Here is a 57,671-nt window from a genome sequence, read left to right as displayed (position 1 = left end):
GGCCATAGGCGCAAGTGCATGTGCACAGCAAAATGCCACTGCGGTTAAGTACGGCAAGTTAATTACTGCCGAGGATGCTAAAAAGCACTTAAGCATTTTAGCGTCGGATGAGTTTGAAGGCCGCGAAACCGGCAAACCGGGTGCCGAAAAAGCCGCCAACTACATAGCCGGTGAGTTTAAAAAATTAGGGCTGCAAGCACCCGTAAATGGCTCGTACTTTTTTGATGTACCGTTGAGTGAGGTTTCGCTAAAGGTTACCGCTTTCAACATCAATGGGCAGGCATTCGCAAATGGCGAAGATTTTTTCCTGAACGGTTTGTTTGTTGACAAGAGGATCGTTTCTCCTGATATTGTTTTTATTGGATACGGCACAGAAGCAGAATTAACCGGAACCGATATTACCGGTAAAGTGGTACTGTGGATAAATGAAGACAAACCGGAAGCGGGAAAAACAGCAAACACCAGCTATAGGATGACAGCCGGCCGCCAGGCCATATTAAAAGCCATACAAGAAAAAAACCCGGCGGCTATTTTTGCAGCCAATGGCGAGCTTGGCCCAATATTGAAACGTTTTGGCAGCAGCATCCGCGGCGGCAGGTTAGCTATTAAAAAAGACGGTGGCGCAAAATTAAATTCAACCGCACCGGTGTTTAACGTTACTACTACCCTGGCAGATGCTGTAGTTAAACCTACCGGCAAAACCTACGCAGACCTGAAAACAACAGCAGCTACAGCATCACAAACGCAAGTAGTTAAATCTATAGCAACTATAACTTATGCTACCGAGCAAAAAGATGTAAAGGCTGTTGATGTATTAGGCTTTATGCCCGGCAGCGACCCGAAACTGAAAGATGAAGTTTTGATCTTCTCCGCCCACTACGACCATATTGGTTTAGTAACCACCCCTGGTGCTAAAGATAAAGTAAACAACGGTGCCGATGATGATGGCAGCGGTACCACCGGTATGCTGGAAATTGCCCAGGCATTTACTAAAGCAAAAAAAGACGGTAAAGGCCCGCGCCGCAGCGTTTTGTTCCTGGGTAATGTTGGCGAAGAAAAAGGTTTATTGGGTTCTGAGTACTATACCGATCATCCGGTTTATCCTTTGGCTAATACCATTGCCGATTTGAACATTGATATGATCGGTCGTGTTGGCGAAGAGTACATCGGCAAGCCCGATTCTGCTAACTATGTTTACTCAATTGGTTCTAACATGTTAAGCTCGGATCTGAACAAAATTGGCGAGGATGCAAACAATACCTACACCAAAATGAAACTGGATTACAAGTATGATGATCCTAACGACCCTAACCGTTTTTACTACCGTAGCGATCATTATAACTTTGCCCGTTACGGCGTGCCAATTATATTTTACTTTAACGGCGTACATGCCGATTATCACCAACCAGGTGACGAAGTAAGTAAAATTAACTTCCCACTGCTGGCAAAACGCGCGCAGCTGGCATTTTACACCGGCTGGGAACTGGCAAACCGCGATGCCCGCCCTGTGGTTAATAAAAAACCAGCAGGCGGCACCCGCTAAGCATTAATTCAAACTTTTATAGGAAAGCGCCTCACAAGGGCGCTTTTTTTGTTTTATCACCATTTAACCCGCTTCGGTGTCCTCACCGAAGCCATCTTTGCACCCGTTGGAAGGCGGTGGTGGGGACACTACACCTGTTCGGAAGATAAATAACCGTCATGCTGAACTTGTTTCAGCACCCCACAGGACAGGTAACCTACACGCTAAGCCGCCTTGCACATAGCTACTTTGCATGTGGCTGCCGAAATAAATTCGGCACCTGGCTGTTTTGAATCTTCTGAACAGCTACGGTGGGGACACCAATACTGGGAGAAAGTGTTAAATTATAAAATAATACTTGCAATAATGTAAAGCATGCTTTACATTTGGTAAATTAAACTTTACAAATCATGAGAACACGCTATTTGTTTCCACACTGGACCCGGTATCTGGGATGGCTGCTGGTATTTGTACATATCCCCATCTTGCTCATCAAAAAGATGCTGGTGGACGAACATTACACACCTGGCGACACCGGTTTTTTTACTTCCGACCATTTGTTTTTTATAGCAACGGCGCTGTTTATGGCCATCGGATTATTCCTCGTTGCCTTCTCTAAAGAGCATATTGAAGATGAGCAGATCTCGCAGCTCCGTCTCGATTCCTTGCAATGGGCCATATATGTTAATTACGGCTTGCTAATTTTAACGTTGATAATTTCTAACGACCGCGTGCACATCCTCTTTTTAAACATGTGGGTTCCGCTTGCGTTTTTTATAGTACGCTTCCGCTGGAAGATATGGCAGCTTAACCGCTTGTTGAAAAAGGAAGAGGTATAGGCGATGAAGAACAATATAAGAGTAGAGCGCGCCATCAAAAATATCACCCAGGCCGAATTGGCCGAACTGATCAGCGTATCGCGGCAAACCATCAACACCATCGAAAGTAACCGCTATGTGCCATCCACCGTGCTGGCCTTAAAAATAGCCAGGGTGTTTGGCAAACCCGTAGAAGAAATATTTACATTAGATGAAGAGGATTAACTAATCTATAAAAAATGAATGTCAAGGTTTTTGATCAGGAATCAGCACCGAAGGCGCCAAAAGGATTCGCTCCGGAACTGTTCATCCCTAACGGGATAACCGATGTAAGTTTTTATGAGCAAGCATTCGGCGCGGTAGAGTTGCGCCGCTTTGGTAACGACGACGGTTCAATCCATGTTTCGGAATTTACAATTGGCAGTGCCATGTTTCATCTGCATGAGCAAACGCGGCACTCGGGGGGCTTAAGCCCGGATACAAAAGGGGGCACAACCGTTCTAATCGGTTTATTTGTAGATGATGTGCATGCGGTAGTAGCAAAAGCGGAAGCAGCCGGCGCAACAATTTCTTCACCGGTACAGGATTATGATTATGGCTACCGGCAGGGCACTGTCATCGATCCGTTTGGCCATCAATGGCAAATACAGCAGGTGATATAAAGGCGGGGAGTTAGAATCAAGAGTAAAGAAGCAAGAGACAAGAAATAAAAGAGAACCCTCTCCTTTGGAGAGCAATAGTCCATCGGAATAAAGTGTTTATTACATTTCTTTACGGGTTTATAATAAAATATTTAGGATCTATGGTGACACTATTATAGATAAAATGTGTTAACCCTGTATTTTTTTAGAACATTGATTATCACCTACTTGAAAAATATTTTTCGAAATTGTGTTAAGTTATGTTAACCCTAATTCCAACGTAAGGATGTGTGATGGTTAGTAAAAGAGGGCAAAATTGAGGCGATTCATAGCAGGGCTTGCAAAATCAAATATGCTGTCTTTTAATGAACTATATACCTTTGGAGGGTGCGGCCTCTGCGGCTTTACTGTTTCCAATAACAACAAACTAATAAACCCATAACCAATGGCAAACCACGAACCCATATTCGGACATGGCAAAATATGCTATGTAGAGATTCCGGCTCTCGATATAGAACAGGCGATAGCCTTTTACCAAAAGGTATTCGGCTGGGAGATCCGTAGCGATAACCAGGGCAACGCCAACTTTGACGATGGCACAGGCAGCGTTAGCGGCATGTGGTTTAAGGTAGACGAACCGGTAAAAACATCGGGCATGCGCGTATCTATCATGGTAGATGATGCGCAAAAAACGCTTAATGATATTGTGGCTGCCGGGGGCACCGTTGTTGAACCTGTTGATAAAGATTCGCCGGTAATCATAGCCCGTTTCGCCGATCCATCCGGCAATGTGTGGACGGTGTACCAGCATGGAGGGTAAGGAAGGGATGCAGGAGCTTAAGATGGAGCAGTCAGAACATTAACAACGCAACTCATTTTTTTGGTGGTGTTTTACTGCATGAGGTACCGGGCATCATTAAAAACACAGAGGTAAACATATCTGCGGCGGCTATTTAAATGGCAGCGCATTCGCACATCTGAAATCCGAGCATCTGCACATCCATAAATCACTATCTTTGTGTTATGCGTTTCGATATCATTTCCGTACTGCCGGGCTTGCTGGAAAGCCCTTTCGCTCACTCTATTTTGCAGCGTGCCCAAAAGAAAGGCGTGGCCGAAATAGTGGTGCATAACCTGCGCGATTATTCTACCGGCAAACAAAAAAGCGTAGACGATTACCCTTACGGTGGTGGCAGCGGTATGGTAATGACGATACCACCCTTCGCGGCATGTATTGAGAAACTAAAGTCTGAACGGGAGTACGATGAAGTGATCTTCATGTCGCCCGATGGCGAAACACTCAACCAGAAAATAGCCAACCAGTTATCTATCAAAGGCAACATCATTATCCTTTGCGGGCACTATAAAGGCATCGACCAACGCATCCGCGATATCTTTGTGACGCGCGAAATTTCTATAGGCGACTATGTGCTCTCCGGCGGAGAACTGCCCGCAGCGGTGCTGGTAGACGCTGTAGTAAGGTTGATACCAGGTGTGTTGTCTGATGAAACCTCCGCCCTTTCAGATTCTTTCCAGAACGACCTGCTGGACGCGCCTGTTTATACCCGCCCAGCCGATTGGAACGGCCACAAGGTGCCGGATATCCTTTTAAGCGGTGATACCCCAAAAGTGGAACAATGGCGCTTTGAACAAGCTATAGAACGCACCAAACAAAGGCGGCCGGATCTGTTAGAATGAGGAATAGCGGCGAGCCCCCTGGAGGTCATTTTTTCGAAACGCCTGGTGGCTCTGCAAATTTCTGTTTAATCGTCAGAGAGTTAGAGGGCTCGACGCCCATATTTTGTGCATAAAACATAAAATGTGGAAATTTTTAAAACATACTTTTTTATTTCAAATAAAATCCCTATTATTGCACTCCGATTTTTACGGGTTAAAAGTCGCTTTAAGAGCTAAAAATCATGGATTTAGTAAAATTTGTAGAAGAGCAATCAGTAGTTAAGAATCAATTTCCCGCTTTTAAAGCCGGTGACACTGTTAGCGTGTATTATAAAATCAGAGAAGGTAACAAAGAACGTATACAACTTTACCAGGGTGTTGTACTACAACGCAATAGCGTTGGCAACAGCGAAACTTTTACCGTGCGTAAAGTTTCTAACGGTATTGGTGTAGAGCGTATATTTCCTTACAACTCTCCAAACATCGATAAAATTGAAGTGAACAGTGTTGGTAAAGTACGCCGCGCCAAATTGTTCTACCTGCGTGCCCTTACCGGTAAAGCAGCCCGTATCAAATCAAAAAGAGTTTAATTTACATTTTTGTATATTAAGGCCTTTCTGCATCTGCAGAGAGGCTTTTTTTGTTTCAACCCGGTTTGCTGATGAGATACTTATTTTTTGTAGCTGCTTTTTTGATAGGGAATACTGCGCTGGGCCAAAACTTAACCGGTAAGTGGCAGGGCGAACTGCCTCAGAACAACCGGGACGTAAAATTTAAGCTGGAGATAGACCTGGTGCAAACCGGCAAAACGCTCAACGGCACCTCCACTTTTACTACAGTAGACAACCACAAGGTTGTTTTCGCCCTGCAGGGAACTATTGACGGCAAAAGTGTAATGCTGGAAGAGTACAAGGGCGTAAGTTGCGATTGCGAAAGCGGCAAATACGAATTTTGCCTAAAAAAAATGAAGGGTACTTTCACGGTAGATTCGCTGAACACACTGTTTGTGATTGACGGCACCTGGGCCAGCGATAAATCTTTCAACGGGAAGGACTACCTCACCAGCGCTTGCGAGCCAGGTCGGTTTACCATTGTAAAGCCTGCTTTTATTCGCCCGTTGGATGGTTATTACCGCAAAACCAATATTTCAAACTCAACAAAACCTACATCCTATGCCAATGCGCGCGAGGCCGACGTGGTGTTTGCAAAACGCGTTTGGCGCGAAATAGACCTGCGCGAAAAGATGAACCAATATCTTGCATCGCCCAAACAGCGATTGATGGATGTATTGCTTACTGCGGTGGAAAAAAGGGACCTGGTAGCCTACGATCCAACCTCTACCAAAGACGACCCCAATGGAGACGCTTTCTCCAAACGCTTAACCGTAGCAGAAGCGCTCCGCAGGCTTGCCGATAGCAGTGTGGTAGATGTGATAGATAAAAAAACTGGAGAGAAATCGGGCTCTAAAATTGTTGCCGGAGAGTTTAACCCCGATGATATTGTAAAGTTTCGCCTGAAGGAAGATTGGCTGTACGATAAACAGCGGGGTATTTTTGAACCGCGCATTATTGGCATTGCGCCGCTTATAAAAATTAAAACGGCGGGAGGTGTGACTAATAACGAATATCAGCCCGCGTTTTGGATCTATTTCCCCGAGGCGCGCAGCATACTTGCCACTAAGGAAGCTGTAAACCGGGGAAGCGATGCCACCGGCTTAAGCTTTGACGATGTGTTTATGAAAAGACTCTTTACCAGTTACATCATCAAGCAATCTAACGACCGGGATGAGCGCATTCGCGATTATACCCAAGGCATTGATATGCTTTACGAGGGCGAACGGCAAAAGCTAAACCTGAAAGGCTGGGAACTTGGGTTATGGCAGTATTGAGGCTGGTGAGGGGTTGATTAAGTGAGTGGTGAATGGTTCTTATTTCAACAAGTAGTATAAAAACAAAAAGGTTCGCAAGCGTAAAGCCGCGAACCTTTTTGTTTTATATCAGGCAAGCAACCACTCTTCACTCACTATTTTTTCGCCTTCGCGAATTTCTCTTTAGGCGCGATTTTAGCCTGCGGTCCTTTCTTTGCTTTTTTGGGTACATCTTCATGTTCAACAATCATGGTAGGTTTGCCATGAGCGTTATGTAGCGGTGCTGACGATGGCTCAGTAAAGTTCGGGATCTCTACTTCATCGGGCACATCGTCAATGTCTACAAATGTGCCTACGGTTGGCAGTTCGGCCAATATGGTGCGGCCACCTTTAACAACCTCGTTAATAGCAACGTTTATTTTAGAGTTGAGCGGTAAAAAGATATCCACCCGCGAGCCAAACTTAATAAAGCCAAACTGGTGCCCTTGTTGTACCTGGTCGCCTTCTTTTACGTACCATACAATGCGGCGGGCCAAAGCACCTGCTATCTGGCGGAACAACACTGCCACGCCTTCACTATTTTCGGTCACCACAGTGGTGCGTTCATTCTCGGTCGACGATTTTGGATGCCAGGCAACCAGGTATTTACCTGGATGGTATTTAAAGTATTTTACAAAGCCGCTGATAGGGTTACGGTTAATGTGCACGTTAATGGGCGACATAAATACCGAGATCTGGAGGCGTTTATCTTTAAAAAATTCGGTTTCTTCGGTTTCTTCAATTACTACAACCTTGCCGTCGGCAGGGCAAAGCACCTGGGTTTCTTCGGCATTAATGGCCAGTATAGGACTGCGGAAGAATTGCAGGATGATAAAAAACAACAGGGCCGACAGAATATAAACCACCCATTTCAGCGTATTGGCATCGGGGAGATAAAACTGGATCAGCGCATTCGCAACAGCGATGAACAAAACGCACAAGGCTATGGAGGTATATCCTTCTTTATGGATAGTCATATGAGCTTATATATTGGTTAAAAACATTCTTACAAAACTAAACATTTACAACAAAGTACAGGTATGTGTACACAATTGGCGCGGCAATTAAAAAACCGTCGAACCTATCCAGCAAACCGCCGTGGCCCGGCAATATGCCACCCGAGTCTTTTATGTTAATACTCCGCTTAAACATAGATTCCACCAAATCGCCCAGGGTGCCAAAACAACCGATAATGATGGCGATGGATACCCATTGGTTCCAGGGCAGATCGGTAAAGTACAGGCTGATGATAAAGCCTACTATAGCGGCTATTAAAACCCCACCGATAAACCCTTCCCAGGTTTTCTTGGGCGAGTGGCGCTCAAACAGTTTGGTACGGCCGAAGGCACGGCCCACTAAATACGCGCCGGTATCATTAGACCAAAGCATCAGCAAAAAAGCTAAAGGAAAATGGAAATTAAAAGCCCCCCTAACATACGCCAGCGCATGAAAAAATGTAAATGGTAAACAAACCAGTACCAGCCCGCCAAGCGTGTAAGCGATATTGGTAAACGGCGCAACCGACAGCTTAAACAGCTCTTGTATAAAAACAGCGCTGATGGATAAGGTTATCAAAAACAACAATTTGTGCAATAATGGGCTATCCTGGTAAGTAATGAACGCGAAAACACCATAAATAAGCACCGCGTTAATAAACCCCGCCGCTCTGTTGGGTTGTATGCCGCTTTTGATATTAAGCCCGTAGAACTCGTGCAGGCAAAGCAAGCTTAGTACAAGGTAAAATATTCCGAAGGGATAATGGCCGAGTAATACCGAGCCTAACATTACAATAATAAAAAAGAAGCCTGTGATGGCGCGTGTCTTCATAAGTTCAATTGGTTCAATATCATTATTTCAACGGCAGTGCTAAAGTTTTCCTGGTGAATGTACACCTCAATGTCGCCAAAATCGTGATGGGATGATGCCTGCCGGTTAAGCAAAACAGCATCAATGTGGTGGCCGGTAAGCATTTGCTTAACAATTTCTGATTGATAAAAATTGGTTGATGTAAAAATTTTAACCCAGTTCTTCTCCATTAATGTTAACAGCCCGCTTTTTGCCCGATGTTATGTTTTTGTAAATTAACAGCAAAATTATAACAATTATCGCGCTAAATATATAGCCGCCGTAAGTAAATGTGTGCGTGTCGTCGGGGTTTATCTTAATTTTTTTCTGCTGATACAAATATGTTACAATTACGGCACTACCGTTATTTATAAAGTGTGCCCACACTGCGGGCCAGATGCTGCCGCTCCATATAGCGAAATACCCCATTAAGGCGCCTAAAAGCACCCTCGGCAAAAAACCAAAAAACTCCAGATGGAAAGCGCTGAAAATGATGGCGGTTACCCAAACAGCTACATGCTGGTTTTTTGTCCACCGGTACATAATAGGCTGCAACACCCCGCGAAACATAAACTCTTCGGCAATGGCGGTTAGCAAACCCACAAGCAGCAGGTTTTTAAACATATCGCCGATGGTGTTCATTTTCAAAATAGCTTCGGTAAGTTTTTGTGCGCGGTCTTCGCTTTCGCGGATCATTTTTTCCAAGCCTTTAAGGGCGGCGGGCAAGTTAAGATGCTGGTTTACGCGGCTCAATAATTCTATCAGCGGCAAGCATAGCATCATAATAAAAAACACAACCACCAGCGTTTGCCATGGAAAAGGCTTTGCCACGCCCATCAGATCCTTAGGTTCTTTCACCACCAACCGCGCGAATATTACCGACGAAATAAAAATGGGGAAAGTCATGGCGATGATCTGCAAAAGGTACAAAGCCTGTCCAACATTCGGGTTGCGGAAGTTTAAGGCACCAATATCTTCTATTAGGCCACGCCCGTAAATCCCGACCGCCAAGAGGCCGCCAATAACATTACAAACGATAAATATCCCGGCAAAAAGAAGGAGGAAATAAAGCAACTGCCTGCCCGGCGATAGCTGATTTACAGGCTGTTTTACCATTTAGCTTAAATTTCGTAAATTTGCACGAATATAATTCATGTCGGTACAAATAGGAAATATTGATTTAGGGGAATTCCCGCTGCTGCTGGCACCGATGGAAGACGTGAGCGATCCGCCTTTCCGTTACGTGTGCAAGCAAAATGGCGCGGATATGATGTACACGGAGTTTATTTCTTCGGAGGGATTGATCCGTGATGCTGCCAAAAGCCGCCAGAAGCTGGATATATTTGAATACGAGCGCCCCATAGGCATCCAGATCTTCGGCAGCGATATCGACCATATGCGCGAAGCTACCGAGATAGCCTCCCTTGCTGGTCCCGACCTGATGGACATCAACTACGGCTGCCCCGTTAAACAGGTTGCGTGCCGCGGCGCAGGCGCAAGCTTGCTACAGGATATTGATAAAATGGTGGCCATGACCAAAGCGGTTGTTGGCGCTACGCATTTGCCCGTGACTGTAAAAACCCGCCTCGGCTGGGACGATAATACCAAAAATGTTTACGAAGTAGCCGAACGCCTGCAGGATGTAGGTATAAAGGCACTGACCATACACGGGCGTACCCGTTCGCAAATGTACAAAGGCGTTGCCGATTGGAGCCTGATACACGATATTAAAAAAAATCCGCGTATTAAGATCCCCATCTTCGGTAACGGAGATATCGATTCGCCGGAGAAAGCAGCCGAATGGCGCATGCAGTTTGAGGTGGATGGAATGATGATCGGCCGCGCGGCCATTGGTTACCCCTGGATCTTCCGCGAGATAAAGCACTACTTTAAAACCGGCGAGCATCTGGATAAGCCAACCATTTCCGAGCGTATAGAGGTTTGCAAAACCCACCTGCAAAAAAGTATGGAATGGAAAGGCCCGCGCACCGGTATTTTTGAGATGCGCCGCCACTATAGCAACTATTTTAAAGGCGTGCCCGATTTTAAAGAGTTTAGGATGAAACTTGTTACTGCAGGCACCGTAGAAGAGATCATGGATATTTTAGCAGCGGTTGACAAAAAATATGCGTTTGAAATGGCGTAATATTTGTTTGGATGCTATATATTTGAATTAAAAGAGATTAACAAGCAATGGCTACTACCATAACTGAAGGTGTTAAGGTTTCAGTTGAAACAATTTACCAGCCCGAATATTCTAACCCGGCTAACGACCACTTTATGTTTGCCTACCGGGTGAACATAGAGAACATGAGCAATTATGCCGTGCGCCTGCTAAGCCGCCATTGGTACATATTCGATTCTAATGGTGCCAAACGCGAAGTAGAGGGCGAAGGTGTGGTAGGCCAGCAACCCATTATTGAACCCGGCACCTCGCACGAATATGTATCAGGCTGCAACCTCAAAACCGATATGGGCAGCATGAAAGGTGAATACCAAATGGAACGCCTTTTAGATAATTCCCTCTTCAACGTACAAATACCGGAGTTTTATTTGGTAGCGCCGTACAGGTATAATTAGGAATCTTTCAGGTGTTTCCTCCGTCCGATTATCAAACTTAATATAATTAAGCACTTACATAATCGAAATAATTCTTTCCCCGAGCTTTAGTTTGAGGATATAAATACTTTATTTTAATAGCATTTAAACTAAAGTATGACTTTATCTCTGATGTAATTCCTAATAATTCCATTTGTAGATATTTCTTTAAAAAACTTATCATGGTTGTAAGAGTCGCCCTGTTTAGATTTTTCGTCTTTGACCACTTCACCAATCAACTTAATGGACTTTTCGATATAAGATGTTAAATTATCGTTCAAGACAGCTATCCTGATAATTTCCTTTTCCTTCGGTCTAGCAAGGGCCTCGTAGTTTGTTTTAAAGTCGCTTTCGTAAATTATTTTTACACCATTTAAAATGTGAAATGTAGCTCTCGAAACAAATGCGTCTTCTTCATTAAACGAAGTATTGCTTCTTTTTTTTGCTTGGATACTTTTTTTCAGGTCTATTAATGGTTTGTAAATTTTCTGTAGCATTAGAAGTTTAGTGGCATTTATTATGTTCTCTTCAAATATTTTGTCGTATAAATCGCTAAAGACTCTCGATTTACTGTTTTTTGCTTCGGATGGCATATCTAAAAAATATGCAATACATAGTTGTCCTAACAATTCATTATTTAAGACAGTTGAATGAGGTTTGTCAAAATGCTGATTTGGTTTTCGTTCATAATGATACCCTAACACTAAAAACTCTTCTTCAAGTTTCTTTTGTATTAAGTCGTTAGAGTGGAGGTCTCTGTTACCAACAGGAATTTGACTATTAGAAGTTTCACTAATTATATCACTAATAGGGTCGTTTTTCCTTGCAATACAAATCCTTATGAGGATTTCAACCATATCCAATTTGTCTTTAGAGGTTTTATAAACTTCAAATAATGAATGTGAGGTTTGACCCCCATTTATGATTTGTAAATTTGTAAGCTCTACCAATGGTGAGGGAGTGTTGGGGCGATAATCAGCTTCTTGACACAATATTGTGATACCATTATTCATATAAAAAAATTGATAATTAGACTCTGATTTTGCCGATTCTATTATCGCCTTGTTTACTCTATGCTTCGGTTTGTATACTCGGACATTTTCATTAAATATATCTTCGTTGATTAAATTATGATTTTCAGGATCTTTAATCAAGTCAATTAAATCATTTGCTGAGACCGCGCCAATAAGCGTTTTAATGTTTCCATTTGATTTTTCGAGATACTGGCGATCTATAAACCTGAGTTTTCCATTGATCAGTTTTACCTTGTTTTCAAGAATTTTAGAAACTAAATCTTCTTGATCATAATAGATAGGTGGTTCAACCGTTTTGAATTTATCAATAGCATTATTAAGTTTTAATTGCGCATGGGGTACGGGCTTTTCTTTATTGGAGGCTATGTGTATTTTGAAATCAATTCTGCCTTTTGAAATCAATTCTTTGATCTCTTCATACTTTTCCCAAACAGCGTCATTTACCGTGCTTTTTAATAAATTACCGGCGATAATGCTTTCAACTGTGAGAACAAACTGATCTATTTCGCTTTCAGGATAATTCTTTTTAGTGAATTCGAAATTGTCCGTGTATTTAAAAGTTAAGATGTGTATCGTCATATCCGCAATATATATCGCATCAATTTCTCCATCCATTGGCCCATCGGTAATTGCTTCTTCTATTTCATCGCCATTTAATTTTAATATTATCTGTAAACATAGTCTGATAAAGGCCATTCCTTTAGGCTCAATTTTTTCATCTTGGACGATCTTATTTACCTTTTCATTTAAGATACTAAAGCTTGCTAAGTTGGTCATGTGAATAGGTTAGTTTGTTCTATGGTAAATATAAAATTTATTTTTTGATACTATTCGGCAGCAGTAACTTATGTTAATGCAACTCTAAAGTATTCCATATTAATTTTACATTTGAATTTGGAACAAAACTTTTCATACTGGGAGCGCACTGAGTTTATCGATAACGCCGATGTGATTATCATCGGTAGCGGCATTGTGGGTTTGAGCGCCGCATTGCATTTAAAAACGTGTGAGCCTAATTTAAAAGTGCTGGTGTTGGAACGAGGCTTCCTGCCCAGCGGCGCAAGCACAAAAAACGCCGGATTTGCCTGTTTCGGCACAGTTTCCGAGCAATTATCATCCCTAAAGCACTCATCCGAAGAAGAAGTTGCCCGGTTAGTAAACTACAAATGGCGGGGCTTGCAGCGCCTGCGGCAAAACCTTGGCGATGAGAATATCGACTACCAGCAGCATGGCGGCTACGAATTGTTTAGGCACGGCGAGCAAGCGCACTCCGACGAATGCATTGAGAAAATTGGCTACCTCAATAATTTACTAAAGAATGCTATTAGCGGGCATGACATTTATTCAGTAGCGAATGAAAAAATTGCAGGTTTTGGCTTTGATAAGGTAAGCCGGATGATCTACAACCCCTTTGAGGGGCAGATCCATACCGGTAAAATGATGCGTACCCTTCTTAATAAATGCTACCAACAGAATGTTGTCGTTTTAAACAATTGCGCAATAACCTCGGTCACACGGGAAGATGGCCATATCCAATTGGATACATCGCAAGGCGTTTTTAAAGCAGCTAAAGCAATATTGGCGACCAACGCTTTTGCCAGCCAGTTATTCCCCGAACTTAAGGTTATCCCCGGCCGCGGGCAGGTATTGGTTACCAAGCCTATCCCCGGTTTAAAGTTGCAGGGCACCTATCATTTTAACGAGGGGTATTATTACTTCCGCAATATTGATGGGCGGGTACTGTTTGGCGGCGGGCGCAATCTCGATTTTGCGGCTGAAGAGACAGGCGAGTTTGGGCATACCGATGCAGTAAAGCAAAGCCTTATTACCTATCTCAACGAGGTTATCCTGCCCGGGCAAAACGCCGAAATTGATTACTGGTGGAGTGGCATAATGGGTTTTGGTGAAGACATCAGCCCTATTGTAAAACAGGTGGAACTAAACATCTACTGCGCTGTACGCTGCAACGGCATGGGGGTGGCTATGGGCAGCCTCGTTGGCGAGGAAGTGGCCGATCTGCTACTGAATAGCTGATCAAAATCCCTTTTTTCGGGTGATGCCCACTTTGCGGGGGCGTGGAGCCGGTTCGGGTACATCATCTTCATCAGCCCCATAGCGGCGGGCCATTTTCGCTATGCGCTCTTCCATGGTTTCGGTGGTTAATTTTTCGCGGCCAAGGCTATCCACCATTATCGGGAAGGCGAATGGAGTAGGGCGCTCAATGGTTTTTAAAACGATGCTTTGGGTTTGGATGCGCTGCAATGCTGCCCGCAGGCGGAACTCTTCCAGTTGGAAAGCCAAAGCCTCGTTATAAGCTTGCCTCACCAACAAATTATCCGGTTCGTACTCGTTAAATACTTCGAACAACAATGAAGTGGATGCCTGCAAATGCTTATTCTTCATGGGCTGCCCCGGATAGCCGGTAAACACCAGCCCGCCAATATGTGCGATATCCCGGAAGCGACGGCGAGCCATTTCGTTGGCATTGAGGCTGTTTTGAATATCTTCTATCAGGTTGTTGATGGAGAAGAAATCGGCATCTTCCAGCGCTTGCTCAATGGGAATATCGTCGTCGGCAAGTAACTCAAAACCATAATCATTCATGGCGATGGAGAAGCTGGCAGGCTTTATTTTGGAGATTCGGAAGGCCAGCAAACTCGCCATCCCCTCGTGGACCAAGCGCCCTTCGAAGGGGTAAAAAAGCAGGTGGTGTCCCTCTCGCGATTTAAAGGACTCTATTAGAAACTCGTGGCTTTGCGGCAGATGCGAGAGCTTACTTTGCAGATCGAACAGGGGTTTTAAAGATTTCACCTCGATATCTTCTTCTATGCCATGCGCCACTTCGTCCAGCTTGTCGCGGAAAACAGCCGAGAGCTGTGAGGAAAGCGGCATCCTTCCGCCCGCCCAGCTTGGGATCAGGCCCTTGGTTTTGGTCGATTTTTTTACGTAGGCGGTCATTTCCTTTACCTTGATAAATTCCAGGCTGCGCCCCGCGAACCAAAACGTATTGCCCGGTTTTAGTTTCGATATAAAGCCCTCTTCCAGCGTACCCAGGCTGCCGCCGCTGAGCCATTTTACCCGGATGCTGAGTTCGCTGGTGATAGTGCCGATGCTAAGCCTGTGCCGCATAGCTACCCGGCGGTTATTCACTTTAAATAAGCCATTCTCTACTTCTACCTTTAAAAACTCATCGTATTGGGCAAGAGTTTTGCCTCCGTTGGTAATAAAATCCAGCAGCTGGTTAAACTCGTCGCGCCTTAAGTCGGCAAAAGCAAAGGTTGATTTTACCTCCCGATACAATTCATCCGCTCTGAAACCTTCCGAAACCGCCAGCGTAACCATGTATTGGATCAGCACATCCATCGTAAGCAGCATCGGGTCGCGGCTTTCGAACACGCCGTTTTTAATAGCTTGCTTTAGCGCGGCTCCTTCCAGCAGCTCCAGCGAGTGCGTAGGCACAAAATAGGCCTTAGAAATAGCGCCGGGGGCATGCCCGCTTCGCCCCGCACGCTGCATAAAACGGGCAACGCCTTTGGGGCTGCCTACCTGTACGACGGTATCTACCGGGCGAAAATCCACCCCAAGGTCCAGACTGGAAGTGCATACCACCACCTTAAGCGCTTCGGCATGGAGGGCCTGTTCCACCCAGTTGCGCAGCTCGTTATCAAGCGAGCCATGATGCATAGCCATGATGCCGGCGTACTCGGGATAATTATCAATAATAGCATGGTACCAGATCTCCGCCTGCGAGCGGGTGTTGGTAAATATCAGCGTGGTTTTGCTTTTGGCTACTATCTTCATCACCTGTGGCAGCAGCTTTACGCCGATGTGCCCCGCCCAGGAGTAATTCTCTATATTCTCGGGTATTACCGATTCTATCACCAGCTTTTTACTGATATTGGCCCGCACCATGCGGATCTGTTCCGGCGGAAAATCGTTCCCAAGCAACACTTCGGCCGCCTGTTCCAGGTTGCCAATGGTTGCGGAGATGCCCCAAACTCTTAATGGTGAATGGTTGTTAGATTGGCCCTCTTCCGCTTTTAGCTTTGCGCTTAAAGCTTTCAGCTTACTCAACCCCAGTTCTACCTGTACCCCGCGTTTGGTGCCAAGGAGTTCATGCCACTCGTCGCAAACCAGGACCTGCAGGCCGGCGAATACTTTGGGGTATTCCTTTTGGGCGAGCATTAGATGCAGGCTCTCGGGCGTGGTAAGCAGCACTTCGGGCAGTTTTCTTTTCAGGGCAGCTTTTTCGGCTGCCGAAGTATCCCCGGTGCGCGTCATGATGCGCCAGGGAAGACCGATCTCGTCGCAGGTTTCCTGCATCGCTTTGCGGATATCGTTGGTGAGCGCCCTCAGGGGTGTTATCCAAAGCATCAGCAGGCCATTATTGCTTTTGGTGGTGTAGGTATCTGAGTGCTTATTAATAAAACCGGCCAGGAAGGGCAGGAACAAGGCGAAGGTTTTACCGCTGCCTGTAGGCGCGTTCAGCAAACCCGAAAAACCCGACAAATAGGCTTCCTCCATTTCTTTTTGAAACGGGAACTGCTTCCATGCCTTTTGCTTGTACCATTGCTGAATTACCTGCTGCCCCTTTGTTGCCATGCCCTTATTATACAACGCAAATTGGAATAAGTTGCGTTGTTATCAAAGTACCGGGGGCTTTTATTTTATACCATTTCCCTTAGCGAGTTTCTATCGAGAGCCTTTTCTCTATCGGGCGTGTTATACAAATGCTCGGGTATTTCGGCAAGGGTAGATGGATGAACCTGTCCGCCCAACCCATAAAACTGCTGAAAGCTCATAATAAGCGGTTTCCATTTGTTGGGGTCCACCCGGTTTGGGTGACCATGCAATAATATCGACTCATCAAGATAAACGCGTTTTATCAGCAGTTCAAAAGTTAGAATCTTCCCACGCATATCAGCATCGTGTTCGGCAAGTCCGTGTACAACTTCTACCACTGCCTCCATTTGCACCGGGCATTCGTTAACTCTTGGTGCCTGCACGGTTTCTGATGCTTGTTTGGTTAACCCGGCAAGCTCAAACTTATCCTGATGATATCGGTAACCCTTCTGCACCTTGCCGGCGGGAACCGGGTTACTGCCCGTGGTTTTGGCCAGCAAATTAACCGCGCCTGCCTGGTGTACCGATGGGAGGTTTAATACGCACTGCCTTGTACGCAATAGGTTTTGTGTTGTTTTGGAGGCCGCCGCCAGGCCGATGATACAACGCCAACCCAACCAGAAAATGGACGACATGGGCGCAAGGTTATCTGTGTAGTTTTCGTTTTTTGTGCTGATAAGCACTACTGGCGTGCCGAAGTACAAAATAGATGGTTGGCTTTTAATATGCATACTTCAATGTTTATAAAGCAAATGTAGCGCTGCTGCCATCAGGAGGGAACCCGATTCTTGCTGAGTATGCCTCTAACAAAAGGCGTGTTTTATAGTTATAAGTAAAGGGTTCAACAAAAAGATTAAAAGGGATGAAGCGCTATACTTATTTGACGATACTTTTTGCAATGCTGTTAGCCGTGGCTTGCAAGCAAAAAAGCAGCGATGCAGCGGGCAACAATGCCCCTGACCTACCAGATACCACTGAGGTAAAAGCCATTCCTGCTGAGCAATTGATCAGCCCGGGTGAAAGCATAGGGCACATTAAATTGGAGGGTAGCGCCGATTCGGTAGTACAGCTACTTGGCCGTCCGGATACGGGTGACGCGGCTATGGGCAGCCAGTTGGCCACCTGGTATGCCGACCATGACTCCACCGGCTACCAAACCAGCATATTCAGTCGCCGGCATATGGGCGGCAAGGACGAGCCGGTTAGCCGCATCAAAAAAATACTGGTGACCTCGCCATGGTTTAAAACGGCTGAGTATATCAGTACAGGCAATAACATGAAAGATATTGGCAAGTATTACACGCTTAAAGAAGGCAATAGCTACAAGGCCAAAGGGCAAACTATTAAAACCTATTCTGATATAGCCAAAGGTATCTCGTTCGAGATTGAGGAAGATGGTAAATGCGTGGGGATATTGGTGCATAAATCCAACTCAGCAGCCGATACTTATTTAAATATGCATTAAGCATTAACCATCATAAAACAAGCAAGGCCCGGTTAATCGCCGGGCCTTGCTTGTTTTATGAATAACAGAGTTTATTTCTTCTCCGGCATTAATATTAGTTTCACCAGGTTGGTGGTGTTTAAATATTTAGCAGCGGTTTGTTTGGTGCTCTCCACAGTGATCTGCTCCAGGCTGCTCACATGCTTTAAAATATCATCAGGGTTTTCGCCGTTTTGAGACGCACCGCCAAGGTAGCCAGCCCAAAACACATTTTCCTTTAACTGAACCTGGGTAGAGCGGGCCTCTTCGGCAACAAATTTTTGTATGTCGGCCGGGGTTGCGCCATTTAATTTCAGTTTGCTTATTTCGTCCATGGTAGCAGCTACCAGTTTATCAACGTTGGCGCTGCCGCAGGTGAAGTAAATGGTTGCCGTGTACCTGCCCGATGGGATCTTGGCATAAGAAATCCTAACACCCGGTGCATAAACACCGCTTTCCTGTTCGCGCAGGCGCTCGGTAAGCTTAATGTTCATCACCTCTTCCAATGCATCCAGCTGAATGTTGTTGGTCTCGTTGTACTCGTAAGCACCGCTAAATACCATTTGTACGGTGGCTTTGTCGTCAAGGCCCTTGTAAACAGTTTTGGTTAACTGCCCCGCAGGCGGGTGGATACCCAGGTCCTTATATTTTTCTTTTTTGTTTGTTGATGGAAGCGAACCAAGGTACGATTCGATGTATGGTTTTAAAACATCTATATCAAAGTTACCCACAAAGGTGAAGGTAAAGCCACTTGCATCGGAAAACCTGTCTTTGTAAAAATTATAGGCCTTATCTAAGTTGGCCGAGTTTAAATTGGCCAGCGTGGTAACCATCGACCGCATATTATAGTTGCTTAGCACGGCAGAAATGGTATCCTGGTAAACGCTTCCCGGATCGAGCCCGCGGTTAGTGAGGATAGACCGTGTTTGGCTGATATTGCCTTTCCAGATATCCTCATCCTTACGCGGCTGGGTAAAGTAAAGGTGGATCAGCTGCATGGCCGTTTCAAAATCTTTTGGTGTGGTGTTTGCGCTGATGCCTTGGGTAATATCACTTATGTAGGTGTTTACATTTACGTTTTTACCGGCAAGCATTTTATCCAGCTGGCCCTGGTTAAAATCGGCAATGCCGCTACCGCCTATAATTGGGGCAGCCAAGTTAGCCGAAGTGAAATCCTGGTCGCTGGCTAATGAGGTGCCGCCAAAGCTGTAACCATTTATCATGATCTGATCGTTCTTAAACTTCGTTGGTTTTAAGATAGCCTTTAAGCCATTCTCTAAAACCAATGTGGTAGTACCTATAGCCTCGTCTGCTGTTTCGCTTACAATTTTACCGCGCGGAGGCGTTTTTTCCATCAGGGGGCGGCTGGTAACATTATCCACGTAAGCGGTTACGCCGGCACCGGCGGTGCTTATCCAGCCTAATATTGTTTTTTCGTTGGGGAGTTTATCCTTGTCTTTCTCCGGGCCTTCTATAATGATGACACGGTTTTGATCGCTAATGAACTGGCCAGCCAAAACGTTCATATCTGCAGTGCCAATTTTGTTGATGTTGGTTGCAATATAATTGTACTCAAACTCAATCCCGGGGATGGCTTCGCCGGTTAAAAAGTTTTTGCTGTAATCGCGCACAAAATTTGCCGAGTTGGTTTTATCGCGCTCGTTATAGGCGTTTTGCACCTGTACCAAAATAGCTTGTTTACCCCGTTCCAGTTCGGTTAAGGTAAAGCCAAATTTGCGGGCGCGTTCGGTTTCGGCAACCATTGTTTTTACAGCGTTTTCCAGGTCGCCGGGTTTGGCTATCACTACCGAAGAAAAGGCATCCTGCTTGGCAATTAACGACGCATAGCTCGCCCTTGCATACAGGTACGGAGGCTCAGGTTTTTGCAGCAGTTCGTTCAATCGTTCGCTCATCATGTAATTAAACAGGTTGATGCGGAGGCTGCGCATATAAGTTGCTGTGTTGGTAACCGTAGCCTGTGGGTGTTTTACAATAATTTGTGCAAGAGTGTAAGGGAATTCCTTATCCGTAGCAATTTTAACTACTGTGCCCGGTGTTGGCGGCACGGTGAAAACAGCACGCGGTTTTTCACCTGCCGGGTTGGTTAACAGCCCGAATTTATTTTTGATAATCTCTTCAACAGCTTTTACATCAAAATCGCCCACGGCAATAATAGCCTGCAAATCGGGCCGGTACCAATCATGGTAAAAGCTTTTGATGGTTGCCTGGTCAAATGTTTTCAGCACGCTCTCCTGCCCGATTGGCAGACGCGAAGCATATTTAGAGTTATTAAGGATCACGGGCAATGTTTGCAAGCTTAAGCGCTCCTGCGAGTTTTTACCACGCAGGCGGGCCTCTTCTAAAACAACGCCACGCTCTTTATCAATTTCGGAAGCATCAAAGCTTACATAGCCTGCCCAGTTAGCCAAAATATTAAAACCGTTGGTGAATACGGAGGCGCTATCGGTAGGTAAAGGCAGTTGGTAAACGGTTTCATCGAATGAGGTGTACGCGTTAAGATCGGCACCAAACTTTACACCCGATTTTTGCAGGTAGTTAACCAGTTCGTTCTTTGGGTAATCGCGCGTGCCATTGAAGGCCATGTGCTCGGTAAAGTGGGCCAACCCTTGCTGTGCATCAGTTTCTAATATCGAGCCGGTTTTTACCACAAGATAAAGCTCGGCGCGGTTTTTAGGCTGTTCGTTATGGCGTATGTAATAGGTAAGGCCATTTGGCAGTTTACCAATAAGCACGCCTGGGTCTGTCGGTAACAGGGATGGGCGTAGCTGCAAAGCAGCTGCAACAGGTTTTGTTTTTGGTGATGGAGTGGGTTTTCTTTTAACCTGTGCAACGGTACTTGTGGTAGCAATTGCAAGTGCTATTAAGGTTACAGAAAAGTTTCTATTAAAGTTCATAAATCAATTAAGAATGAGAATGCTAAGATGCAAAACGAAAGAGGTAGTTACAAATTGTTTTCGGGCTTAATTACAGTAGGAATGGAAGCAAATACTGTGGTCATCGGAACAGGTTCAAATATTTAAAAACGGGGCAATATTATGCCCTTGCGATAGTTTTAGTAGTGGTTTTGTCACATTGTTTTATTTAGCCGGACTTATAAAAATTGATAATTGAATTAGGCATCAACAGTTTAATAATATAAATTTGCAATCGAATAATTAATATCAACACTATGTCGCATCACGAAGAAGAGAAAAACTTTGATTACCTATTTTACCTGGTTGCATTACTTACCGGTGCTTTTGTGGGCGCAATTGTAAATCGTGGCTTTATATGGATACCTGTAGGCGCTATACTTGGCTTGCTTTCCGCAGGGTTATTTATTAAGGTTTTGGTTAGAGGCCGTGAAGAGGTCTGATAGCAGCCTTCCTTCATTTATACAAAACTGGAACCAGTTTTACGGCATTGTGCTTGTATGGCTGGTTTTTTTGATTTTTATCTTCTGGCTCATTACACGTTCTTTTGAATGAGCTTAACCGACTGGATAGTTCTTGGTTGCACACTGCTTGCCATCGTTGTTTACGGTGTTTTTAAAAGCGGAAGCAATAAGGATATTGGGCAATACCTGGGCAGCCGCTCGTTACCCTGGTACCATGTGGGTTTATCGGTAATGGCCACGCAGGCCAGCGCTATTACCTTCCTTTCGGCCCCCGGGCAAGCTTACAGCGACGGGATGCGCTTTGTGCAATTCTATTTCGGGCTGCCGCTGGCCATGATCGTGCTGTGCATTACCTTCGTCCCCATCTTTCATAAACTTAAAGTTTATACCGCGTACGAGTTTTTAGAAACCAGGTTCGATCTAAAGACCCGCGCGCTTACATCAATGTTGTTTTTGATTCAGCGCGGCTTATCAACCGGTATCACCATTTATGCGCCCTCTATTATTCTATCGGGGATACTTCATATCAACATTACCTACACAACCTTATTTATTGGTGGACTGGTATTGTTTTACACCGTTTATGGCGGAAGCAAGGCGGTATCCTACACCCAGTTACTACAGATGACGATCATTTTCTCGGGGATGTTTTTGGCCGGATTATTTGTAGTGATGCTGATGCCATCTGACGTGGGTTTTATCAAATCAATAAAAATGGCGGGTAACCTGGGCCGGATGAACGTTATCGACTGGAAATTCGACCCGAGTAGCCGCTACAACATTTGGAGCGGCATTATTGGCGGCTTCTTTTTACAACTGGCTTATTTTGGTACCGACCAGAGCCAGGTGGGGCGCTACCTTACCGGTTGCTCGGTAGAGCATAGCCGCCTTGGGCTTATTATGAACGGTATGCTAAAGATCCCGATGCAGTTTTTGATACTGCTGGTTGGCGTGCTGGTGTTTAGCTTTTATCAGTTTAACCGCCCGCCGGTTTTCTTTAACAATTACGAGGTGGAGCAGGTAAAGCAAAGCAGCTACGCCCCGCAGTTTAACCAGTTAGAAGAGCAGTACAACAAAACCTTTGAGCAGCGAAAAGTAAAAGCCGATAACCTGGCCAAAGCATTGGATAGTGATGATGCGGGGCAGATAAACAAAGCAAAAACAGAACTAAGCAGCCTTAATAAGGAGGCCGGGAAGATCCGTACCGATGCCATCGCCGTTATTAAAAAGAACAACGATAAGGCGAATACGGATGATACCAACTACGTGTTCCTCACCTTTGTTACCCACTATTTACCAAAAGGATTAATTGGCTTGCTGATAGCGGTGATATTTTTAGCGTCGATGGGGTCAACCGCAAGCGGGCTCAATTCGCTGGCATCTACCACCGCGGTTGATTTTTATAAGCGCATCATCAACCCCGGCGCATCCGATAAAAGCTATGTAAATGCATTACGCCTGGCCACTATATTTTGGGGCTTGGTGTGTATTGGTATGGCCCTTTACGCCAGCAAAATTGGCAACCTGCTGGAGGCTGTTAATCAGCTTGGCTCCTATATCTATGGAACAATTTTGGGGGTATTTGTGGTAGCGTTTTATTTAAAAAACATAAAGGGCACGCCGGTATTTATAGCCGCCATAATTACCGAGGCCATTATTTGCTATATGGGTTATAAAAACACCGTGGCTTATTTGTGGCTAAACCCAATTGGTTGTTTTATGGTGATATTAATTGCAGCAATTTTAAATATCTTTATCAAGCCCAAACAAGCCGCAATTAGTTAACCAATGCAAGCCCCCGCCGTACAATTCCCCAAAAAACTTTACGGGCTTGATCATTTGCGTGCCTTTGCCATCTGTTACGTTTTAATTTATCATTACCGCCTTTTCGGCCACCCGGATTGGGTGCCTGTAATTGGAGGCTTCGGTTGGACGGGTGTAGACTTATTTTTTGTTCTGAGTGGTTTCCTCATCTCCTCGCACCTGTTTGCCGAGCTATCTAAAACGGGGACTATCTCTTTAAAAACATATTTTATTAAACGGTCGTTCCGCATTTTGCCGGCCTACCTGTTTATTGTGGCGGTTTATTTTTTAGTGCCGGCCTACCATGAACGGGAAGCATTGTCGCCGCTGTGGCGCTTTCTTACGTTCACCAAAAACTTTGGGATGGATACCCGGGTGGAAGGCACATTCTCGCATTCCTGGTCGCTTTGTGTGGAGGAGCAATTTTACCTGGTATTGCCATTGGTGCTGCTGGCGCTGGCTTATTATAAAGCAGGAAAAAAGGGCCTGCTGCTTTTAGCCGCCATATTTTTAGGAGGCTTCGCTATACGGTGGTGTGGCTGGCAAATCATAGCGCCGTACACCAATACCGATGCGTTTAGCGCCTTGTTCCGCACCTATATTTATTACCCTACCTATAACCGGCTCGATCCCTTGCTGGTTGGGATAGCCGTATCGGCCTTTTATCATTACCGCCCGGCTTGGTTCGCCAAAATCGGCAAAGCGGTAAACTGGCTTTTGCCCCTGGGCCTGCTGGTGCTAATTGGCGCATATTATCTGAATAGCAACGAAACCAATATAAAGGCCACGCTATTTGGTTTCCCGGCGGTAGCTGTTGGTTATGGTATAATGGTGATGGCGGCTGTGCACCCGGCAAGTATTTTGTATAAGTACCAGTGGGCGGTAACAGAAAAGATCGCTGCCTTATCTTACAGCCTCTACCTGTCTCATAAGGGGCTGATGCCTTTAACCCAGCGGTTATTGGCCCTATACGGCTTCGACCCTAATAGCAACATCACCATGCTGATCTGTTTTATTGTGGTAATAGCAGCCGCCGTGTTGCTGCATATAGTGGTAGAAAAGCCCTTTTTGAGAATGCGCGACAGGGTGCTGAAGCGGAAAGCGCAATCTACTTCAGACACGCAACAGCTCACCGCTGAGGCTGTCTAAAATCAAAAAAAGGCGCGAATTATCGCGCCTCCTTAGAAGGATCTTTAAAAAATAACTTTTTAGTTTTTTGCCTGCAATATAACCGCTTCGTTTAGCCTAACGTACTCATCGTCGTTTGTTGCTTTTGCAATCTTAACGCCTTCCTGGGCGGTGGCGATAGCTTTTGCCTTGTCGCCCATTTTTAGCTGGATACGGGCCTTCCATAGTTTGTACCATGGGCCGTTTGGCTCCATCTTCTCGGCCTCTAAAGCCCATTGCATGGCTTTGTTCAAATCTTTATCGTTCTCGTAAAAATATTGCATGGCGTTAAAGTAAGGGCGGTTTGCTTTCTCGCCCAGCATCAGTTTTTCTATGTTGGCAGTTATCTGCGCGTCATCATCGGTTTGCATATGGATGGGCACCGCAGTGTGGTCCCAAACAATATAAAAATCGGTAGATTTTGTGGTGGAGTTTGCAAACTGCATGGTGCAGGTTTCTCTTTTCTCATCAACCGAACGTGGTTTTACTTTAACACGCAACAGGTCGTCCTCTTGCTTGTAGCTATAAGCGCCCCATTGTTTCGCTGTTTTATTGAGGATGATGGTCCACTCTGTTTCACCCGGAATGCTGAACAACGCATAAGTGCCGGCCGCAACTTTTACGCCTTCAAAAACTACGCTTTCGCTAAAGGTGATAGTGGTTGCAGCGTTTGCGCCGGTGCGCCAAACTTCGCCGTATGGGTTTATCCCGCCAAATATTTTACGGCCTTTTACATTTGGCCTGGAGTAGGTAACGGTTATTTTGCCCAGGCCAAAGTCCTGTATGATAGTTTGGGTAGAGCTGGCCTCGGGGATGCGGGGTGTTTCTTGCGCGAACAACCTGGCGGAGGTACAACACGCCAGCATGATGGCAAAGAGGTATAAAAACGGTTTCTTCATCAGATCGGTAAAATTTAGCACTAAGGTAATAATTGTTAAATGAATTTTTAATGAAAAGCAAAGCCGGGCAATCACCCGGCTTTGCCCTATCGTTATTTACATGTTTTGTTGCACTCGCCAGATGATTTGCACCCCTTGCCGCATGTTTCTAAACAATTAGGCTTTGTGCAGCCTTTGGCACATTTGGTGCATTTGTCCATTTTGCTGTTGCAGCATGGTGTGTTAGCGAAAGAAAACGTATTTATAGTTAATAACATCAACGTAGTGATGAAAAGAATCTTTTTCATGATTATAATTTAAAAATGACTTAATAGTAAATAATTCCCGTAGCTTTTACGGGCGAATAGTATTGGGGGATGCTATTAAGCCTTAGGGGGATTCCAGGATGAAACCGAAAAACCGGATATGCCAGGCGTTGTGTAGGGAGCAAAGGCCAACTTTTTTAAAGTAGGTACATCGGCTTTAGTGCTTACGGCATTTCCTACTAAAAAGCCGCAGTTACTACACAACAATAAATTGCTGCATGCTTCTGTTCCACAACCTTTTTTTTGCCCGTGACTGCTTGTCGGTGTTGTGCTTCCCTTCGCACAGCAAGCTGTTTTGTATTGATTTTTAGAAGCGTACAGATGTTCCGGCGCAGCGGAAAGCAATACGATAATCATTACCAATAAAAAGGAAGCCAGTTTCATTAAGCCAATAAACGCCGGGAGTTAAATTAAAGTATGAAAAGTGTTTAAAAAATAAAAGCCCCCCAGACTTGCTCCGGGGGACTTTCAACCTAAACCTTATCACAATTAACCGGCAGATAGCCGGTCCGTGTTGTATCTTACAAATACTATACCAAACCTTATTTGGTGTTTAAACGTATTTTATTTGTTACTTAAAACTGTATATACTGCTGATTTATAGCGTGCTATTGATACAGCTGTTTTACATCTTGTCAGGAAAAATGTACACGGGTGTACACAATTAGTGTTGTTTTGCACCCTGTTTTCTGCGCAGGTAGGCGTCCAAAAGGAACAATCCCATCACCAGATCAAAAAACAGGAAGCCCTTTAACACGCCGCCCGAGAAGAAATTTTTTACATGGTTGCTATCTAATTGCTCCGGCATTTTTATGTCGATGTTCAAGCTGCCATTACCGGAGGGCACGCTCCAGTTAAGCGTGCTGAACGCGAAGATCACCAGGGCCGCTATGGTTATAATAAAGAATGCGGCAATGCCCCAAATAATACGCTTGTTTATGGCGGCCTTAAGCGGCTTCATAGCGTTTTCTGTACGGATGGTTTCCATCACATTATAGGTAAATGCCATCGAAGGTTCATCCATTTCCATGGTGCTGAATTCCTGGTTCAGTTTTAGCAACTCATTGTACTTTATGTGCCAGGCTTCATCCTGCGCAATAAGCCGGGAAATGGCCTGCTGTTCCGCAGGGGTACAGGAGCCATCAATGTAGTTCCAAAGTTGTTCTTCTATACTGTTCATATCAGTTCTTTAACTTCGTGTTTTAAATTACGCTCCAGCCTTTCTTTTAAACGCTGGCGCGCCCTAAATAGTTTTACCTTAACGGTGTTGGCCTCCATACCAAGGGCCTGTGCAATTTCTTCGAGCGATTGCTCGCCTTTATAAAATAGCGTAATGATGGTTACATCATCGGGCAATAGTTGTTCTATGGCCTGGTTGAGGTAAAAAGACCTCGATTTGTTTTCGATGTTGTTGGTATCATACGCGCTTGGTTTATTCTCAATCTGTATATAGCTTTCATCATCATCTATCGATGAGGTATCTATCCTTTTTTTTCGCAGAAAGGTCATGGCCGTGGTATATACAATGCTGTACAGCCAGGTACTAAACTTGCTTTGCTGCTGAAAGCTTGATAAGGAACGATACGCCTTTATAAAACAATCCTGGGCTATCTCCTCCGCATCTTCGCGGCCTTTTGCAAAACGCATAGCCAAGGTAAACACAAAACGCTGGTGTCGTTTAACCAGGTCGGCATAGGCCGATTGGTTCCCCGCCAGGGTTTGTTCTATCAGTTCGATATCGGAAAGCTTGTTTTGCATATTATACAACCTCTCTGACTACATGGCCTGAGGTTAGGTTACACCTTAATTTCGGATTTGGGATTTTCGATTTCGGATTTGATTAATTCGTTAAATTCGGCTGCATAAATAAACGCCATTTAACTATACCATATAAAGATAGGCATTATTATATAAGCAAGGTTAAATCCGAAATCGAAAATCCGGCATCCGAAATATTTTTCCCGCGGGGTGTAACCTCATTAAAAAACGTGTGGTCATAGCATACAAATACACCGTGGTGGTGGGTTTGAAAACAAAAAATACACACTTATTTAAATTTATAGTATTATGGAAGGAATTTTGGTCCCAATATTAATTTCCCTTGGGCTTTTCGCAATGATCTTCGGAATTGTTTACGTTAGAAACCGCGAACGTATGGCAATGATTGAACGTGGCATGGATCCCCGCAACTACAAGGCACAACCTGCGCCTTATCAAAACTTAAAATGGGGTTTATTGCTTATCGGCGCCGGTGTAGGATTGTTCTTAGCATTCCTTTTAGACCGCACCGTATTCACAGCCACCCGCGACGAAAACGAAGCCATCTACTTTGGCCTGATAGCTATTTTCGGCGGCTTAGGTTTGGTGCTGTCTTACCGCATCGAAAAAAAAGAGCTTTACAACAGCGATAAAGAATAAGCCTTAAAAACTTTACAAACAAAAAGGGGTAGCGCGTGCTACCCCTTTTTGGGGTTACAAATACTTCTCCTTTAGTATCCGCAGGTGGTGCAGTTCGTGCCCGGCCGTCATATAAATTAAGGCCCTTACGGTGATGGGGGTGCTGTTTGATGTGCCCCAGTTATTTATCTGCGCTTCGGTTAAATTCCTAAACACGTACAGGTTAGATTGGCGGGTTGCCCTAAATTCATCGGCAAGTCCCTGCAGGCTGCGATTGTTATAATCGGTACCGTTTACGTATGTATCCTGGTCAAAGCCCGGCAAAACGGCAGGCTCGCGCGAGATACAAAACGCACGAAATCCAAACACCCTTTCGGTATCTATCATGTGCCCCAATACTTCTTTAATGGTCCATTTTCCCTCGGCATAAGCATAATGTGCTTTCTCATCCGGCAGGGAAGTGAACAGCTCATAAGCCTTGGTTAAAGAACCGGCTAATAACTGCATTACATCGGCACCCTCCGGTACCATGTTTACATAAGTGCCGGCAAATTCCGGGTATTGGTTAGGTTGTGGCCTTGCTATCATCATTTAAACTTTTTAATACGATCCTGAATGTTGTGCCCTTGCCCAGCTCAGAGTCGCGCACAAAAATTTGTCCGTTGTGGTAATTGTGTATCATTCGCTTGGTGAGCGATAAGCCCAGCCCCCAGCCGCGCTTGCGGGTGGTATACCCCGGCTGAAACACCGTTTCGAACTTAGAGCGCGGGATTCCCTTGCCGGTATCTGATACATCGATGTAAACCTGTTTTTTTGCTCGGCTACCACTGATATTCACCTTAATGCTGCCTGTACTGTCAATTGCATTTACCGCGTTTTTCAGCAGGTTTTCCAGCACCCAATCAAACAAAGGGACGTTAAGCCCGGCCAACAGGCGTCGGTTGCCGGTGAGTTCGAAACTTATCTTATCACTCACCCGCACCCTGAAATAATCTACATAATCTTTCACCACATCATAAACCGGCTGGGTTTCCAGTTTTGGAACCGAACCTATTTTGGAGAAACGATCGGCCACGATCTCCAGCCGCTTCACGTCGTTTTCCATCTCGGCCAGCAGCGGGTCGTCCTCGGCGTTAAATTTATCTTTGATCAGTTCTATCCAGGCCATTAAGGATGATATGGGCGTTCCCAGCTGGTGCGCGGTTTCTTTAGCCAATCCAACCCAAACCTGGTCCTGTTCAGATTTCCGCGAGGAACTGAACGCCGTATAGGCCACCATCAAAAATATGGCTATAACCGATAGCTGGATATAAGGGAATATTTTCAGCTGTGTTAGCAGTGGCGAATCTTTGTAATAAACAAACCACGGTTCTTTTAAAACGGTAAGCTGAATAGGTTCGTGTTGGCTTTTCATGTACTCCAGCTCGTCTTTAAAGTATTGCAGATCGTATTTTTGGTGCTTTGCTTTAAGTTCTTCGGGTTCCAGCTTAATAAAGGTTTTGGTTGAATCCAAACCGCGCGTAAGCTGGAACTCGCCTTTGGAATTAACCACTAAAGAGGGCACCACAGAACTGTCCCGAACAGCCAGAACGTAATTCAGGAAATCGTTATCGTCTGATGCCAGCATCTGCCGCATACTCATGGCCCATACCTGTGCCCGGGTACGTTCAGATTTGGCTATGTTTTTTACCAGGTAGCTTGTGTAAAGCAGCGATCCGCTGGCAATAACAACGGCAAAAGCAAGCAGCGAATATTTCCAGGTTCGTTTTTGTTGGTATGGGTTCATTTAATAAGTCCGTGATCCGGAAGTCTGTAACGCCCGAAGAAGCGGCAAATTACACAAAATGTTTTTATTGTGTTGATAAGCCCTAAGTAAACGCAAAGTAATGTGTTAATTCAAAAAGCTTTCCATCTTTCCGTGTTTCGTACTAAACCCTATCTTTGCCCAGCTATGTCTGAGAAAAAAGTAAGAGTTCGTTTTGCGCCAAGCCCTACAGGTGGTTTACACTTGGGTGGTGTGCGTACTGTATTGTTTAATTACCTGTTTGCCAAAAAACATGGTGGCGATTTTGTTTTACGTATTGAAGATACCGACCAAAGCCGCTACGTGGAAGGCGCAGAAAAGTACATAGCGGATTGCCTGGCCTGGTGCGGCCTTGTTCCGGATGAAAGTCCATCGGTGGGTGGGCAATATGCCCCGTACCGCCAAAGCGAGCGCAAGGTAATTTACCGCGAATATGCCGAAAGGCTGGTATCGCAGGGGCACGCCTATTATGCTTTTGATACGCCCGAAGAACTGGACGCCAAACGCAAGGAAGTACCCAATTTTCAATACGGGCATACGCACCGCAGCGGCCTGCGTAACTCGCTTACCCTGTCTTTGCAGGAAGTAGAAACCTTGTTACATAATGGCACGCCGCATGTTATCCGTATAAAAATGCCTGATAATGAAACCATCAGCTTTCATGATATGATCCGTGGCTACGTAAGCTTTGAGACCGGCCTGGTAGATGATAAAGTGTTGTTAAAGGCCGACGGGATGCCTACCTACCACTTAGCCGTGGTGGTGGATGATTACCTGATGAAGATCTCGCACGCTTTCCGCGGCGAGGAGTGGCTGCCATCGGCACCTGTACACCTGTTATTATGGGAGTATTTAGGCTGGAAAGATGATATGCCAAAATGGGCACACTTGCCTTTAATATTGAAACCCGATGGGCACGGTAAGTTAAGCAAGCGCGATGGCGCACGCCTTGGCTTCCCTGTATATGCCATGAACTGGTACGACGCTAAAACAGATGAACATACGCCGGGTTTTCGCGAACTGGGCTTCTTGCCCGGCGCGTTTTTAAACCTGCTGGCCATGCTGGGCTGGAACGATGGCACCGGGCAGGAAATATTTACCCTGGACGAGCTGATAGAAAAGTTCTCTATTGAGCGCATCAGCAAGGCCGGCGCTAAATTCGATTTTGAAAAAGCCAAATGGTATAACGCCGAATGGATAAAAAATGCACCCGCAGAAAAATTAAAGGTAAAAGTTGCCGAGGTATTAACCGCCAAAGGCGTAACCATTAATAAAGAAGCTTACCTGCTGAAAATAATTGATGTGGTGAAGGACCGCTGTGTATTGCTGACTGATTTTTATCAGCAGGCATCATACTTCTTCCAGTGTCCCAAGGAGTATGATATCAATTCGGTAAAACCCAAATGGACGGACGTTAAAACGGATTTCTTCAATCAGCTGAAAGATAACTTCAGCCACTCGGACACCTTTGAGCCTGCCGACCTGGAGACCCGCTTTAAAGCCCTGGCCGAAGAAAAAGGACTAAAACTTGGCGATGTAATGCTGCCCTTCCGCATTATGCTGGTAGGTGGCAAGTTTGGCCCGCATGTATTTGATATCGCCGCTTTGCTGGGCGAAGCGGAAACATTGAAACGGATAGACAAGGCGCTGGCCGAGTTTACGGCTTAGCCCCTAAAGCACGATCCGCCGGCAGATATCACTACGCTGGAAAATGTACCCTTGTAATGAAAGGCGGTGAAGTGGTTAAGAATGAGATTAAATAGGGCGTTTGCATGGCTATAAAACAGCGTCATTGCGAGGCACGAAGCAATCTCCCGATAGAAGGTAGCCGAATGCAGAGCGTTCATGCATAGTTCAGAGATTGCTTCGTTCCTCGCAAAGACGAGGTGGAGAAAACGCGGCGGAATCGAAACTCTAAAAATTCTTACGCATTACAAAATCATTCATCCAATACTCGCCTACGGGGATATCTTCTTCATAAATTACTTCAAAGCCCATTTTTTCGTAAAAGGTTTTGGCGTTGTTATAGCGGTTTACGTTGAGGTCTAAGGTGTTTTTGCCTGCTTCTTTTACTTTACCGGCAACGGCGTTTAGCAGGACCTTACCATATCCTTTACCCTGCGTTTTGGGGAGGCAGTATAGTTTGTGCAGCTTGTATACTTCCGGGTTCTCCGTCCGCGGTGAATAAGCAGCAAAGGCAACAGGCTCTTCATCCTCCAGCAACAGGAGAAACGATTGAGCATTGTTTTCTATCTGTCCGGAGATTGTTTCCACACTGTAAATAGTGCCGAGCATGAAGGTGATCTGCCCCCGGGTGAGTATAGGCTCATAAACCGACCAATAGGTTTCGCTGGCGATGCTAATGATCGCATCGGTATCGGCAACGGTTGCTTCTTTAATGGCGTACATAACAAAATTTAGTGGTTCTCTTCTTTATCAATGGCAATACCCGGCGATACAATTTGCCCTACGCCAAAATATTCTTCCAGTTCGCTCAGGGTAGATGAACTGGTGGCAATATCTTTAATAATTACACCTTTTTCCATCAGCAATATGCGGTCGCAAACATCGGTTACGTGGTTCAGATCGTGACTGGATACAATGGTGGTTACGCCGTTATTCTTATTCTCCGTTTTCAGGATGTTTTTTAAACGGAATTGTGTGCTTGGGTCGATATTGGCAAAAGGTTCGTCCAGCATCAGTAATTCCGGCTTTTGCAACAGGCAGCTGCCAACGCCAACCTTGCACTGGTTACCCTTGGACAGGTCGCGGATGTATTTGCCTTTTTTCAGGATCTCGCCATTAAAAAAATCGGTTAAGCCTAAAAGCGTTTCATCAACCTGTGCCTGGTTATGCTGATGCAGGCCGCCAATAAAATAAAAATATTCCTCGGGGGTGAGGTAGTCAATCAAAAATCCTTCATCCAGGTAAGATGCGGTATAGTTCTTCCATGCTTCGGCGCCGGCAACATTTTGCCCATTGGATAATACTTCGCCGCTTTCGGGGCGTATCAGATCCAATATCATGCGGAACAGTGTGGTTTTACCCGCACCGTTGTTGCCTACCAGCCCAATACTTTCGCCTTTTTTTATCTCCAGTTGCGGCACATTTACAACGGTTGCGCCGGCATATACTTTTTTGAGGTTTTTTATCTCGATCATGGTTATTTGTTTCTGAAGCCTTCGGCTATTTTATATCTTTTTGAATAGAAATCGGCCTCCAATTTTTTAATCCAGAAGCTGCGGGTGACAACGAAGCCCAGGCCGATCGCCGCCAAAGCAGCATACGCGGCGTACTGCATCCCAAATACACTAAACGGCCAATATACAAGGTAAGGCAACAGCATTAGCGGGAAGGATAGCAGCATTTGCGTAGCCCCAACGCCCTCCCAGTTGAAAGAGGCACCTTTAGATAAATCGATACGTTTATAATTGCGGTTAGCAAAAAACAATACGATAGTGGTATTTACCCCTAAATTCCAAAGGTACATTACAAAGTGGATGAAGATCACCCTCCAGCCAAAGTACACATAAGGTAGCGTAAGCAAAAAGGCGAGCGTAGAAGCAATGGTGAACAACAGGTATTTGGCCTTTAAAAAATCGGTAAACTTAACTTTGCTTACCAACAAACCGTCAAAGTGAGAGGCCTGCCAGCTAAACATAAACTGCCCGTAACTGATGATGAAGATGCCGGTCATAAACATGCCCACAAATATTTTAAAACCATCGGGGTAAGCTTTCTGGGTATAAAATATCAGGCCATAAAAAAGCATGAAACTGCTCATGATCAGTGCCGACCGTGAGCGTTTATTGCGAAGAATTAATTTTATCTCGTTGGCAACCAAATCGCCTACGCTGCCATAGCGGCTCAGGAAGGGGATCTCGGTGCTGCTTTTGTAAGCTGTTGCTTTTCGCGAGCCAAGTTCTTCGAGGTATAGGTTGCCTTTGAGGTAGATGAAGTTTAAATAAAACATGGCCCCACCCATTGCCAGCGGAAGCAAAGCCAGGTAGGGTTTGGTTAACAACGCGCCGAAGAACAGGTAAGACAAATTGCGCAAGGAATACAAATGCCAAACATAATCGCCGGCACTTAAAAGCGCCAGTACGGCACCGGCAATCAAAAAGATCCACCCGTTTAAATTGGCTTTGCGCTTAATATACATGGCCAGGTAATTATTAAATACCGACAATGAGATAATAGAAAGCAGGATCATTATTGCCGCCATCGCGCCGTACGCAGGCAGAATTACCTTTAAAATAAAGGGCGTAAAAAGGATAATTGGCCACAGGTTAAAGAACGAAAGCAGAGCGGTTAAAGCCAGGTAGCCAACTACGCTGTTACGCGTTACAGGCAAATGCAGGTATGGCTGTACTTTAAGGGTGGGCAGCTCCTGCAGTTGCAAACGCATTAACATATCAAACAAAAAGTAAATCAGTATAATGCCGCAAAAAGAAACTACAAGATCAACCTTCGGGAATATTTTGCCTAACAAAAGGTCTAAAAACACACCTAATGCTACAACGTAAAGCAGCAATATCAGGATGAGGATACCCATTACTACTTTTACCGCTATGCTTTTACCGGTATTTTTTGACCGCCAAAAGGCTTTTAGTTCGTGACTAAAAAAGGTTGAGATCATTTTGATGGATTGTGCTGTTTTACAAATATTTCGGGATGATGCTTACGGTAATACTTGCTTACAAACATCATGAAAATAAAGATAGTAGCCGGTACCCAGTAAGCAAGCATCATATTTTTTAAACTAACTAAAAAGCAAAGCAGGAAAACCACAGGTGTTACTATAGCGCGGGTTTTATAATAGCTGGCCACGGCTGGATTTTCTAACCCTACGCTAAGATGGTTTTTAGGATCGCTTACAATGGCCCACAAACGATAATGCAAAAAACCGGTGAGCGAGATGTTGATGACATAAAAGCCTAATGAAACACTGCTTAGATAGATCCAGTACTCACTGTAAAACGCCGAGCTAAACGGCATCAGCACGATAGAAAACAGCAGGAACATATTGTTCCAAACAAGTTTGGGGCTGTAATGCTCTACATATTTAAAAAGCACGTGATGGTGCGCCCAATAGGAACCGATAACAAAAAAGCTGACAATAAAGCCAATGAATTTGGGAATAAGGTGTCCCAGGCTTCGGGCTAAATCGCTGTCCTTAAAATGTTCGCCATGCAGCTCAGGCACTTTAATTTCTATAATTAACAAGGTGATTGCGATAGCAAAAACGGCGTCGCTAAAAAAGGCAATGCGCTCTACCTGGAATTCTTTTTTAAGATCGTGGTTTAGCATGGTTAAAGGTTAACGACGGAAGGTAATAAATATTAACTAATACTTATACCTGTCGCCCCAAAGTTTCCTCATTTTCTCTTTGGACTCGTTCTCTTTGGCGTTGTTACCCGGCTCGTAAATTTTAGTGCCCCGGATGGCCTCGGGCAGAAAATCGAGATCGGCAAAGTTGCCTTCGTAACTATGCGCGTATTTATAGTTTTTTCCATATCCAATGTTCTTCATCAGCTTGGTAGGCGCATTGCGCAGGTGCAGCGGCACGGGGAGGTCACCGGTTTGTTTTACCAGCGCAATAGCCGCGCCGATGGCCGTGGTTGCCGAATTGCTTTTTGCCGATGTGGCCAAATAGATCACCGTTTGCGACAGGATCAATTGCGACTCGGGCATACCAATCACTTGTATAGCGTTGAAGCAGCTTTGCGCCAGTAACAGGGCGTTAGGGTTGGCATTGCCAATATCTTCTGATGCCAGTATGAGCATCCGGCGGGCGATAAACAGCGGGTCCTCCCCGCCAACGATCATGCGGGCCAGCCAGTAAACGGCGCCGTTAGGGTCGCTCCCGCGCATAGATTTGATGAAAGCCGAAATGATATCATAATGCTGCTCGCCGGTTTTATCGTACAGGGCCATGTTTTGCTGCACATGCTCCAGTACAACATCATTGGTCAAAACTATTTTCTTGCTATCGAAAGCGTTTACCAACAGCTCAAAGATGTTGAGGAGCTTGCGGGCATCGCCACCGCTGAGGCGAAGAAGCGCCTCGTGTTCTTCGATGACTATATTCTTCTCCTTAAGTACAACGTCTTCTTTTTGTGCTTTTTCCAACAGGTCCAGCAGGTCCTGTTCGGCTAAATGCTGCAAAATGTACACCTGGCAACGCGAGAGTAAAGCGGAGATTACCTCGAAAGAAGGATTCTCTGTAGTGGCACCTATCAGCGTAACAATGCCGCGCTCCACGGCACCCAGCAATGAATCCTGCTGTGATTTGGAGAAACGGTGAATTTCATCAATGAATAATATCGGCAATATCTCGCCCTGCTCTTTCAGGATGGAGGCTTTTTCAATCACCTCACGCACATCCTTTACCCCCGAGTTAATGGCACTTAAAGAAAAGAACGGCCGGTAAAGCGACTGCGAGATAATATAAGCCAGCGTAGTTTTACCCACTCCCGGCGGCCCCCAAAACAGCATGGACGGTAAGGTGCCGCTCTCGATGGCCTTGCGCAGCACCGCGCCCGGGCCAACCAAATGTTTTTGCCCCACATAATCATCCAATGATTTGGGGCGCATGCGTTCGGCTAATGGGGGCAGATTATTCATGTGTTTATGAGCTAAAATTGTGTAATCTTTTTTTGTAAACCTTGTTAATTTAGTTCTTCACTATCCTTTGTAGGCTCACTTAACTTAGGACTGTCATTTACAGGTGATCGATCTTTCTTAAAAATGATTTGTTTAAAAGGGCTTTTTATCTGGTCGAAAGTATAAACGGATGCTCTTAGCGCCACCAATTGTTGAACAGCTGCTTTTCTTAACAATTCTAATTTATTGTGGTTTTCAATTCCCTGTTGATTTAAAATAGCGTTTAGGCCTTCCAAATTAGAAAGCACGAGTAACTCGTGAGCATCGGACAAATCTCTTACATTTAAATTTTGCTTAGCTAATTTAGGGTTTGCGTCTCTCCATTGAGCCGCGGTAAATCCAAACAATGCGATATTTAGCAGATCAGCTTCTGTGCTGTATACCCATTTTTTCTTTTCATCATCGGTTATTCTTGGGATAACATATCGCTGTATAGAATCGGTGTGAATCGTGTAATTGGCCTTGGATAAAAAACGTCTGTAATCCCATTCCGAATTTAATCTCTTCGTTTCCTCTTCTTTTAATCTTTGAAACTCTTTTACAAGTAGTAGCTGAAACCTTGGGCTCATCCACATACCAAAATGAAAGGCAATATCTTTGTGAGCATATGTACCCCCATATCTTCCCGCTGTTGCTCTTATACCAATCGCTTTTGTTTTTTCGATCCATTCTTTTACAGAAAGCACAAAGTTGTTTCCGCCTGCTGTATTTTTAATTGTACCGAAATCGGTATAATTAAAATCGGGGTTGTAAAGGGCCTCCCACTCCCCTATATATTCAATAGTGTTTTTTAAACTGAGCCATTTTGTAATGATGATGTTTTCATGTTGGCTTTTCGCCATATCCGTTAGAGAGATATAATCATGATCGTTTTGAGTTAAAATATTTATTTCAACTCCTTCAACTTTTATTTTGCTCATTTAAAAAGCCCTGTTAAACCGTTAGAATCTATTTTGTCCTGTAATGTAAATTTACGAGTATTCTATTACAGAAACACTAAATCCTAAAAAAATTAGTAATTTTATGTCTTGAGAATATGCCACATACCTTTAACCAATCTACCTACCACTCCCTCTGCGATACTCTTGGCCAAATGGATGCCGACTTCGCCGCTGTTATTCAAAACCATGGCTACCCGCCCATGTGGACGCGGCCAAACTCCTTCGAAACATTGGTGCACATTATATTGGAGCAGCAGGTATCGCTCGCATCCGCATTATCTGCGCTGAATAAACTGCGCGAACGAATCCAGGAAATAACTCCCGCCCGGGTTTTGTTGCTTACCGATACCGAGTTGCGCGAATGCTATTTCAGCAGGCAGAAATCGGCATACGTGAGGTATTTGGCAGAAGCTATTATTAGCGGCCAAATCAGCCTTCAAGCATTTGAACAAATGGAAGATGAAGAGATCCGCCGGGAACTTTGCGCTCTCAAGGGCATCGGTAACTGGACTGTGGACGTTTACCTGATGTTCGTACTCCAGCATACGGACATCCTCCCCCTCGGCGACCTTGCCATTGTGAACGCCATTAAACGGTTGAAAGGCTTACCCAAAGAAACCACCAAAGAAGAGTTAATAGTAATTGGCGAGCAGTGGAAGCCCTACCGAACGGTAGCGAGCATGTTGCTATGGCATTATTATTTGTCATCGCCCGCGCCAAGGGCCGCTAAAATGAAAAAAGGTTGAGTTTGATTGCAGGTGTTCCAATTTAAATGTGGAACACTTATTTTTAAAACAATATTGACAATCAGTGTTTTACAGTTTTTCATGAAACACTTTGGAACATCCCTGTTGTTTAAATAATTAGCGTAATACGCTTGCTATTAACAAGATATATTGAAAATGAAATAACGGGTTTTTGCTAAAAACAGCCCCCTGTGAAACAGTAATCCGAAAAAAAGCCTGCCCAATAAAATCAGGCAGGCTATGCTTTTCAAAAACTCCCCCTTAAGGGGGCTGGGGGGCTTCGCCTATACGTTAAACAACCCGTTGCGTTCCTGCTCCTGGTAGTTTTGTACGGTTTCTATGGCGTTGCTTATTACGTCGCTTAGGGCTACAATGAAGGCGCCCGGTTTAGCCATGCTCATGGCGTGTTTTATGGCGTCTATTTCCTTAGGCACAATCTCGTAAGGCGTGTTGCCGCCTTCGGATGCGATACCCGTTTTTAGCAGGTCCAGTATATTCTCTTCGGTACGGCCGCGCAGGTGTTTTTCCTGGCGGAGGATAATATAATCAAACATCTCCGCAGCTATTTTACCCAGCTCGATGATATCCTCGTCGCGCCTGTCGCCGGTGCCGGCTATAATGCCTATTTTCAGTGGTGAATCTATATGGCTCAGGAACTGTTTGATACCGTTAAACCCATCCGGGTTATGCGCGAAATCGATCATGAAGCGGAAATCCTTGAACTCAAAGATGTTCATCCTGCCCGGCGTTTGCGCTGCTGAGGGGATAAAAGTTTCCAGCGACATTTTGATGTCCTCGGTTTTAAAGCCGTGCAGGAAGGTAGCCAGGGTGGCAGCCATTACATTATCTATCATAAAGGCCACGGTACCACCAAAGGTAAGCGGGATCAATATGGTGCGTTGCACGCGGATCTTCCAGTCGCCTTTTTGGATGGTGATGAAACCATTTTCGCAAACGCAGGCAATACCGCCTTTTTTGCAGTGTGCCACCACAACGGGGTTGTTCTCGTTGCGGCTAAAGTAGGCCACGTTACAATCGGCTTTTTTGCCAATGTCTACACAATATTTATTATCGGCATTTAGTACGGCCCAGCCATCTTTTTTAACGGCGTTTATCACTACGCTTTTTACGCGGGCCAGGTCTTCCAACGTGTGGATATCTGACAGGCCCAAGTGGTCTTCCTGGATATTGGTTACTACGCCGATATCGCAAAAGCCAAAGCCCAGGCCCGAGCGCAGAATGCCGCCACGGGCGGTTTCCAGTACGGCGAAATCAACGGTTGGGTCTTTTAAAATAAACTCGCTGCTTACCGGGCCGGTAGTATCGCCCTTCATCATCATATTATTTTGCACGTAAATACCATCAGATGTGGTGAAACCTACGCGGTGCCCGTTATTCTTCACAATATGCGCTATCAAGCGGGTGGTGGTGGTTTTACCATTGGTGCCGGTAATGGCAATGATAGGGATCCTTGCCGATTTCCCGGCAGGGTAAAGCATATCTATCACGTGCCCGGCAACGTTGCGCGGCAAGCCCTCGCTTGGCGCGATGTGCATCCTGAAACCCGGTGCGGCGTTAACTTCCAATACCACGCCACCGTTTTCGGTAAGGGGCTCGGTGAGGTTTTCGGCCATAATATCGATGCCGCAAATATCTAAACCGATAATTTTGGAGATGCGCTCGCAAATGAAAACGTTTTGCGGGTGCACATGGTCGGTAACATCAACAGAGGTACCGCCGGTGCTAAGGTTGGCGGTGGATTTTACAAACACCTTTTCACCCTTGGCCGGCACGGTATCTAAAGTATAGCCTTTCTTTTCAAGCAGGTCTAAAGTGTCCCGGTCAATGTCGATCAGCGTAAGCACATTTTCGTGCCCATAGCCGCGGCGCGGGTCGGTATTTTCCTGATCTATCAGTTGTTGTATGGTGTGTTTGCCATCGCCTTTTACGTGGGCGGGGTCGCGGAGGGCAGCGGCTACCATTTTATTATCTATCACCAGTACCCTAAAATCGTAACCGGTTACAAAACGCTCCACAATTACGCGGCGCGAGATCTTGGCGGCAAACTCGTAGGCAGCGATAGCGTCTTCGGTTGTATTGATGTTAATGCTGATGCCCCTGCCATGATTACCATCCAGTGGTTTAAACACCAGCGGGAAGCCTATCCTATCGATGGCCTCTACCACCTGCTCGGTACGGCTGATGGTCATGCCCTTGGCAACCGGGATGGCCTGCTCCTGTAACAGGCGCTTGGTTTCGTCCTTATTGCTGGCGATATCTACGGCAATGCTGCTGGTTTTCTCCGTCATGGTGGCGCGGAAACGTACCTGGTTTTTGCCATAGCCCAATTGTACAAGGCTTTGGTTGTTTAACCTGATCCAGGGGATGTTCCTCGCGATAGCTTCCTCAACAATAGCGCCGGTGCTTGGGCCAAGGCGGGTGTTCTCGCGGATCTCGCGCATTTGCTGGATGTCTTTCTCCAGGTCGTACTCTTCACCGGCTATCAAAGCCTCGGCAATACGCACGGCAGATTCCGCCGCAAAAACACCTACTTTTTCTTCCAAATATGCAAATACAACGTTATAAACCCCCGGTGTTTTGGTTTCGCGGGTGCGGCCAAAGCCGGTATCCATGCCCGCAAGGGTTTGTATCTCCAGGGCAATATGTTCAATTACATGCCCCATCCAGGTGCCGGCTATTACACGCTCGTAAAAGCCGCCCGGCACGCCCGGCGAACAGCGGTGGTTATATAGCGAAGGGATCAGCGCTTTCATGCGCTCGTAAAAGCCATCTACTTCATTGGTTGGCCGCTGTTCCATTTCCTGCAGATCCAGCCGCATTTGTATCAGCTTTTTGCGGTTAACGCTCCACAGGTTGGGGCCGCGCAGTACTTGTATATTTTCTATCTTCATAAGATGTTGTGTCAAAAACTGGTATAAGGGTAATATGTTTTAAAGCTAAAAAACTTATTAATCTAATAAAATCTTTCGGCAGAAAAATGCAGTTTTATTAATTTAATCCCTGTGTTTTAATGATTTTTATTTTAATTTGTATAAATTGATATAAATAATGAATAGCCCTAAAGGAAAACTGGTAATAATTGGAGGTGCTGTGGATATGGGCAGTAACGTAAGCGTGCTGGAACATATTATGCAGCCGCATTATATTAAGTTTTTCGAAAAAGGCATCCTGCGCCGCATCATTAACGAGTCGGCAAAAAAGGAGGGCTCATCCGTTGAAGTGATCACCACGGCATCGCAAATCCCTGAGTTGGTGGGTAATGAATACATAAAAGCCTTTAACCAGCTTAATGTTACCCACGTAAATATCCTGCACATTAAAAGCCGTGAGGATGCCGCTAACCCGGAATATCTTGATCGGATCAGCCGTGCTGATGTAGTAATGTTTAGTGGCGGCGACCAGCTAAGGTTAACCGCGATTTTCGGTGGTACCCAATTTTTACAGATCCTAAAAAAACGTTATAACCAGGAGAACTTTGTAATTGCCGGTACATCTGCCGGTGCGGCGGCGGCATCAACCCACATGATCTATCGCGGACAAAGCAATGAGGCCCTGATAAAAGGCGAAGTGCAGATCACTGCAGGCCTTGGTTTTATCGACTCCGTTATTGTTGATACCCACTTTGTGCAACGTGGCCGCATTGGCCGTTTACTGTACGCGGTAGCCACTAACCCCGGGATTTTGGGCATTGGCCTTGGCGAAGATGCCGGCTTGCTCATTACCGAAGGCAGTATGATGGAAGCTATCGGTTCCGGCTTAATAATGTTGGTTGATGGCACTAATATTGTGGAGACTAACGTTTATGATGTAGAGATAGGCGACCCTGTTTCTATTGAGAATTTGAAGGTTCACGTCATGTCGATATTCGACAAATATGATTTGGATCAGCATAAAATGATCATAAAAAAAGCGGTTAAGGTGGAAGAGGGCGTATTTATAACCGCCCAGGATAGTAACGATCTTTTACAATGAAGCTAATTATTCACGGTGGGTTTTTTAGCGAGAGCCAAACAAACCAGGAGGTAAAAAAGGCCAAACAGGATGCCCTGCTGGAGATAGTTCACCTGGGCCATAAATACCTGGAACACCATACCGCCGCCCAAACCGTGGTATATACCGTGCGCCTGCTGGAAGACTGCGACCTGTTTAACGCCGGTACCGGCTCGCAGATCCAAAGCGATGGCAAGATCCGTTTAAGCGCCTCCCTGATGGATGGCAAAACCCAAAAATTTTCTGGCGTTATTAATATCGAGGATGTGCGCAACCCTATTTGCGTTGCCGAAAAACTGATGGATTATGACGACCGCGTGCTAAGCGGCAAAGGTGCCTGCGACTTTGCCACAGAGAACGGATTTGAATACTTTAATACCGAAATACCCCAGCGCCGCAAGGAGTACGAAAAGAAACTAAGCGACTCTATCCGCTTGGGTACCGTTGGCGCCGTAGCTTTAGATATTTATGGCGATATAGCCGCCGCTACCTCAACCGGCGGTAAGGGCTTTGAGATCCCCGGCCGTGTAAGCGATTCGGCAACTACAGCGGGCAATTATGCCAATGCTTTCGCGGGCATCTCCTGCACCGGCGTAGGCGAGGATATTGTAAGCGGATCTGTAGCCACCAAAATTGTTACCCGTGTAACGGATGGCATGCCACTCTCCATCGCGACAGATAAAACACTTGACGAGATGAAACCTTACGACGGCTTTGCCGGCATCATCGGCATCAGCAACAACGGCGATATTTACCACGCCGATACCCACCCCTATATGGTTTGGGCCCTGCATGATGGCGAAGCGGAGGTGTTTGAATAGGCAAGTTTCACATATTCGCCGCGTGCATTTTGGCCACCGGAATCACGCTTAACAATTAATAATTCATATCATCCGCCGATGAATCCTGGGCCATCTCTATGAAAACGGCGTCCATCCTGTCGAGCTCTGTTTTGATATGGGCAAGCACCTCTTCATCGCCAGGGTCGCTTTGTAAAATGTTTATCAGGCCCTTTAAGTTGGCTAATGGGCTCCTGAGGATATGCGATTGTTTCCAGATCATCTCGCGTATAAACCCAATGTTTGTTTTTATGTGCTGGTAGGCCAGTTGCAAACGCTGTTCGCCATTTTTACGTTCGGTAATATCAGAAATGGCCAGTACCAGCCCCAATATCTCATTCTCTTTATTAGAAATCGGGAATATCTTTACATAGTACCAGATATTGCCGCCGTCGGGCTGGTCATAGGTAGCTTCGTAGCTAATGGTATTTCCTTTAAACACTTCTTTAATATATCCTAAAAACTGCGTGCGCCTGCTTTCGGGCAAATGCTCAAAAAAGTTTGTGCTTTCCCCCGGGTTGAAATTGAATTCCTGCTTTGCAAACAGCAGGGCTATCTCATTGTACTCCAATACATTAAACTCGTGGTCTAAAAGCGCATAAGCTGTATCGGTTGTGTTTAAAATTGTTTGCAGGTTAGCTTCAGATTTTTTCAGCATTTCTTCTGCCTTTAGTTTTTCGGTGACATCAACGGTTGACGAGATCCGTACGGGCCTGCCTTCAAATAAAATGTCTTCGGAAATTATGCTTACAAAAATTGGGGTGCCGTCTTTTTTCACGTGTCTTACCACGCCAAAATCCACTGTGCCCGTGATCTTCTTCTGATAACTTAGCTGTTGCTGCTCCCAATCTTCTATAGGCCTGAGTTGTTTTACACTGGTGTTTAATAACTCATCTTTGGTGTATCCGTAAAGGTTGGATGCCGCCTCGTTGGCTGCTATGATAGAAAGATCATCCTTTGCTATGATCCATAGCGGCACTGGGTTGCTCTCAAAAAGCAGTTTATATTTCTTTTCAGATGCCTTTAGTTCTTCCTCGGCTATCTTCCGTTCGGTAATATCTATCATCGAGCCTATAATGGTTGGCTCGTCTTCAAAAATGGCCCGGCTACCATAAAACTCAACCCAATTGGCGCTGCCATCTTTCATTTTCCCCATGGCCTCGTAGTGCACACTGTCCACTTCGCGCTCTATCCGTAACCTGATGTTTTCGTTTGAGATAGCCTGGTAGTTTGGATGGACAATGGCTGCAACGGGCTCCCTGCCTATCAATTCACTGGCCTCGTATCCAAAAACCTCCGCAAAACGTGGGTTTACGTATACAAATTTTCCTTTTTGTACAATGTAAATGCCCACCATGGATTTATCGGCGAGCGTTCGGAATTTCAACTCCGCATTGGTTAGCTCCGTTTCCATCGCCTTGCGCGCCGTGATGTCTCTGGAGATTATCGTTATCCTATCGTCAGTGAATTTTTTACCATTAATTTCGAGGTCTATCACATCCCCGTTTTTCTTTACTAATTTCCGCTGGCCGGTTACAAATTCGCCCACTTTTCTTTCATTATATTTAAGAGGGTACAATTTTAATAATTCAGCATTTAGCAGAGCTGTAATATTCATCGTCAAAAGTTCCTCACGTGTGTAGCCCGCCAATTGGCACATGCTATTGTTTACCTCGGTGAAGTTACCCTGCGAATTAATTATACAGATCGCGTCGGAGGCTTGTTCAAATAAAGAAAAGTATTTTTCTTCGCTTTGCTTAATACTGTCCTTGCCCCGTAAAATGCTGTTGATTAGCGTTTTGATATTTTTGATAATATACAGCGACAACGAGAGGGCGATGGCTAAAAAAAACGATATTAAAACAATGAATCGCCTGGATGTAGTATTGTATATTTTATTATTGTCAGTAAATATTTGTTTGCCAACCCGTACCTGTAATTTCATTAACCGGGTTAGGTTTATTGTAAATGGTGCCTGGCCTGCAGAATGTTCTTTCTGTATAAACAGTTCGATGCCACGGTTATCCTGTTTGTTTAACAGGGTTAGTAACTCCGCGTATTGTTCATCGGCCCTGTGCTTTATAACCTCCGTTTGCTTAACCAGCAATGCTTCTTCCGAGGTAAGGTAAGTTTGCCTGTACCTGCCCCAGTTTTCATCAATCACCCCTTGCGCCTGCTGTATTCTTTTTGCTGCGTCGGTAAAACTGAGCGTGTGGTTTGCAGCTTTTTGGGCTACCGTTAATACTTCTGTAGTGTACGCAAAACGAACATTAGACAGTTGTTCAAACGGTAGCACCCGGTCGGCATATAGCGCTTGTGTGTTTTGGTTCATGTCTTCCAGGTCGCTGATCCCATATACCCCCAGCCCTACAATGCTAACGGCCGTAATAAATAGCAGGAGGTATAATTTTGCGGAGACGCTAAACTTATTTAACATGCAGCTGCGTTTATTTTTTAAGTATCAAAGCTTTAGCCGCTTTTTTAAATTTGCAATGGATAAATTGCTTGCCCACCAATTTATACGGCTTAAACAGAGACTGTTATATTGGTAAGCTAAGTTATTATTTTTTGCAGTAATACAAGACCAATATTATGCTTTCCGACTATTTTGGACTTTTTGTACCAAAAACGCGTTTATTTCGTTAACATCTCAAATATAGAATGAATACTTACCCCAAGCTGTGGTATTTGCAAATCCTAATATTTGTAGTATCTTTACATACCAGTTAATTAAACTATACCCGGGCGAAAAAATCTTAAATGAGATACATCCTATTAGTACTCCTTTGCGCTTTTAACCTCACAGCGAATGCGCAGTGGTGGCGCGGCGATTTTAAAAAACACAAGCGTTATGCGCTTATTACCCAACCCAAAAACAATCCCATAAAGCGTATCCCGAAGTCTTCCATTGCTAAAGTTAAGCTGCCTTTTGTTAAAGTTCCGCGCAGCGCTTATAATTTAGAACTATGCGAAAAGGCCGTTATTAAATCGGCACAACACCATATGCGCTACCGCGAATATGCCCTGGCGAGTTATAATTTTAGTGAGTTGGCCGAGCTCTACGTAAAAGAGAATCGCCTGTCGGAAGCAAAATGGTATTATCTGCAAAGTATTCTTATCTCTAAACGGGAAGGCGACCAGCAGCATACCATCAGCAGCTTGATAAACCTCGGCCTGGTAAAAGCTGACCTGGGTGACCTGGTACAGGCTCAGCAGGACCTGGCCGAAGCCCGACAGATAGCCGTAGCAACCGGCCGCAACGCCGATATATTAACCATCGATAAGAAAGTGGCGTATGTAAAAAGCAACAAAGTGTGGCTTTCTAAATCAGAGCTGAGGTACGCCGAAGCGGTAGAATTATCCGGTAAAATAAAATAAACTTTCCTGCATCCCGTTTATGTAACATTTACGTAAAATGCGGGTCGTATTATAAAACAACCCAAACATTATTGTAATATTGTTATTCAATATATTAGCGGGACGGCTTAGTAGCTGTCTCTTTTTTTATAAAGCGAAATTAAAACAGGCACAAGTATTGATGTTTCACCCCGATCCCGATTTAAAGACTGTAAAAGATATGTCAAAGAAATTATATTTAATGCTGGTTTTGGCCGCTGCGCTTGCCTGCAACGCCGCGCCGACGAAACCGGTTATGAAAAAAGCAGGCCCCGGTGACCTGCAGCCCGATGAGCAACAGAGTATAGTACTGAAGCAGGTGGCCGGGCTGGTTGGCAACTACAACTATAAAAAGGTACCGTTAAACGATTCGATATCGGCTATTATTTATACCGAATACCTGAAGAAGATAGACGAGAACCATAACTATTTTACCGCAGGCGATGTAAAGGAATTTGAGCAGTATAAAACTGTTTTGGATGATGATATTAAAAATGGCGACCTGAGCCACGTGTTTTATATTTTCAACGTGTTCCAAAAAAGGTATAACGAGTACGTGAATTTTTCTATCGCACAGCTAAGCAAGTCGATAGATTTCACCAAAAATGAAACCTTTACTTATGACAGGGAAAACCTGCCGTATGCTGCATCTGAAAACCAATTGCACGAGCTTTGGGCACAACGTGTAAAATACGACCTGCTAAACCTAAAGCTTGCCGGTAAAGAGCTGGAGGCTAATAAAGAAACATTAAAGAAACGCTACAGTAATATCCTGTCGCAATCTAATAAACTGAATAATCAGGATGTTTTCCAGGTATTTATGGATGCGTTCACAGGCGCTATCGACCCGCACACCAACTATTTTATCCCATCGGCAGCAGCAGCATTTAACATCGATATCTCCCGTTCGCTGGAAGGCATTGGCGCTACCCTGCAGTCGCAAAACGAGTATGTAACCGTTACATCAATTGTTCCGGGTGGCCCTGCTGATAAAAGCAAGCTGCTTGCTGTTGACGAGCGTATTATCGGTGTAGCACAAGGCAAAACCGGCGAGTTTCAGGATATCGTAGGCTGGAGGATAGAGAATGCTATCGCTTTGATCCGTGGTACTAAAGGCACAACTGTTCGTTTACAAATATTACCTAAAGGCACAGGTGCTACCGTAAAGCCAAGGGTATTGGAGCTGGTGCGCGAGAAGATCATTCTGAAGGATATCTCGGCTAAAAAAGAGATCCGTACTTATAACAGCAATGGTAAAACCATCAAGATAGGTATTATTAACGTACCGGCTTTTTACCTGGATTTTAACGATTACAAATCGGGCAACCCTAATTATAAAAGCACCACCCGTGATGTAAGGCTGATACTGGATACGCTGAAACGCGAAGGCGTTGATGGCGTGGTATTAGATCTTCGCCAAAATGGTGGAGGCTCGCTGATGGAAGCTACTGAACTTACCGGCCTGTTCATTAAAACAGGTGCAGTAGTACAGGTTAGAGACCCGCGTAACTCCGTTGAGGTTGAAAAAGACGACAACCCTGCCGTTGCTTATGGTGGTCCGCTGGCCGTGTTGGTAGACAGGTTCAGTGCATCGGCATCAGAGATCTTCTCGGGCGCTATACAAGATTATGGCCGCGGTATTATCATCGGTACACAAACTTATGGTAAAGGCTCTGTGCAGCGCATTATCGACCTTGATGAAGTGATCAGTCCCTCTATCAAAGAGCGGTTGGCTAAGCTGGTTGGTAAATCAACCTCGGTAGCTACCGGCAGCCAAAATAAATTTGGCCAGCTAAACTTAACCATTGGTAAGTTCTATCGCGTTAGCGGTGGTTCTACACAGCATAAAGGCGTACTGCCCGATCTGGAGTTCCCATCGGTTATCCCAATGGATAAATACGGTGAAGATACCGAACCATCTGCCATGCCTTATGATGTTATTCCTAAAACAGAGTTCACCAAATTCGGCGACTTTACGGCGGTATTGCCACAGCTTAAGAAACTGCACGAGCAGCGGATGAACAGCAGCGACAGCTTTAAATACCTGATGGAAGATATTGCTGAAATGAAAAAACGCGATGCTGAAAAAAGCGTAACCTTAAATGAGGCCCAGCTTAAACAACAGCGCGATGCCGATGAAAAGAAAGCGTTTGAACAAAATAACCTTCGCCGTGTGGCGCTGGGTTTACCAGCCTTAACCAAAGGCCAGGCAAAACCAAAGAATGAAGACCTCGACTTTTTGAAACGTGAAGCCGGGCAGGTGTTAACCGACTATATCACACTGGATAACAAGGTTTCTACTATCATTAAATAAGACACAAACTTATATTGTAAGCCCCGGTCGATCCTTTCGACCGGGGCTTTTTGTTTAGCCGTTGGCGCGCGCAACAAAGAAGAAGGAATCGACCTCTTCGCCGTCTTTGCGAAGCAGAGAGGGTCGACGCACGGAGTGCCGTTGGGGTGAGTCCATTCACCACGCGATTGCCATAGGGCAATTTCTCTAACCCTAAAAAAAATCCCACTCTACATTAGTATTATATCATAATTTTAACTTTATATTTGTTGTGCTAACAATTAGTATGACAAACATAAAGTTCGATAGTTATTCTTACCTGCTCGACCGCACGGCGCGCCGGGTAAAGGGATACGCGCAGCAAAAATTTGCTTCGGGAGATTTTGATGTAACGGTAGACCAATGGCTGATATTAAAAAGCCTGGATAATGATAAATACCTGAAGCAAAAGGAACTTGCCGAGATAACCGGAAAAGACAACCCAACGCTTACCCGCATCGTGGATCTGCTTTGTAAAAAGGGGTTAACGGAACGCGTAACCCATAAGGAAGACCGCCGGAGTTTTACCGTGCACCTAACTGCGGCTGGTTCCGCCAAGCTGGAAGAGTTATCTCCACGGGTGAACGAGATCCGGATGAAGGCCTGGGAGAACCTAACCGAGGAGGATTACGAGCAGCTAAAAACCATACTGAACAAGATTTATCAAAACTTAGAATCTTAATAATTACCGTTATGATCACTACAGATATAGGCATTATCGGGGCAGGGCCAACCGGTATGTTTGCCGTTTTTGAAGCAGGCTTGTTAAAAATGCATTGCCATTTGATCGATTCACTACCGCAGGCCGGCGGGCAGTTATCAGAAATATACCCGCAGAAACCCATTTATGATATCCCGGGCTACCCAACCGTGAACGCGCAGGAACTGGTTGATAAATTGTCAGAACAAATAGCGCCGTTTCACCCTACCTACTCACTTGGCGAGCGGGTTGAGACGCTCGAGAAGCTGGATGACGGCACCTGGGTTATAGGCACCAATGAAGGGACGCTGATCAATTGTAAGGTTGTGGTAATTGCAGGCGGCCTCGGTTGCTTTGAACCCCGCAAACCAGAGGTAGACAGGCTTGCCGAGTTTGAAGGCAAGGGTGTGATGTACGCCGTGCGTAATCCTGAGGTATTCCGTGGCAGAAATATTGTGATAGCCGGCGGCGGCGATTCAGCGTTAGACTGGACCATTTTTCTGGCCAATATTGCGAATAAAGTAACCCTCGTGCATCGCGGCGATACCTTTAGGGGTGCGCCAGATGCTGCCGAAAAAGTGGCCGAACTGGCTAAAACAGGAGCAATTGATTTGATGCTGAAATCAAGAGTGGTTGCCCTTGACGGTACCGGGCATTTAGAAACGGTAACGCTGATAGGGCACGATGGTAAGGAACAACAATTACAGGCTGATAATTTTATCCCGCTGTTTGGCTTGAGTCCGAAATTGGGGCCGATAGCGGATTGGGGCCTGGATATAGAAATGAGCGCCATTACGGTAAATACCCGCGATTACAGTACCAATGTGGAAGGCATTTATGCCATTGGCGATATCAACACCTATCCCGGTAAGTTGAAGCTGATCCTATGCGGTTTTCACGAAGCAGCGCTGATGGCGCAAAGCGCGTTTAAGCATGTATATCCCGACCAGCGTTTAACATTTAAATACACCACCGTTTACGGCATAACCGAATTGGCATGATAACCTTTACCGTGGAAGACAGGGACGGCGCTACGGCACCCATAGAAGTTCCTGAAGGCATTAGCCTGAGTCTGATGGAAGTGCTGAAAGGTAGCGACTACAACATTATGGCCACCTGTGGGGGCATGGCGCTTTGCGCAACTTGCCGGGTACAGGTAGTAAAAGGTATGGAGCAACTCCCACCCATCAGCGATGCAGAGCTGGATATTTTAGATACCTTACCCATTGTAGATGATACCCTGCGCCTCTCCTGCCAGCTACGGGTAGATGAACGGTTGGATGGCTGCTATTTTAGGATCCCGGCGGAAGATTAACAGGCATTTTTGTAGAGACGCGATACTTCGCGTCTCCCTTAGGACAGGTAATGAATTTGTTGATTGGAATGTTTATCTACGTTAGAAAGGTGACGAACGTGAGCTGATTGCAATATTCAGCAAGCCGCGAAGTATCGCGGCTCTACATGAAAACCAATTTCTCTTTCAAGGGTTATCCTCTACATGGCCAAACCACTGCTGGAGTTTACAGATCGCGGCATCTACTGCGCCCAGGGGAAATTTTATATCGACCCATGGAAACCCGTGGACGATGCCGTAATTACGCACGCCCATGCCGACCATGCCTACTTTGGGCATAATAATTATTTGGCGCACCACCTCTCCCGCGAGGTAATGCTTTATCGCCTCGGCGAGATCAACCTACGTACCATCGAATACGGCGAAACCGTTACCAAGCACGGTGTGCAGATCTCTATGTACCCTGCCGGGCATGTAATTGGTTCGGCGCAGATAAGGGTGGAATATAAGGGTGAGGTTTGGGTAGTAAGCGGCGACTATAAAACCGAGGATGATGGCATCTCCACGCCGTTCGAGCCGGTTAAATGCCACCACTTTATTTCGGAATGTACCTTTGGGATGCCGGTTTATACCTGGAAACCTCAAGCGCAGATCTTTGCCGGTGTGAACGACTGGTGGCGAACCAACCTCCAAAATGGTGTAGCCACTGTCGTGGTAGGCTATTCCCTGGGTAAAGCGCAGCGCATCCTCCAAAACCTCGATCTTAACAACGGCAAAGTCTACACCCATGGCGTTATCGAAAATACAAACGAAGCCCTCCGCCGAAACGGTGTAATATTAAATCCTACAGAACGCATAACCTTCGATTCCTCTAAAGAGGAGGTACGCAAAGGGATCATCCTTGCCCCGCCATCATCCGTAGGTACACCGTGGATGCGGAAGTTCGCGCCATATAGTTTCGGTTACTGCAGCGGTTGGATGGCCATCAGGGGAGCCAAACGCCGCAGGGCGGCTGATAGGGGCATCGTACTATCAGACCATGCCGATTGGAACGGACTGGTGAGCGCAATAGATGCCACAGGCTGCGAAAGCGTTTACCTTACGCATGGTTACACCGCGTCTTTCAGCAGGTATTTAACCGAAATTGGGTTTGATGCCCACGAGGTACATACGCTTTACGGTGGCGAGGAAGAAGATGCTACCGTTACCGAAAGAGAAGAGAAAAAAGAAACCGCCCCTTCAGGCGATGTGGAAGAGGAGGACGTATCATGAAAGCCTTTGCACAGCTCTTCCTTTCTTTAGATGAGACCAATAAAACCAACGAGAAGGTTAAGGTACTGAAAGACTATTTTACCAACGTACCCGATACTGATAAAATGCACATGCTGGCTTTGTTCACCGGCAGGCGGCCCAGGCGGCAAATAAATTCCACGCTCATCCGCACCTGGGCAATGGCAGCATCCAATATCCCTGCCTGGCTTTTTGAGGAAAGTTACCACGTGGTTGGCGACCTGGCGGAGACCATGAGTTTACTAATGCCCGAAAGCCCAAACAGCAGCAGTAAAACGCTTACCGAATGGATAGCAGAGATAAACGCGCTCGCCACTAAAACCGAAGAAGAAAAAAAGAGTTGGCTGATGGCATCATGGGCGATGCTGGATAGCCAGGAACGCTTCGTATTCAATAAGTTGCTCACCGGGAGTTTCCGGGTAGGGGTTTCGCAAAGTTTGGTGATCAAAGCACTGGCAGATATTACCGGGATTGAAGCGCCCGCCCTCACGCATCGTATTATGGGTAGCTGGATGCCGGAGAATTACACTTACGACCAGCTCATTTGCGAGCAAACCGCATCAGACGATATCTCACGCCCGTACCCCTTCTTTTTGGCTTACCCCATTCAGGAAACTTCCGAAAAGCGCAAATCAGCGGAAGAAGTTGGATTGGCTTTAGGCCAGGCGGAAGATTGGCAGGCAGAATGGAAATGGGATGGCATCCGCGCGCAAATGATCAAGCGCGATGGGCAGATCTTTATCTGGAGCCGCGGGGAAGACCTCGCAACGGAAAAGTTCCCCGAACTGCACCCTTTTTTAAATGCCCTGCCGGATGGGACTGTGCTTGATGGGGAGATCTTAAGTTTTCAGAATGGCTTGCCCATGTCGTTCAGTGTGCTGCAAACCCGTATCGGGCGAAAGAACCTGAGTAAAAAGATCTTGACGGATAGCCCCGTGGCCGTAATATCATATGACTGCCTGGAGTATAAAGGCGAAGATATCCGCTATAAAACACAAGCCGAACGCCGTGTAATTTTGGAGGAATTGCAAAGCCAAACGGAGTTCCCGGAAGTGTTTAATATTTCGAGGCTGATCAGCTTCAATAGCTGGGAAGAGCTGGAAACCACCCGTGAGCAATCCCGCGCTATGATAGCTGAAGGGATTATGCTGAAACGTAAAAGCGCCGCCTACCAGGTTGGCCGCAAACGCGGCGATTGGTGGAAGTGGAAGATAGACCCGCTATCGGTTGATGCGGTGATGATCTACGCCCAAAAAGGGCACGGCCGCCGTGCCGACCTGTACACCGATTACACCTTCGCCGTTTGGGATGGTGATAAGCTGGTCCCATTCGCCAAAGCCTACAGCGGCCTTACCGATGCCGAGATAAACAAAGTAGATTATTTTGTAAAGCGCAACACTTTAGAAAAGTTCGGCCCGGTGCGTACCGTGAAACCCGAATTGGTATTTGAGATAGGGTTTGAAGGAATAAATAGATCTACGCGCCATAAATCGGGCATAGCATTGCGTTTTCCGCGTATATTGCGCTGGCGGCATGACAAGCCCAAAGAAGAAGCCGATACATTAGAAAGTTTAAAAGCCTTGTTAAATGAATAGCTGACGAGGGGTAGCCCATACGGGGCACAGGACTGAGGGTGGGTTTTTTCTACAAAAAGGTAGTCCCTAAAGGGACAGATTTGCAGCCTGGTAATAAGGTCGACCTGTGTCCCCACTAATTGCCTGCAAATAAACCATCAGAATAATAAATTTGTCTATATGTCCCGCTAGGGACTACCTGTTTGTAGCCAATGCGCCGCCTCTTTTTTTGCCCCATCGGGGCTACCCTTCGCCACCTATATCGCCGGTGTAAACTCCGTCAATTACGACGCCGCTTGTTCTGGTATAATCCTATATATCCATATCAAGGACAAATTTTCACCTCCTTAACAGGATAACCTTTCATCAATTATTTTAAATTTGATTTATCATGCCGAACACATTTACTCAACTCTATATTCATTGCGTATTTGCTGTTAAATACCGTGCCTCAGTTATTCAACCTTTATGGGAAGAAAACCTGCATAAATACATAACCGGCACGGTGCAAAACAACGGGCATAAAATGCTGGCTATTAATTCCGCATCCGACCATCTACACTTATTCATCGGATTAAATCCAAATCAATCTATTTCCGAATTAATACGTTTAGTAAAAGGAGACAGATCGGAATTCATCAACAAACAAAGATTTACAAAAAGCAAGTTTGCCTGGCAGGAAAGCTACGGGGCTTTCTCAAATAGCAAATCACAAATCGACGGTGTGATTAAATATATTCTAAATCAAAAACAACATCATCTCAAAACACCTTTTAAAGAAGAATATTTCAAATTATTAAAAGATTACGACATTGATTATGATGAACGATACATTTTTCATGACCTTATAGATTAAAACATCAAATGAATAACACCCTCCACATCCTCAACGGCGATGCCACACTGCCCGGTTTTACAGAAGCTGAAATTCCCGGCGATATAATGATATGGCGCGAAGTTTTATCGGAGGGACCGGTTATTAAAAATGTGGCTTCGGCTGCGTTTTGGCAGTTGCGCTCGGATTGGATCTGCCAGGCTTTTGGCGAAACGCCTGAAGTTTACAACGATGGCATGATCGTTCCGTTGGAAAATTTGAACGCGCCTTACGAAGAAATTAATCTTTGGTTCGAGTTCGATCTGCATTGCCAGGTAAACCTGTTGGGGGTATTGATGATGCTGAACCAGCAGACCAATCTATCGGCACCCGAGGTTTATTTGATCAGTCCATCCGAATTTCCAGGCCTCGAAAATTTTAGCGGAATGGGCGAACTAAATGGCGAACAATTGGATTATCTGTACGATAACATCCGCGTACAATTAACCGACTATGATTTTACCCTGGCTGCCGAAGCTTGGCAGCTCTATGTGGAGGAAGATGCCGGTAAACTGAAAACCTGGCTCACCGATACACCATTTTGGGGCAATATGCATAATTTAAAACCCGCAATGGAAGCGCATGTAAAACGCCTGGAATTTGATGCGGACGGTTTGAATTATATCCATCAAAAGTTGCTGGCCATTTACAAAAACGGGGCTCATTCAAAAGCGGAAATCTACCCATCCTTCTGGCAAACCGAAAAGATTTACGGCTTAGGCGATAGGCAGCTGGACATGTACCTGCAGACGCTAACAAATAAAAAACTGATCGACCTGCAATAGCGCTATAAAGCAGGCAACGTAACCGCTATGGTTGGCGTTCGTTCGCTTTCGTTCTTTAGCCTGTCGAGTGCGGTTACCACATAAAAATACGTTTTGCCCGGTTGCACGTTCGTGTCCAGGTAAACGGGTTCGGTATTGTATTGAATATGCAGAATGTTGCGCGGGTCGCCCAGATCAAACTTTTCATTCACCTGGAAACGGTAAACTACATACCCGTAAACCGGCTCGTTATCTTTCGCCGGCAACGGCATCGACCATTTTAGCAAAATACTTTTCTTCTCGGCTTTGCCAATAAAATTTTGCGGGGCGTTTGGCGGGACAGAATCTAACCATAGCATTGGCGGCGGCAGGGCGGGGTACCGGTAAAAATCCTCTTTAAGCGAATCGGCCAGGTGATTGGCATTGCCTACCAATGATTGCGACCGGAAATATACGCTCCCCTGCGCACGCGGGTTAGCGCGGATCAATCTTAATTGATTGGGTATTTCTGATGGGTTTTTATAGGCCGGGCTGCGCGGTTCGTAAAAACGGTAGGGAGCCTGGCCAACATACAGGTGCCTGTTATAAGTATTGTTGCTCCACCAGTTCAGCAGTTTTTCAAAAGGGGCCAGTCGATAGCCAATATGCCAGTAGATCTGCGGGTTGATATAATCTATCCAGCCTTCCTGCATCCACTTGCGGGTATCGGCAAAGTTTTCGATGTAAGATGAGCCGCCGTTTGTTTCAGACCCATCCGGGTGCTGGCTCCTATTGGCCCAGATGCCGAAGGGGCTGATCCCGAACTTCATGGTGGGTTTGTATTTGTGGATGCTATCGGCAAGCATGTGTATCAGCTTATCCACATTATCGCGTCGCCAATCTTTTACGTTATCAAAATCGCCACCGTATTCGGCGTAGGCATCCGCATCATTTATAGTTTGGCCCCTTGCCGGGTAGGGGTAAAAGTAATCATCCATGTGGATGCCGTCTACATCATAATTCTTCACCACATCCAATACCACCTGTACAATGTATTCGCGCACTTCAGGGATCCCGGGGTTAAAAAGTTTTATCCCTTCGTATACAAAAAACCACTCGGGCTTGGTGCGGGTGATGTGGTCTGATGCCAGTACGCTGAATTTATTATCGAAGGTGGCACGGTACGGGTTAAACCAGGCGTGCAGTTCCATATTGCGTTTGTGCGCTTCGTCTACCGCAAATTCCAGTGGGTCGTAGTCGGGCGCTTCACCTTGTTTACCGGTAAGATACTTAGACCATGGCTCGCGGCTTTTGGCGTAGAAAGCATCTGCCGCCGGTCTCACCTGGAACATAATGGCATTTATGCCTGTCTGCTGATGGCTGTTTAGCTGTGCAATAAGGTCGCGTTTTTGCACTTCGGCAGTGGCGCGCGCGTTTTGGGGCCAGTCTAAATTCACCACAGTCGCTATCCACACCCCTCTAAATTCGTATTTTGGTTCAGGTCTGGTGGCCTCTTCAGCAACAACGGCTTGTGCTATTGATTGGGTAACAATAAATGTAGAAAGCAGGGTAATAAACAGGTATTTATATAGATACATTAAGCGGATGTTTTTATTAAAAGTTGCAAAGATATAAACTCATCAGTAAGCAGTTTTATTATTATGTATAATAATTACCAGCAATTTGTGTTTTAACTCTATTGTAATTTACTTTAACCCGCTGGTTAATTTTATGTGGTTAAACAGATTTTTATACCTTAGCAATAAAAAAAGCGCTATATTTATTTTACAACCATGGTAAAACCCAGGGCTTATACGCTGGTTTAAGCTTTAGTTAAACTTTAAAAGAAACACAATGGAAAACCAATCCGGACAATCGCAGAAGAAAAATTCGAATGTCATTTATTTTTTGATAGCGGTGGTGGTAGCTCTGTTAGGCACCGATGTATACCTATACATGCAGAAGAATAAATCTGACACGAAGATAGTTTACCAGAATGATGAAAAGACCCGCCTGCAAACAGAATTGGATAGCCTTGAAGCACAGATAGAGCAGGTGAACCTTGGCCGCGCAAAAATGAGCACCGAAATGCAGGCCAAAAACGATTCGTTGAGGGCCAAGATCAAAGTGTTGAGGAAAGAATTGGCTAAAGGCAAACTTACAGTTGCGGAATTGTCGCATGCCCAGGAAGATATTAAACAACTACGTTATTTTGTTACCAAGTACACCGCTGACCTTGAAGAACTTAAGAAAGAAAACACCAACCTTACTGTTGAACGCGATACTTTAAAAACCAATCTGGCTTCGGTTAGCGAAAAAGCTACCACCCTTGAAAAAAAGACCCAG

Annotated in this window: 52 protein-coding genes and 1 pseudogene (2 of these 53 running past the window's edge); 30 read left to right on the top strand and 23 right to left on the bottom strand. The window is 45.4% G+C overall.

The window, feature by feature from the left end; translation table 11 throughout:
- From ABIX36_RS10385 to gldN, 8 genes are all read left to right on the top strand, one after another.
- A protein-coding gene (locus tag ABIX36_RS10385) for a M28 family peptidase (RefSeq protein ID WP_348082099.1) crosses the window boundary here: on the top strand, positions 1–1,543 show its 3' portion. The gene continues 32 nt to the left of window position 1, outside the view; only the last 1,543 of its 1,575 coding nucleotides appear in the window; its start codon lies off the left edge, out of view; the stop codon is at positions 1,541–1,543.
- A gap of 389 nt (positions 1,544–1,932) precedes the next feature.
- A complete protein-coding gene (locus ABIX36_RS10380) occupies positions 1,933–2,361 on the top strand; it encodes a hypothetical protein (RefSeq protein WP_348082098.1) in 429 nt (142 codons plus the stop codon).
- A gap of 3 nt (positions 2,362–2,364) precedes the next feature.
- On the top strand, positions 2,365–2,565 hold the full coding sequence (locus ABIX36_RS10375) for a helix-turn-helix transcriptional regulator (protein WP_348082097.1): 201 nt from the start codon (positions 2,365–2,367) through the stop codon (positions 2,563–2,565).
- A gap of 14 nt (positions 2,566–2,579) precedes the next feature.
- Positions 2,580–3,002: a VOC family protein gene (locus tag ABIX36_RS10370; protein ID WP_348082096.1), complete on the top strand. Its 423-nt coding sequence runs from the start codon at positions 2,580–2,582 to the stop codon at positions 3,000–3,002.
- A gap of 424 nt (positions 3,003–3,426) precedes the next feature.
- Positions 3,427–3,801, top strand: coding sequence for a VOC family protein (locus ABIX36_RS10365; RefSeq protein ID WP_348082095.1), 375 nt, complete (start codon positions 3,427–3,429; stop codon positions 3,799–3,801).
- A 203-nt stretch (positions 3,802–4,004) separates the two neighbouring features.
- Complete coding sequence (gene trmD, locus ABIX36_RS10360) at positions 4,005–4,679, top strand: tRNA (guanosine(37)-N1)-methyltransferase TrmD (protein WP_348082094.1); 675 nt, start codon at positions 4,005–4,007, stop codon at positions 4,677–4,679.
- Between the two features lie 221 nt (positions 4,680–4,900).
- Positions 4,901–5,248, top strand: coding sequence for a 50S ribosomal protein L19 (gene rplS / locus ABIX36_RS10355; protein WP_128533994.1), 348 nt, complete (start codon positions 4,901–4,903; stop codon positions 5,246–5,248).
- 71 nt (positions 5,249–5,319) lie between these two features.
- A complete protein-coding gene (gene gldN, locus ABIX36_RS10350; protein ID WP_348082093.1) occupies positions 5,320–6,546 on the top strand; it encodes a gliding motility protein GldN in 1,227 nt (408 codons plus the stop codon).
- A gap of 341 nt (positions 6,547–6,887) precedes the next feature.
- Here the strand turns inward: gldN and ABIX36_RS10345 are convergent.
- From ABIX36_RS10345 to ABIX36_RS10330, 4 genes and pseudogenes are all read right to left on the bottom strand, one after another.
- Positions 6,888–7,541 (bottom strand): annotated as a pseudogene (locus tag ABIX36_RS10345) (phosphatidylserine decarboxylase family protein); the annotation flags it as partial.
- 37 nt (positions 7,542–7,578) lie between these two features.
- Complete coding sequence (locus tag ABIX36_RS10340; protein WP_348082092.1) at positions 7,579–8,391, bottom strand: phosphatidate cytidylyltransferase; 813 nt, start codon at positions 8,389–8,391, stop codon at positions 7,579–7,581.
- A complete protein-coding gene (locus ABIX36_RS10335) occupies positions 8,388–8,600 on the bottom strand; it encodes a hypothetical protein (RefSeq protein WP_128533996.1) in 213 nt (70 codons plus the stop codon). Before ABIX36_RS10335 ends, ABIX36_RS10340 begins: the two co-directional genes overlap by 4 nt.
- A complete protein-coding gene (locus tag ABIX36_RS10330) occupies positions 8,581–9,525 on the bottom strand; it encodes a CPBP family intramembrane glutamic endopeptidase (protein WP_348082091.1) in 945 nt (314 codons plus the stop codon). The genes ABIX36_RS10335 and ABIX36_RS10330 overlap by 20 nt, the downstream gene beginning before the upstream one ends.
- Positions 9,526–9,562: 37 nt before the next feature.
- Here ABIX36_RS10330 and dusB point away from each other — a divergent pair, with 37 nt between their 5' ends.
- Both dusB and apaG read left to right on the top strand, forming a co-directional pair.
- Positions 9,563–10,555 (top strand): tRNA dihydrouridine synthase DusB, encoded by a 993-nt coding sequence (gene dusB, locus ABIX36_RS10325; protein WP_348082090.1) that lies wholly within the window; start codon positions 9,563–9,565, stop codon positions 10,553–10,555.
- Between the two features lie 47 nt (positions 10,556–10,602).
- Complete coding sequence (apaG, locus tag ABIX36_RS10320; protein WP_348082089.1) at positions 10,603–10,989, top strand: Co2+/Mg2+ efflux protein ApaG; 387 nt, start codon at positions 10,603–10,605, stop codon at positions 10,987–10,989.
- A 128-nt stretch (positions 10,990–11,117) separates the two neighbouring features.
- Here the strand turns inward: apaG and ABIX36_RS10315 are convergent, their stop codons facing one another.
- Positions 11,118–12,818, bottom strand: coding sequence for an AIPR family protein (locus ABIX36_RS10315; RefSeq protein WP_348082088.1), 1,701 nt, complete (start codon positions 12,816–12,818; stop codon positions 11,118–11,120).
- A 117-nt stretch (positions 12,819–12,935) separates the two neighbouring features.
- On the opposite strand from ABIX36_RS10315, the gene ABIX36_RS10310 reads away from it, so the two are divergent.
- Positions 12,936–14,075, top strand: coding sequence for an FAD-dependent oxidoreductase (locus ABIX36_RS10310; protein WP_348082087.1), 1,140 nt, complete (start codon positions 12,936–12,938; stop codon positions 14,073–14,075).
- Here the strand turns inward: ABIX36_RS10310 and ABIX36_RS10305 are convergent, their stop codons facing one another.
- Both ABIX36_RS10305 and ABIX36_RS10300 read right to left on the bottom strand, forming a co-directional pair.
- Positions 14,076–16,643 carry a ligase-associated DNA damage response DEXH box helicase gene (locus ABIX36_RS10305; protein WP_348082086.1) on the bottom strand — a complete coding sequence of 856 codons (2,568 nt, stop codon included), beginning with the start codon at positions 16,641–16,643 and terminating at the stop codon, positions 14,076–14,078. It abuts the gene before it with no gap.
- Between the two features lie 65 nt (positions 16,644–16,708).
- Positions 16,709–17,395 carry a flavin reductase family protein gene (locus ABIX36_RS10300; protein WP_348082085.1) on the bottom strand — a complete coding sequence of 229 codons (687 nt, stop codon included), beginning with the start codon at positions 17,393–17,395 and terminating at the stop codon, positions 16,709–16,711.
- A gap of 131 nt (positions 17,396–17,526) precedes the next feature.
- On the opposite strand from ABIX36_RS10300, the gene ABIX36_RS10295 reads away from it, so the two are divergent.
- Positions 17,527–18,129 carry a hypothetical protein gene (locus ABIX36_RS10295; RefSeq protein WP_348082084.1) on the top strand — a complete coding sequence of 201 codons (603 nt, stop codon included), beginning with the start codon at positions 17,527–17,529 and terminating at the stop codon, positions 18,127–18,129.
- A 71-nt stretch (positions 18,130–18,200) separates the two neighbouring features.
- On the opposite strand, the gene ABIX36_RS10290 is transcribed toward ABIX36_RS10295, so the two are convergent.
- Positions 18,201–21,062: an insulinase family protein gene (locus ABIX36_RS10290; protein ID WP_348082083.1), complete on the bottom strand. Its 2,862-nt coding sequence runs from the start codon at positions 21,060–21,062 to the stop codon at positions 18,201–18,203.
- A 275-nt stretch (positions 21,063–21,337) separates the two neighbouring features.
- Between ABIX36_RS10290 and ABIX36_RS10285 the strand changes: the two genes are divergently transcribed.
- The 3 genes from ABIX36_RS10285 (at position 21,338) to ABIX36_RS10275 (ending at position 24,496) form a co-directional block, all read left to right on the top strand.
- Positions 21,338–21,523, top strand: a complete 186-nt coding sequence (locus ABIX36_RS10285; RefSeq protein WP_348082082.1) for a hypothetical protein — start codon at positions 21,338–21,340, stop codon at positions 21,521–21,523.
- Between the two features lie 108 nt (positions 21,524–21,631).
- On the top strand, positions 21,632–23,329 hold the full coding sequence (locus tag ABIX36_RS10280) for a sodium:solute symporter (protein ID WP_348082081.1): 1,698 nt from the start codon (positions 21,632–21,634) through the stop codon (positions 23,327–23,329).
- A 3-nt stretch (positions 23,330–23,332) separates the two neighbouring features.
- Positions 23,333–24,496 carry an acyltransferase gene (locus ABIX36_RS10275; protein ID WP_348082080.1) on the top strand — a complete coding sequence of 388 codons (1,164 nt, stop codon included), beginning with the start codon at positions 23,333–23,335 and terminating at the stop codon, positions 24,494–24,496.
- Positions 24,497–24,555: 59 nt separating this feature from the next.
- Here ABIX36_RS10275 and ABIX36_RS10270 read toward each other — a convergent pair whose 3' ends face one another.
- The 4 genes from ABIX36_RS10270 to ABIX36_RS10255 all read right to left on the bottom strand — a co-directional run bounded on the left by ABIX36_RS10270 (position 24,556) and on the right by ABIX36_RS10255 (position 27,476).
- Entirely contained in the window at positions 24,556–25,413 is an 858-nt protein-coding gene (locus tag ABIX36_RS10270; RefSeq protein WP_348082079.1) for a DUF2911 domain-containing protein, read from the bottom strand.
- 362 nt (positions 25,414–25,775) lie between these two features.
- Complete coding sequence (locus ABIX36_RS10265; protein WP_348082078.1) at positions 25,776–26,102, bottom strand: hypothetical protein; 327 nt, start codon at positions 26,100–26,102, stop codon at positions 25,776–25,778.
- Positions 26,103–26,382: 280 nt separating this feature from the next.
- Positions 26,383–26,898 carry a hypothetical protein gene (locus tag ABIX36_RS10260; protein ID WP_348082077.1) on the bottom strand — a complete coding sequence of 172 codons (516 nt, stop codon included), beginning with the start codon at positions 26,896–26,898 and terminating at the stop codon, positions 26,383–26,385.
- The gene (locus ABIX36_RS10255) at positions 26,895–27,476 is read right to left on the bottom strand and encodes a sigma-70 family RNA polymerase sigma factor (protein WP_348082076.1); all 582 of its coding nucleotides are present in this window, start codon (positions 27,474–27,476) and stop codon (positions 26,895–26,897) included. Before ABIX36_RS10255 ends, ABIX36_RS10260 begins: the two co-directional genes overlap by 4 nt.
- A gap of 309 nt (positions 27,477–27,785) precedes the next feature.
- Here ABIX36_RS10255 and ABIX36_RS10250 point away from each other — a divergent pair, with 309 nt between their 5' ends.
- A complete protein-coding gene (locus tag ABIX36_RS10250; protein WP_348082075.1) occupies positions 27,786–28,136 on the top strand; it encodes a DUF6249 domain-containing protein in 351 nt (116 codons plus the stop codon).
- A gap of 54 nt (positions 28,137–28,190) precedes the next feature.
- Here ABIX36_RS10250 and ABIX36_RS10245 read toward each other — a convergent pair whose 3' ends face one another.
- Both ABIX36_RS10245 and ABIX36_RS10240 read right to left on the bottom strand, forming a co-directional pair.
- Positions 28,191–28,706: a DinB family protein gene (locus ABIX36_RS10245; RefSeq protein ID WP_348082074.1), complete on the bottom strand. Its 516-nt coding sequence runs from the start codon at positions 28,704–28,706 to the stop codon at positions 28,191–28,193.
- The gene (locus tag ABIX36_RS10240; RefSeq protein WP_348082073.1) at positions 28,681–29,901 is read right to left on the bottom strand and encodes a HAMP domain-containing sensor histidine kinase; all 1,221 of its coding nucleotides are present in this window, start codon (positions 29,899–29,901) and stop codon (positions 28,681–28,683) included. The genes ABIX36_RS10245 and ABIX36_RS10240 overlap by 26 nt, the downstream gene beginning before the upstream one ends.
- A 165-nt stretch (positions 29,902–30,066) precedes the next feature.
- Here ABIX36_RS10240 and gltX point away from each other — a divergent pair, with 165 nt between their 5' ends.
- On the top strand, positions 30,067–31,587 hold the full coding sequence (gene gltX / locus ABIX36_RS10235; RefSeq protein ID WP_348082072.1) for a glutamate--tRNA ligase: 1,521 nt from the start codon (positions 30,067–30,069) through the stop codon (positions 31,585–31,587).
- Between the two features lie 246 nt (positions 31,588–31,833).
- Here gltX and ABIX36_RS10230 read toward each other — a convergent pair whose 3' ends face one another.
- From ABIX36_RS10230 to ABIX36_RS10205, 6 genes are read right to left on the bottom strand one after another with little or no spacing between them, the layout of a single operon-like run.
- On the bottom strand, positions 31,834–32,328 hold the full coding sequence (locus ABIX36_RS10230) for a GNAT family N-acetyltransferase (protein ID WP_348082071.1): 495 nt from the start codon (positions 32,326–32,328) through the stop codon (positions 31,834–31,836).
- Positions 32,329–32,336: 8 nt separating this feature from the next.
- Positions 32,337–33,080, bottom strand: a complete 744-nt coding sequence (locus ABIX36_RS10225) for an ABC transporter ATP-binding protein (RefSeq protein WP_348082070.1) — start codon at positions 33,078–33,080, stop codon at positions 32,337–32,339.
- A 2-nt stretch (positions 33,081–33,082) separates the two neighbouring features.
- A complete protein-coding gene (locus ABIX36_RS10220) occupies positions 33,083–34,558 on the bottom strand; it encodes a DUF5687 family protein (RefSeq protein ID WP_348082069.1) in 1,476 nt (491 codons plus the stop codon).
- Positions 34,555–35,229 (bottom strand): TMEM175 family protein, encoded by a 675-nt coding sequence (locus ABIX36_RS10215; protein WP_348082068.1) that lies wholly within the window; start codon positions 35,227–35,229, stop codon positions 34,555–34,557. Before ABIX36_RS10215 ends, ABIX36_RS10220 begins: the two co-directional genes overlap by 4 nt.
- Before the next feature lie 36 nt (positions 35,230–35,265).
- Complete coding sequence (locus tag ABIX36_RS10210) at positions 35,266–36,546, bottom strand: replication-associated recombination protein A (RefSeq protein ID WP_348082067.1); 1,281 nt, start codon at positions 36,544–36,546, stop codon at positions 35,266–35,268.
- Between the two features lie 44 nt (positions 36,547–36,590).
- Entirely contained in the window at positions 36,591–37,505 is a 915-nt protein-coding gene (locus tag ABIX36_RS10205; protein WP_348082066.1) for a KilA-N domain-containing protein, read from the bottom strand.
- A gap of 116 nt (positions 37,506–37,621) precedes the next feature.
- Between ABIX36_RS10205 and ABIX36_RS10200 the strand changes: the two genes are divergently transcribed.
- Complete coding sequence (locus ABIX36_RS10200) at positions 37,622–38,272, top strand: DNA-3-methyladenine glycosylase (RefSeq protein WP_348082065.1); 651 nt, start codon at positions 37,622–37,624, stop codon at positions 38,270–38,272.
- A 284-nt stretch (positions 38,273–38,556) separates the two neighbouring features.
- Here ABIX36_RS10200 and cphA read toward each other — a convergent pair whose 3' ends face one another.
- Complete coding sequence (cphA, locus tag ABIX36_RS10195) at positions 38,557–41,184, bottom strand: cyanophycin synthetase (RefSeq protein ID WP_348082064.1); 2,628 nt, start codon at positions 41,182–41,184, stop codon at positions 38,557–38,559.
- Between the two features lie 157 nt (positions 41,185–41,341).
- On the opposite strand from cphA, the gene ABIX36_RS10190 reads away from it, so the two are divergent.
- Together ABIX36_RS10190 and ABIX36_RS10185 are read left to right on the top strand one after the other, a co-directional pair.
- On the top strand, positions 41,342–42,265 hold the full coding sequence (locus ABIX36_RS10190) for a cyanophycinase (protein WP_348082063.1): 924 nt from the start codon (positions 41,342–41,344) through the stop codon (positions 42,263–42,265).
- The gene (locus ABIX36_RS10185) at positions 42,262–43,104 is read left to right on the top strand and encodes an isoaspartyl peptidase/L-asparaginase (protein ID WP_348082062.1); all 843 of its coding nucleotides are present in this window, start codon (positions 42,262–42,264) and stop codon (positions 43,102–43,104) included. The genes ABIX36_RS10190 and ABIX36_RS10185 overlap by 4 nt, the downstream gene beginning before the upstream one ends.
- A 55-nt stretch (positions 43,105–43,159) precedes the next feature.
- Here ABIX36_RS10185 and ABIX36_RS10180 read toward each other — a convergent pair whose 3' ends face one another.
- Positions 43,160–45,559: a PAS domain S-box protein gene (locus tag ABIX36_RS10180; protein WP_348082061.1), complete on the bottom strand. Its 2,400-nt coding sequence runs from the start codon at positions 45,557–45,559 to the stop codon at positions 43,160–43,162.
- Between the two features lie 323 nt (positions 45,560–45,882).
- Between ABIX36_RS10180 and ABIX36_RS10175 the strand changes: the two genes are divergently transcribed.
- From ABIX36_RS10175 to ABIX36_RS10135, 9 genes are all read left to right on the top strand, one after another.
- The gene (locus ABIX36_RS10175; RefSeq protein WP_348082060.1) at positions 45,883–46,500 is read left to right on the top strand and encodes a hypothetical protein; all 618 of its coding nucleotides are present in this window, start codon (positions 45,883–45,885) and stop codon (positions 46,498–46,500) included.
- 199 nt (positions 46,501–46,699) lie between these two features.
- Entirely contained in the window at positions 46,700–48,832 is a 2,133-nt protein-coding gene (locus tag ABIX36_RS10170; protein ID WP_348082059.1) for a carboxy terminal-processing peptidase, read from the top strand.
- Between the two features lie 265 nt (positions 48,833–49,097).
- Positions 49,098–49,532, top strand: a complete 435-nt coding sequence (locus ABIX36_RS10165) for a MarR family transcriptional regulator (protein ID WP_348082058.1) — start codon at positions 49,098–49,100, stop codon at positions 49,530–49,532.
- A gap of 11 nt (positions 49,533–49,543) precedes the next feature.
- Positions 49,544–50,551, top strand: a complete 1,008-nt coding sequence (locus tag ABIX36_RS10160) for an NAD(P)/FAD-dependent oxidoreductase (protein WP_348082057.1) — start codon at positions 49,544–49,546, stop codon at positions 50,549–50,551.
- Positions 50,548–50,865, top strand: coding sequence for a 2Fe-2S iron-sulfur cluster-binding protein (locus tag ABIX36_RS10155; protein ID WP_348082056.1), 318 nt, complete (start codon positions 50,548–50,550; stop codon positions 50,863–50,865). Before ABIX36_RS10160 ends, ABIX36_RS10155 begins: the two co-directional genes overlap by 4 nt.
- 183 nt (positions 50,866–51,048) lie before the next feature.
- The gene (locus ABIX36_RS10150) at positions 51,049–52,116 is read left to right on the top strand and encodes a ligase-associated DNA damage response exonuclease (RefSeq protein ID WP_348082055.1); all 1,068 of its coding nucleotides are present in this window, start codon (positions 51,049–51,051) and stop codon (positions 52,114–52,116) included.
- On the top strand, positions 52,113–53,729 hold the full coding sequence (locus ABIX36_RS10145) for an ATP-dependent DNA ligase (protein ID WP_348082054.1): 1,617 nt from the start codon (positions 52,113–52,115) through the stop codon (positions 53,727–53,729). The genes ABIX36_RS10150 and ABIX36_RS10145 overlap by 4 nt, the downstream gene beginning before the upstream one ends.
- A gap of 370 nt (positions 53,730–54,099) precedes the next feature.
- A complete protein-coding gene (gene tnpA / locus ABIX36_RS10140) occupies positions 54,100–54,564 on the top strand; it encodes an IS200/IS605 family transposase (protein WP_348082053.1) in 465 nt (154 codons plus the stop codon).
- 8 nt (positions 54,565–54,572) lie between these two features.
- The gene (locus ABIX36_RS10135; protein WP_348082052.1) at positions 54,573–55,367 is read left to right on the top strand and encodes a hypothetical protein; all 795 of its coding nucleotides are present in this window, start codon (positions 54,573–54,575) and stop codon (positions 55,365–55,367) included.
- Between the two features lie 2 nt (positions 55,368–55,369).
- Here ABIX36_RS10135 and ABIX36_RS10130 read toward each other — a convergent pair whose 3' ends face one another.
- Positions 55,370–56,923 carry a family 10 glycosylhydrolase gene (locus tag ABIX36_RS10130; RefSeq protein WP_348082051.1) on the bottom strand — a complete coding sequence of 518 codons (1,554 nt, stop codon included), beginning with the start codon at positions 56,921–56,923 and terminating at the stop codon, positions 55,370–55,372.
- A 256-nt stretch (positions 56,924–57,179) separates the two neighbouring features.
- Here ABIX36_RS10130 and ABIX36_RS10125 point away from each other — a divergent pair, with 256 nt between their 5' ends.
- A protein-coding gene (locus ABIX36_RS10125; RefSeq protein ID WP_348082050.1) for a hypothetical protein crosses the window boundary here: on the top strand, positions 57,180–57,671 show its 5' portion. It continues 417 nt past the right edge of the window; the window shows 492 of its 909 coding nt (coding positions 1–492); it begins with the start codon at positions 57,180–57,182; its stop codon lies beyond the right edge, outside the window.

Source organism: Mucilaginibacter sp. (assembly GCF_039925265.1).
Classification (GTDB): Bacteria; Bacteroidota; Bacteroidia; order Sphingobacteriales; family Sphingobacteriaceae; genus Mucilaginibacter.
This window is presented reverse-complemented; position numbering and strand designations above follow the sequence as displayed.

What these genes read in the sequence shown, in the direction of transcription:
- ABIX36_RS10135 (WP_348082052.1), top strand. Translation starts at nt 54,573, where the DNA reads ATGAATAACACCCTCCACATCCTCAACGGCGATGCCACACTGCCCGGT.
- ABIX36_RS10270 (WP_348082079.1), bottom strand. Translation starts at nt 25,413, where the DNA reads ATGAAGAAACCGTTTTTATACCTCTTTGCCATCATGCTGGCGTGTTGT.
- ABIX36_RS10285 (WP_348082082.1), top strand. Translation starts at nt 21,338, where the DNA reads ATGTCGCATCACGAAGAAGAGAAAAACTTTGATTACCTATTTTACCTG.
- ABIX36_RS10205 (WP_348082066.1), bottom strand. Translation starts at nt 37,505, where the DNA reads ATGAGCAAAATAAAAGTTGAAGGAGTTGAAATAAATATTTTAACTCAA.
- ABIX36_RS10200 (WP_348082065.1), top strand. Translation starts at nt 37,622, where the DNA reads ATGCCACATACCTTTAACCAATCTACCTACCACTCCCTCTGCGATACT.
- ABIX36_RS10340 (WP_348082092.1), bottom strand. Translation starts at nt 8,391, where the DNA reads ATGAAGACACGCGCCATCACAGGCTTCTTTTTTATTATTGTAATGTTA.
- ABIX36_RS10330 (WP_348082091.1), bottom strand. Translation starts at nt 9,525, where the DNA reads ATGGTAAAACAGCCTGTAAATCAGCTATCGCCGGGCAGGCAGTTGCTT.
- cphA (WP_348082064.1), bottom strand. Translation starts at nt 41,184, where the DNA reads ATGAAGATAGAAAATATACAAGTACTGCGCGGCCCCAACCTGTGGAGC.
- ABIX36_RS10150 (WP_348082055.1), top strand. Translation starts at nt 51,049, where the DNA reads ATGGCCAAACCACTGCTGGAGTTTACAGATCGCGGCATCTACTGCGCC.
- trmD (WP_348082094.1), top strand. Translation starts at nt 4,005, where the DNA reads ATGCGTTTCGATATCATTTCCGTACTGCCGGGCTTGCTGGAAAGCCCT.
- ABIX36_RS10210 (WP_348082067.1), bottom strand. Translation starts at nt 36,546, where the DNA reads ATGAATAATCTGCCCCCATTAGCCGAACGCATGCGCCCCAAATCATTG.
- ABIX36_RS10155 (WP_348082056.1), top strand. Translation starts at nt 50,548, where the DNA reads ATGATAACCTTTACCGTGGAAGACAGGGACGGCGCTACGGCACCCATA.
- ABIX36_RS10375 (WP_348082097.1), top strand. Translation starts at nt 2,365, where the DNA reads ATGAAGAACAATATAAGAGTAGAGCGCGCCATCAAAAATATCACCCAG.
- ABIX36_RS10180 (WP_348082061.1), bottom strand. Translation starts at nt 45,559, where the DNA reads ATGTTAAATAAGTTTAGCGTCTCCGCAAAATTATACCTCCTGCTATTT.
- ABIX36_RS10300 (WP_348082085.1), bottom strand. Translation starts at nt 17,395, where the DNA reads ATGCATATTAAAAGCCAACCATCTATTTTGTACTTCGGCACGCCAGTA.
- ABIX36_RS10240 (WP_348082073.1), bottom strand. Translation starts at nt 29,901, where the DNA reads ATGAACCCATACCAACAAAAACGAACCTGGAAATATTCGCTGCTTGCT.
- ABIX36_RS10220 (WP_348082069.1), bottom strand. Translation starts at nt 34,558, where the DNA reads ATGATCTCAACCTTTTTTAGTCACGAACTAAAAGCCTTTTGGCGGTCA.
- gldN (WP_348082093.1), top strand. Translation starts at nt 5,320, where the DNA reads ATGAGATACTTATTTTTTGTAGCTGCTTTTTTGATAGGGAATACTGCG.
- gltX (WP_348082072.1), top strand. Translation starts at nt 30,067, where the DNA reads ATGTCTGAGAAAAAAGTAAGAGTTCGTTTTGCGCCAAGCCCTACAGGT.
- dusB (WP_348082090.1), top strand. Translation starts at nt 9,563, where the DNA reads ATGTCGGTACAAATAGGAAATATTGATTTAGGGGAATTCCCGCTGCTG.
- ABIX36_RS10145 (WP_348082054.1), top strand. Translation starts at nt 52,113, where the DNA reads ATGAAAGCCTTTGCACAGCTCTTCCTTTCTTTAGATGAGACCAATAAA.
- ABIX36_RS10225 (WP_348082070.1), bottom strand. Translation starts at nt 33,080, where the DNA reads ATGATCGAGATAAAAAACCTCAAAAAAGTATATGCCGGCGCAACCGTT.
- rplS (WP_128533994.1), top strand. Translation starts at nt 4,901, where the DNA reads ATGGATTTAGTAAAATTTGTAGAAGAGCAATCAGTAGTTAAGAATCAA.
- ABIX36_RS10230 (WP_348082071.1), bottom strand. Translation starts at nt 32,328, where the DNA reads ATGTACGCCATTAAAGAAGCAACCGTTGCCGATACCGATGCGATCATT.
- ABIX36_RS10335 (WP_128533996.1), bottom strand. Translation starts at nt 8,600, where the DNA reads ATGGAGAAGAACTGGGTTAAAATTTTTACATCAACCAATTTTTATCAA.
- ABIX36_RS10275 (WP_348082080.1), top strand. Translation starts at nt 23,333, where the DNA reads ATGCAAGCCCCCGCCGTACAATTCCCCAAAAAACTTTACGGGCTTGAT.
- ABIX36_RS10170 (WP_348082059.1), top strand. Translation starts at nt 46,700, where the DNA reads ATGTCAAAGAAATTATATTTAATGCTGGTTTTGGCCGCTGCGCTTGCC.
- ABIX36_RS10280 (WP_348082081.1), top strand. Translation starts at nt 21,632, where the DNA reads ATGAGCTTAACCGACTGGATAGTTCTTGGTTGCACACTGCTTGCCATC.
- ABIX36_RS10365 (WP_348082095.1), top strand. Translation starts at nt 3,427, where the DNA reads ATGGCAAACCACGAACCCATATTCGGACATGGCAAAATATGCTATGTA.
- apaG (WP_348082089.1), top strand. Translation starts at nt 10,603, where the DNA reads ATGGCTACTACCATAACTGAAGGTGTTAAGGTTTCAGTTGAAACAATT.
- ABIX36_RS10290 (WP_348082083.1), bottom strand. Translation starts at nt 21,062, where the DNA reads ATGAACTTTAATAGAAACTTTTCTGTAACCTTAATAGCACTTGCAATT.
- ABIX36_RS10215 (WP_348082068.1), bottom strand. Translation starts at nt 35,229, where the DNA reads ATGCTAAACCACGATCTTAAAAAAGAATTCCAGGTAGAGCGCATTGCC.
- ABIX36_RS10295 (WP_348082084.1), top strand. Translation starts at nt 17,527, where the DNA reads ATGAAGCGCTATACTTATTTGACGATACTTTTTGCAATGCTGTTAGCC.
- ABIX36_RS10165 (WP_348082058.1), top strand. Translation starts at nt 49,098, where the DNA reads ATGACAAACATAAAGTTCGATAGTTATTCTTACCTGCTCGACCGCACG.
- ABIX36_RS10190 (WP_348082063.1), top strand. Translation starts at nt 41,342, where the DNA reads ATGAATAGCCCTAAAGGAAAACTGGTAATAATTGGAGGTGCTGTGGAT.
- ABIX36_RS10160 (WP_348082057.1), top strand. Translation starts at nt 49,544, where the DNA reads ATGATCACTACAGATATAGGCATTATCGGGGCAGGGCCAACCGGTATG.
- ABIX36_RS10260 (WP_348082077.1), bottom strand. Translation starts at nt 26,898, where the DNA reads ATGAACAGTATAGAAGAACAACTTTGGAACTACATTGATGGCTCCTGT.
- ABIX36_RS10250 (WP_348082075.1), top strand. Translation starts at nt 27,786, where the DNA reads ATGGAAGGAATTTTGGTCCCAATATTAATTTCCCTTGGGCTTTTCGCA.
- ABIX36_RS10185 (WP_348082062.1), top strand. Translation starts at nt 42,262, where the DNA reads ATGAAGCTAATTATTCACGGTGGGTTTTTTAGCGAGAGCCAAACAAAC.
- ABIX36_RS10305 (WP_348082086.1), bottom strand. Translation starts at nt 16,643, where the DNA reads ATGGCAACAAAGGGGCAGCAGGTAATTCAGCAATGGTACAAGCAAAAG.
- ABIX36_RS10175 (WP_348082060.1), top strand. Translation starts at nt 45,883, where the DNA reads ATGAGATACATCCTATTAGTACTCCTTTGCGCTTTTAACCTCACAGCG.
- tnpA (WP_348082053.1), top strand. Translation starts at nt 54,100, where the DNA reads ATGCCGAACACATTTACTCAACTCTATATTCATTGCGTATTTGCTGTT.
- ABIX36_RS10255 (WP_348082076.1), bottom strand. Translation starts at nt 27,476, where the DNA reads ATGCAAAACAAGCTTTCCGATATCGAACTGATAGAACAAACCCTGGCG.
- ABIX36_RS10130 (WP_348082051.1), bottom strand. Translation starts at nt 56,923, where the DNA reads ATGTATCTATATAAATACCTGTTTATTACCCTGCTTTCTACATTTATT.
- ABIX36_RS10265 (WP_348082078.1), bottom strand. Translation starts at nt 26,102, where the DNA reads ATGAAACTGGCTTCCTTTTTATTGGTAATGATTATCGTATTGCTTTCC.
- ABIX36_RS10315 (WP_348082088.1), bottom strand. Translation starts at nt 12,818, where the DNA reads ATGACCAACTTAGCAAGCTTTAGTATCTTAAATGAAAAGGTAAATAAG.
- ABIX36_RS10245 (WP_348082074.1), bottom strand. Translation starts at nt 28,706, where the DNA reads ATGATGATAGCAAGGCCACAACCTAACCAATACCCGGAATTTGCCGGC.
- ABIX36_RS10370 (WP_348082096.1), top strand. Translation starts at nt 2,580, where the DNA reads ATGAATGTCAAGGTTTTTGATCAGGAATCAGCACCGAAGGCGCCAAAA.
- ABIX36_RS10380 (WP_348082098.1), top strand. Translation starts at nt 1,933, where the DNA reads ATGAGAACACGCTATTTGTTTCCACACTGGACCCGGTATCTGGGATGG.